The sequence below is a fragment of the Neobacillus rhizosphaerae genome, assembly GCF_050477885.1.
Classification (GTDB): domain Bacteria; phylum Bacillota; class Bacilli; order Bacillales; family Cytobacillaceae; genus Neobacillus; species Neobacillus rhizosphaerae_A.
Map to the genome: position 1 here is coordinate 115,344 of NZ_JBCNAC010000117.1, position 57,671 is coordinate 173,014.

The following is a 57,671-nucleotide window of genomic DNA, read 5'->3' on the forward strand; positions in this document are numbered from 1 at the left end:
ATTGGAAAGATAATTTGTTTACTAAGGTTCATAAACTTAAAGCCAAACCATCTACAAAAAAAGTAGATCTCCTAGAAGTTAAGGTTATTAATAAATTAAATTACTGGGATAAACCACATAAAGAGTCGGCAGCAGGTAAAAGAAAAAGGCATATTGTGATTTTTAATCCTGATGGTTTGGAAGAAATTGAATTTCAAGCAAGTTTTAATTTAACTGGGGATATCAAAAGTCTCTCAGGTGATTTTATTAGAATACCAAATCAGTTTTCCAAATGGCTAAATGTCAATGTGAAGACAAAAAATATTGTTGCAAAAATTAAAGCTGAAGAAAAGAAGCCTACTTTTGTAAGGTTTACCTATAAACATGACAACAAGGTAATTTTAGGGGCAGAATTTCTTATTACAGTCTTACCAATTCATCCTCTATATTTAGACTCATATAGATCTAAGTATACTGTCGATCCTGATAAAGGGGTTGTAGCTATCCAATTTGAAGAAGATGAATTGGTTTTCGGAGATGGATTTGATAAACGTCAGCTTGAAATAACAGAGGATAATCAACATATCACAATTAATGAAGACGAAAGAGTGACCATTACTCCTCTACCAGAAGCTTATAATGATGACGATGAATTAAAGATTAATATGGAATTTGATCAAGTTGTAGTTCCTATTTTAATTAAGAATGAATTACAGGAATCTATGCCTATTACTGGTTTCCGAATTTGGAAACTAATAAGAGAAACAGGAAGAGATATTCAATGGATAAGAGAGAATAATCGATTAATCCTAGAAAATCGTGAATTTTATTTTCACTCGGAATATAGAGAATTTTTCGAGTGGGAAGAACACTGGATTGATCATGGACTAAAATCTGCTAGACTTGAATCCGACCAGTTACTAGAGGAAGATATAAAGGTGTCAGATGAATTACGAGAAGCATATAGTCGTTATCTAAATTATTTTAATTCACATAATTCGATCCCGAGTTTATGTGTTGTAAATGAAGACCTAAAAAAGAGGGCTTTAGAGTATATTCTCGAGTATCAAAATGAAATTATGAAATTCGAAACGGGTATAGCAGCAGGAAGTAAAGGGATTGATTTGTTTAAATTAGGAACTATTAATGCAAATGGAATATTTTACTTTACGCCATTCCACCCATTAATGGTAGCCTTTAAGCTTAAAACGTACGAATTACTTGATTCTGAAGAGGTAGATAATAGCATCCTAAATCGCCTGAATCCAGACGCTTTGGTACCATTTCTTTATAATGAAAAGACATTGTACAAACCTGACCATCAACAGGCTGCGATGGAGTGGTTAACTTTTAAGCCAGTTTCAAAAATATCAGTTTCTGATGCCAATCAATATTTAGCAAAAGTAGTAAGTGATAAGATAACCCAGTTTAAAGAACACTTTTCCTATTTATTTATTCAAAAGTCCCATGCTCCTCTACAAATCAATATTATTAATATTACTAATGATTTAGAGGTAATCCGTGGAATATTCCAATGGATGTTAAAAGAAATCGATAAATCGGGTATTGAAAACTTAAAGCCAGTAGAGGTTACATTATATAAAAAGGAAAATATAGAAAGTTCTTTTGATCTTTACGCACGGACAGAAACTGTAAAGGAATTCGAAGAAACTTTTGATATTAGCTTAAATGTTAAGAAGAAAGAATTAGAATCTGAAGATATTTTAAGAGTTATTCGTGAGAAACTCTTCTTTTATAAACAAGAACCTAATAACAATTATAGATATGCTCATATATCTTTTTATAAGATGCACGCCCAGGAAACCTATGCAGTACAACCCATAAAAGATATGACGTCGGGAATTGCTCTTGAAGGACTTTATTCAAGTGTTCCTTCAATGAGAGATCAAGAAAACTACAAGAGTGGCTTTGGAACAAAAGCTTATAGTCTTGACGAAAAGGATTACTTGGCTATTACTGCTTATTTACTAAATGAACTGGCGGCCAACTTGCGAAATGGTGGATATGATAGTTATAGAAAAGGAGAAGCAATTTTCTCACGTACAACAAATGCTGATGAAGATACACTAGAAAAAATATTTAAATCTTCTTATTGGGTAACGTTTGTAGACCCTTCAATGGATCTTGAATTCTTTAACAAATATGATGGCAATTTAGTTGTCATTCATTATAGTGACCAATATTCCTCTTCAAGTAGATTTGATGCTATTACTGTCACTGATAAATCGGACCAGTATTATTCAGTGATTAAGGAATTTCTTAAACAAAAAGAGGTAGAGGGAACAGATGATAATGTTCTAAAAACGATAAAAGCATTTAATACTTTTAATGGTGAATGGTTACTCCGAATCATTGGAAGTAAAGGCCACTATGATCGTGAAAAATTAAGTATTATTTCTGCTATTAAATATGCGGTTTCTTACTACGACCATGCCAACATCTTATGGGTACCAATTTCACTTGAAGAGATACTTCGGGTAGCTGGGGCTGTTAGTTTAAACAAATCAGAGGGTGTATTTACTGCAAAAAACCTAGGAGTAAAAGGAAGCCATAGTGATGATTTATTATTAATCGGATTAGAAAATTATAACGAACAATTAGCATTACACTTTTATCCGATTGAAGTGAAGATTGGCATTAATAGTAATGACGTATTAGATAAGGCTAGAATTCAGGTAGAAAAAACAAAGGCTTTATTTATTGACACACTATCAGGCGAAGGTGAACAAAACTTTGCAGGGAAATTTTATCGGAACTTTTTTGCTCAGTTATTTATCGCAAATGCAAAAAAACTCTCACAAAGTGACTTTTGGAACGAAAAGGAATACGACTTGCCTGACGATATTATTGAAAAATTGCTTAAAAATGACTTCGTTGTGTCAAATACTCTTAAAAGCTTTATTGGTGATGGAGCTATTTTATCCTTCCAAAAAAATGCATTATTTAGAAGTGCGAGGTTAGAGGATCAAGTTTTACTCCTTAATCTTACAGAAGTTGATGGTTATCAGGGATTAGTAATACCTATTAAGCAAATGAGAGACTGGATACAAAATGAACCAAATGATTTTATTAAGGAAGATATGCTTTCATACAAATATAAAGTAGGTATCACTTCTCAAGAACATATTGATGACTCAGATGATCTCCATGTTCAAACTGGTGAAAACAGAGAGAATTATCAAACAACTACTGATGAAGAGCAAAGAGAAGACTCATCAAATGAAGAACATCATGCAATAAAATCTGGGGACGAACAGGAGAAGGGTAAAGAAATAACTCATGAAACTTCGAATGTAACTGATACAGAAGATAGCCCTAAAGAGGATACAAGTGAGGATAAAGTAGTTAACGAAGTTCCTCAAGAGGATGAGAAAGTTGAGCTGGTTACTGGTGTTCCAAATATAGAAGACCTAAGAATAAAAATTGGCAAAGCTGCAAATTCAAATCGTGAAATCTTCTGGGAATACGGGAATAAAGGGCTTGCAAATAGACATTTATTAATCTCAGGTAAATCTGGCCAAGGCAAAACATACTTTATGCAGTGCTTGCTTTTAGAAAAGTCCAAATTAGGTATTCCTAGTATTGTTATTGACTATACAGAAGGTTTCTTACCAAATCAGTTAGAACCAGAGTTTGTGAATTATTTAGGTGACCGGCTCAAGCAAAAGATAATATTTAGTGACAAGTTGCCAATCAATCCATTCTTGAGAAACACCCGAGATATTGGTGGTATAAAACTTCCAGAAACTAATACTGACGTTGCAGAACGTATTAAGAGTGTTTTTGCTGCAGTATATAAAACATTGGGTATTCAACAACTAAATGCTATATATGAAGCTACTTTGGTTGGTTTGGACAAGTATGATCATGATATGGACCTATTAAGGTTAAAGGAACAATTAGAAGAAGAAGGTTCTTCATACGGCAAAACTGCATTGTCACAAATTAGACCGTTAATTGACCGAAATCCTTTTAGTACTTCCGATACGATTAATTGGAAGGATATTGTGGAAAGTAGGGGAGATGTATACATCATTCAACTTACAGGCTTCCCAAGAGATGTTCAATTAGTTATTACTGAATTTATTCTTTGGGATCTATGGAACTATTCTGTAAGAAACGGTCATAAAAATAAACCAATGCCTGTCATTATGGACGAAGCTCAAAATCTAGATCATACTGAGAAATCACCTTCAGCGAGAATTCTAACAGAGGGTAGAAAATTTGGTTGGTCGGCATGGTATGCAACTCAATTTCTCAAGTCACAACTTGCTGCAGATGAGTTAGCAAGATTACAAAATGCTTCACAAAAAGTTTATTTCTCTCCACCAGAACAGGAATTAACAAATATTGCAGCTAGCATTTCAAAGGATAGTAATGAGAAAAAACAATGGGAAAATACGCTGGCTTCTTTGAAAAAGGGCCAATGTATTGTTCATGGTCCGATTCAAAAAGAAAATGGTGAATTATCCAACCCAACCGTTACAGTTGTGAATATAACTCCTTTATCTGAAAGAATATAGAAGAAATCCCACCATTTTGGTGGGATTTTTTTATAATATTGTTAGTCTAAAATCTTCCATAGAAGTTTTGTTTTTTAGATCATCATTTAATCTTCTTAGACCTTTCTCTATAAAAGCAAGCATGTGTTTGTTTAAATCAGGTTCGTCTAAGGCTAAATTTACTTCATTAATAATTAAATGCTTAAAAAGTAAGAATTCTTTATCTTTAATAATGTTATCCGGTATAGTCCACTTGTCTTGACCACCATCGTAAACTTCTAACACAGGACCAGTTGAAATGGATATTCCTTTAGCCAGAGCAATTTTAACAGCCATTGGCCGATCAATCTCTAAGGTTTCTGCAATCTTGTCCAATATTTCTTTTCCTCGTTGGGATAAGGACATTCTCCTGTTTGCCATATAAATCATCCTCTTACAAATTTAAAATATCCATCTCTGATAATGGTGTACTTTTTGTTTTCATCATAATCCAACATATATTGTCTAAATGAGTTTTCCTTCATCAAGTTAACATATTCTTCAGTAATCTCAGTGTCGGTAGAAAGAATGATTACCTGTTCACTTAATTCTTTGTAATAATGATTAATTAAGTGATTTCTATGATAACTATCTAAACGACCAAGAGGTGTATCAATAACCATTGGCAAAGATAAATCAGAAGCTTTTGTTAAAGCCCAAATTAATGCAGAAGAAATCATCTGCATTTCACCAGCAGACCGATCTTGTATGCTCACTTCTTGCATCCGGTCATTGTACAGACGAATAGTGTAGGTTTCAATATCAAATTCAATCTTTCCAAACTCATCCTGCTTTCTAAATAACCTTTTTAGCATTTTTGAAAATTCTTCTTTGATAAATGTAGCTTTCATTGTTGTAACTTGAGAAATGTACTGCTCTAAGACTTTTATTGTCTTTACTACTTCGTTAGAAGTCTTTTGTAATTCCTCTAGGTCTTCATCACTACCAGACATTCTCGTAAGTTTATTTGTTAAATTCTTTTTCTCTTCGTAAGCAGGGTTTAACTTACTATTTATAGATTTAAGTCTTAAATTTATTTCACCCAAAGTTTTAGTTAATAAGTCAATCTTATTATTTTCTTCATCTAATTTAACAGCTTCAGGGGCTTTTCTAATCTCAATCTCTACAGATTCTGCCTCTTGGTTCAATCGTTCAATCTTGTTAATTAGGTCTACTACTTGTTTCTTATCCTTAATAAAAATGTTCATTAAGTATAAATAATCATTGTTTGTGATATCATGTATTACATTATAATCCTTTGGTACGTAGTGCCTTACATTATTCTCCTTTATCCAGATTTCTTCACCCAACATTTTTATCTGTTCCAATTGTTCATAGGATAAAGGAGGATTAATACTTTTACTTAATAATTGATTCATGAAATCCCTGTAGGGTGTAAGAGATGCATTTTGTAAGATTTTTTTATGAGCAATTTCATTTTCTTCTTTAAGACGTCTTTTTAATGCAGATATTTTATTACCTAATATGATATTAATTGAATTTTGATTTAAAAATGTACTTAATTCTTTTAATGCAATATCTAATTCTGTTGAAATTTTTGACTGGCGCTTTATAATTACCTCTCTTGATTTTGAATTAAGAAGTATTTTATCATTTCTCGCGCGTTTAGCGTCATTAATTAGTGTCTCATATTTCCGAATATCTGCTAGTTGCTTATCACGTTTTAATTCAAATTTGGTAATGGTACTGTTTATTTCATTTAGTTCCGATTCAATATTTGTCAGTTTAATTTGTGAAACAGATCTTGCAATTTTGTTTTCAAGATTTGACTTTAATCCTTTCATGTCAGTAAGGAGAGTTTTATACGCTTCCATACCAGTTATTTTATGGATGGCTTCTTTCATCTCATGGCTGTTCTGACGTAATATTATTTCTTTAATTTCTTCCCCGTCGAAAATAAAGAATGGCGCAGCATGATAAGGGATAATTCTATCGATAAATTTATTAAAGGCATCAATATTATCAATACGAGCGCGCTTGGAAATTTTTGATTTAGATCCTTTGACCTCGAGTTCTCTCTCCTCGTGACCAACAGTTTTATTTGTGTTAAAGTACCATTTAACCTTTAAATTCCATTCTTCACCGGAGTCTGTTTCGAGAATTAAGGAAACAGAACATTCTCTTCCACCTTCATTAAAGAAGGTATTATTTATTACATTTGAAAATAATCTTTTATATTCAGAATCAGATATTCCTCTTTTTCCAAAAAGTACATAAAGAATTGCTTTTAGAATAGTAGTTTTACCTGCACCATTTAATCCACCAAGAAGGATAATATTTTGTCCTTTTTCTTCTCTAACATCTTTAGGGATATAGAGGTCAATTTCTTGATGACCATAATAAGTTTTATAATTTACAAAGACTAGCTTCTTTAATAACATTTTTAATCACCTTATCATTGATTATTACTATCAATATTCTTTATATGAAAATTTATCAAATCTTGATATTCCTTAATCCTTCCACCTTGACTTACATTTTCATAAGACAACTTCTCTGCTTCTTTTAATAAATCTTTAGCAAGTTTAAGAGGGAGGTTGTTTTGATAACATATTTTAGCTAGTAGTTCTATTTCTCTTCTTTTTATTTCCTTCATCCAAATCACCTTTATCTCATATAATGAAGCCAATTTTCGACATCTATGTAATAAAAGTTTAACATAAATATCAACAAAATTTACAATATTATTCAAAACAATAATTACCAACGTATCAATTTGATATAATTTATGTGAAGGCGGTGTAAATATTGGGTGGCTGGGATTTAAAAATAGGAGAAATAAAACAATCATATGTGACCGATGAGGAGATATGGAAGGCACTAAATCAATTTTTTACTCATGCTTCGACAAAGATGTCATATAAATATGGGCTGCTAAAATCTTTAATCGAAAATTTATACAATATTAATGAAAACCTTGAACTTATGTTTAATGATGTATTCTATTCATTTACAAAGATTTATTGGAATTTAGTCATACATCATAATCTATGGCAGTCCAATTCTAAGAATCAAATATCTGCTATTCAGAAAACTCTAGAAGATATTTGTCTAAAATATTCTATTCCAAAAGAATGGACGTTTGACAAACTCCCGTATTCAATACAAATTGAAACTTTAGATTCCATAAAAAAGATAGGGGAAAAATATGTAATAGGAGCTTTCTATTCAGATACAAACTCCATCTTCTATGAATTCAACATTAAACGTGGATATCTAAAATTTAATAGACCTGTTTATAAGTTCCTACAAAAACATCAAAGGACAATTACATATTTAACAAACTACCATTTGGCTAAATTCTTAGAAAGCAATAATAAAATACCTAATATAAATTATTTACTTGGTAAGGTAGAGGTTATTTCTAAGAGGGATTCCCTTTCGAAATACTTGGAAATACTCACAAAATATGATAAAGAATATTGTTTTTATTGTGGTAAGGTAATTAAAAAAGAGAAGAGAAACAAACATGTTGATCATTTTATACCATGGAGTTTTATTCAAAATGATAATCTCTGGAATTTAGTCATTTCTTGTCAAAAATGTAATATTCAGAAGAGGGATAATTTAGCTGAAGAAAAGTTTTTAGATAATTTGTTGTTAAGAAATCAAGACCTATCTAAAGAGATAGAAGAGGAAAACAATAACTTCTTTATTAATTATAAAGAAGAAAAATTGATTCAGTTATATCAGTATTCAATTTATAATGGGTTTTCTAATATATGGAGTCCTAATATTTCATGAAAAAAAAAGTATAACATTATCTTGCTACCCCTATCATTGATATCATCAAACGTTCTTTAAAGGATGCAGGATTGCCTTTCTTCTGGATTACAGAAAATGATACTTCAAAGCGATCCTATGAAAAAGAAGACGGCAAGATTAAGATAAGTACAATTGACAGCAGCAAAGGCTTGGATTTCCGTGCAGTGTTCATTGTAAATGTGGATTCCATGCCATTTCCATTGGAAGAAAATAAGGAGAGGGAAGTGTCACTTCTGTATATAGGTATGACAAGGGCTAAGGAATATCTTTGTTTATCCTATTCGGGGGTATCTGAATTTACCAATTATTTAGATATGATTATTCAAGAGAGACAACAATCTAAAGAAAATGTAGAGAAAATAAATTAGCTTACACCAATACAATGAAAAAATACAAACCAGTATATTTTCTCCCTTACAAAGGGTCAGAAGTCCTATGAAATAAAGGGAACTGACCCTTTTTTATTATTGGAGAAGTAAAGGCATAGATCTCATATAAAGTCTGTAAATTTACCCGAGTAAATGCCAAGGATGTTTTAGATTAATGGGTAAAATTAGAGATCTATCTTCTGCTTCAAATGATTCAGTCGATCGGTTAAAGTGTACTTTCGGATAGCAATGGTGAAGTAATTTGTGATGGTATGGACAAACACAGATTATGTTATTTATGGAGTCAATAACATAATGTCCTTCATCTTGCTCAAATCCCTTCCCGATTACCTCGCTATTTCCTTGTATATGATGTACCTCCATATATTTTTCTCCACCCTTCATCGTAATCGGGGGGATTGGTTTGTTGGGGTCACAAAGCTGACAGTTATAGTTATATAATTTTTTAAAGCTTTCCACTAGTTTCCTGCTATGTTGATACCTTATTTCTAATGTTTGCTTTGTAAGCTTTTCATTCTTAAATTGTTTTTGCAGATCATCTATCTCTTTTAGGAGATTATCTTGAGTAGATTCTTTGGACAACGATTTACTTTTATCTATAATGGGCTTTAATTCAAAAACAAAGACATCCCGAATTAAATTATTAGCATCTGGTTGTTTTTCAGTATGGTGGGATATAACCTGAAACATGCCTAGAAATACATATTGATCTACGTCTAATTTTTGAAAAACATGAATAGGTAATTTAGTCATTTCCGCTTCATAAAGCCGTAAATTTCCTGAGGTTAACTTCTGATTTCCTTTCCTACCTTCACCTGTATAGTAAAGTACCCCTTCTTCAAACCGATCTTCATAGGGGTTGCTTGCTTTTGAACCAGCAGAACCCACCGTAGTGATAATGGATATATTAGGATCCCCTGAACGATATCTAATGCCTTTAACCGTCGGGCAATTGGTAATGGTTTTTAATGATTCAAAGGTTAAAATATCTCCGACCAATAGATTCCAAGTGGATGAGTTACAAACTTCGATATCTCGGAAATGATCCACTATATTTGAAAAGGTGCTGGTTTTGCCGGACATATAGCTTATTACTTCCTCTTCACTTACTAAGGTCATATTATTTAAGCCTTTAATCGTTTTTTTAAATATTCCTTCTCGAATCCATCTCCGAACAGTTTCTTCGTGACGTCCAGTTAAGGAAGCAATTTTCGCAACACTTAAATATTCTCCCATATTACCACTCCATCTTAATTAGTCGTTACAACACAACACGACACCTTTTTGTTGTGAAAATTGAATATTAAAAGCCGCTTTAATTTTCTTTTTTATAAATATATATTCCACATTGTTATATCGAGAACTAATATAGTAACCCTGGTCATTTAAACATTGCTATTTCTCATTTACAAAAAAGTATATCAAAATTTTCAACGCCATGGAATATTGCGTGTAAGTAATACATAAGTTAGGATTAGGTTACATCATACAGCGAATTAAAAACGTAGTAACCTAAACGGTATGCCGATTTAAAGTATTGTAAAGCACCGTTGTCCAAATTAGACTAAAAAGGAGAGATATTTCTAGCCAAACGGTGCAGCATTATGAGCTTCGCTTTGTAAGTGTAAGAGTAAAAATTCTGACGAAGAAGGTGAGATTGATGGATCATTTTTTAGAACTGTATAAGGAAGAACTGGAAGACCCATCAAGAGGATATTTTATTTTCGATACAAAGGGTACAGCCCAAGGGCATGGGGACGTGGATTTTGTTTCCTATAATTGGTCACCAAGTAAATTTAATCGAGTAAAAACGGGAGATTTATTCCTTTATAGACGGCCAAGTTCCGCTTCTGAAATTAATGGAAAGTTTTATTTCTTTGGTGCTGGAAAAATAGAAACTATTGAACCCATTGGGGAAGATCGTGTAAGAGGTGTGATTCTGAAGCCGATCGCCTTCACACCAGTCCTTCTTCCCAATGATTTAGAAGACTTTGACTGGACTTTTAAGGAAAGAGGCAACAATTGGGGCTATTTCTTTAATCAGTATGGAATGACCACCATTACCAAGGAAGATTTTGTTGGTATTGTGAAGGAGGCCTTTGCCCAGCGAGTAAATTCCATACCGGAATCCGAATCAGAGCTTTTGGAAGAGGTTCAAACCATCCAAGAACAGCAACGACAGCATTATTTTGTAGATGATCATATGGGTCTTCAGAACAGACGTGTAGGTCAGTCCGTTTTTTCTGAGCAAGTAAAGAAAAATTATGGCTACGCTTGTGCTATTACCAAAATTCAAACCAAAACCTTTCTTGTGGGTTCTCATATTATCCCATGGTCAGAACGAAAAGATATCCGCCTCGACCCACAAAATGGTATTTGTTTATCTGTACTATTAGATAAGGCCTTTGATAAGGGATACATTACCATTACATCTGATTACATGATAAAAGTATCCAGTAAGATACAGGAAGATCCGTCATTAGCTGCCGAACTTACCAAATACCACATGCAAAAAATAAAGGTACCAAAGTTACAACCACCGAAAAAGGAATATCTTCAATGGCATAATGATCATGTTTACCGAGGCGATTAAATACTTATGCTTTGCGATATGTCCTTAGCTGAAAGTACAAGTTCATAAACAGGAGGTTGGGTTATCAACCTCCTTAAAAATCATCTGTCAGGATTTATGAGTCTGATCAAGGAAGTGTATAAAAAAATGAAGAGAAATTATGGATGGAAAGGAACGCTGGTAGAGCTTTTTCAACTTGGCTCTACTAGGCTCACCACTCAATTAACTCAATTTCTGGAAGAGTATGATTTCCCAGTCGGTGACTTACAGAAAGCTTCTTGGACCGACACGTTTGACTTCCTACAAAGTATCTTTCAACCACAGATTGCTCACTATCAAGAGCTATATATTGTGTTTGAATATATGCTTCCGCTTGAAAAAGGAAGACGGCCAGATATTCTTCTGATGTTAAAGGACCGGGTAATTATTCTTGAGTTTAAGCAAAAGGGAAGAGTGAGCCTAGAGGACATTGAACAAACGATTGGATATCAAGAGGATCTGAAGAAGTTTCACCATGTCACGTATGAGAAAGGTCTCAAGATTAAGGGGTACTTGGTTTTAACAGAAGCAGTCCAAAGTTTTGAAGTCGTAAGGGGAATCGAAATACTTAACCGAAATAATTTCCTTGAAAAGGTACGAATCAGCGGATCTGTATTCCAACGAGAAAATGATGTTAACGAGTGGGTGTCGTCCCCTTATCAACCGTTACCGACTGTAACCAAGGCTACCCTTGACCTTTTTCAAGATGGCCATCTTCCTCATATAAAAAATATCGAAGAGGGAGCGATTAGTGAAACGGTTAAGTTTATTAAAAAAAGAATTCGTGCGAATGAAACGGTGGGGAAAGGCAAGGAAATTATCTTTGTTTCCGGAGTCCCTGGAGCAGGTAAAACACTTGTGGCTATAAAAACGCTGTACGACTACAATGCTTATCAATATAAAGAAGGAAATCAACCTCTTTCAGCTATTTATTTATCGGGTAATGGACCATTGGTTAATGTTCTGCAAGAACAGCTACAGGATGTTGCTTTTAATGAAAGTGTAGGAAAAACATACATAAAGGGCGTATTCGAGTTTAAAAGAGAATACTTACATACCAGGATTATTCCACCGTTTCACTGTATTTTCTTTGATGAAGCCCAACGAGCCTGGGATGAGGAGAAAATGGGACGTTATCAAATGAGTGAACCGGAGGGGTTACTTCAGGTGGGGGAAAAGATCTTTAACCATAAAGGCTATGCCACCATCGTTTGCTTTATCGGTGATGGGCAAACGATTCATGTTGGGGAAGAAAAAGGAATCCCGTTGTGGCAACAAGCCCTTATGAACCATCCCGGTTGGAGAGTCTATATTCCACCTAATTATGCCGAACAGTTTCAAGGAACCTATTATCGTGAGTGTGAACAATTGTTTTTAGATACTAGCATTCGCAGTAACTTTATTGATACTAGCGGTTGGATTGAAGCATTGCTTAAGATGGATATGGAAACAGCACGAAATGAGTTAGTGCAAATGCAGGAAAAGGGTTTTATTCTAAGAATTTCATGTGATTATGAAGCGTGTAAACGGTTTATCGAGAATAAAAGAATTGATTTTCCTGACATGATGTATGGTATGCTCGTATCCTCGAAATCGTATGAAAATCAAGTTCGGAGGTATACGAATAACCCTTATTATAAAAGCTTCATGAAGGATACGGATGCGGGGAAATGGTTTTTACATGAATGTAAAACATGGAGGCAAGGAGCTACGGAGTTTGTCTGCCAAGGTTTAGAGTTGGATTTTCCTCTTGTGTGTTTTGGGGGAGATTATTTTATCCATAATAGGAATTGGATGATTGAAAGTAGCGTTTACCAACGTTTTCAATTACGTGAAAATGAAAGGAACGATAAAAAGTTCAGTAACTTCCCTGTGATCATCGCAAACATCTACCGGGTCCTATTATCTAGATCAAGAAGGGGAATGGTTCTGTATATACCGAACGAACCAAGATTTAACGAAACGTATGATTTTTTCATTAATACAGGTGCAGATGAACTTTAAAAAACAATCCCCCCTTGGTTTTGCGGCTCGGATGGATTGGATTATCACACCACAATAGTCAATCCCCCTTTGAGGGAACCATCTATTGCTTGACCGGCCATGTACCAGCATGTCTGGTCTTTTTTAATTTATGTATTTAAAACTCATATTTAGTTAATACCTTGCATTTAGAAATTTTAGAAAATTTTGATTTTGTAAACTGTTTTACATTCAATTGGGTGGATAAACCTTATAATGAGTTAAAAGTTGGATAGTAAAAAGGTGATAAATGTGAATTTGATTAAGAACTGGTTGGATGTGAAAAGTGAAGCGGCTGAGTACCTAAGTCATATCATTCGAATCAATACTAGTAATCCATTTAAAAATGAAATGGACGCAATTCAGTATCTAGTTGAAGTGGCTGAACAGAATGGATTGTATACATACGTCCATAAAACAGATGAAAATCGGGGAAATATAGTCATTTCATTAAACCCAGATTATAGTAATCCGATTGTTTTATTGTCTCATTTAGACGTTGTTCCAGCAAATGAGGAAGATTGGGAGGTGCCTCCATTTAGTGGGGAAATTATCAATGACGTTTTATGGGGAAGGGGAACCATTGATACAAAACAATTAACCATCACTCATCTAATGGTATTGATATTATTGAAACGTAACAACGTCCCACTTAACAGGGATATTATTATGATTGCGACCTCAGATGAGGAAAACGGGAGTCAGTTTGGGTTGCTTCCTTTTTTAGAAAAACACCCTACTTTGTTTAACAATAGCATCGTATTTAACGAGGGCGGAGGGTTCCCGCTTTTGATTGAGAATCAAGTTTATTATTTATGTGAACTTGGGCAAAAGGGATTGGCTAAAGTCAGAATAACAGCAAAGAAAGATTCCTCATCAAATCCATATCTTCCTAACAACAATGGAATGCAGGTAATCCTTGATGCGATCAATGCTTTCCAAGAACCAAATATCTGCGAAAAGATTCCTCCAGCTACCTTAGCCTTATTTAATACAATTGCTTCATCTCAGGATTGGCATTTTTCTGAACATGAATTGGAGCTGTTTTTAAATAAAATACCACCTAACCACCTTTCTTTATTTATAGCCATGTCAAAAACCACTTTTTCCATTACAAAATGGAATGGCGGAAAGAAGCATCCAGAATTAATGAACCAATATGAAATTTTCTTGGATAGCAGACCGGTTCCGTCTGTCAATAAAGAAGCATATGACAAAATGCTAGAGACCATTCTAGGTGATTTACCTGTACAATATGAGATTCTATCCTTTTCACAAGGCTATGAGTCAGAGATTAATCATGACCATTTGGCTCTCTTTGAGCAGGAGCTTCAAACGGAGGTTCCTAATGCCAAGGTGGTTCCATTTTTATCGATTGGCGGGAGTGATGCAAGGCACTTAACGGGATATAATTCCCAAATTTATGGTTATTGCCCAATGCTGCCCGATATGAGCTTTGATAGAGTCATTAAAATGGTGCATGGGGTAAACGAAAGAATTCCGTTGGAGTCACTGAGATTTGGCATTCAAAATATGTATAACATCCTTATACAAATGGAAGGAGTGTATGAAGAATGATATCTGCTGCAAATTCAATTACTTCTGAAAAATTGGAACAGGCCACACGGCTGCTAAACGAAAATGGTGTGGATACATGGCTAATCTTAACGAGGGAAGGCACGGATCCCGCCCTTCCATTATTAGTAGGAATCCGGTCAGTCCATAAAGCAGCCATTTTCATTCGAAGCAATGGTGAGCATATTGCCCTTACCTCTGTTAGTGATAAAGGAAGTTATGAATCCACAAACCTATTTACAAAAGTGCTTGTCTATGAAGCTGGTATGGAGGAGGCATTCCTTAAACTCTTTGAGGAAGTCCAGCCGCAAAAGCTTGCCTTAAATATTTCACAGAGTGACCATCTTTGCGATGGGTTAACACAAGGATTATATGTGTGGCTAGAAAATGTAATTGGTAAAGACCGCCTAGCTGGTTTGGAGGTTTCAAGTGAGTCGGTTTTGAAGAAGCTACGCAGTGTGAAAACAGCAGGAGAGCTACAAAATATTAAGAAGGCCATTGCGTACACAACAGATATTTTTGATGAAGTATTTAAGAATATTACATGCGGAATGACAGAATTGGAAATCGGCCAATTATTTGTTGATGAGATGGGGAAAAGAGGAGTGACAAACGGTTTAGGTCATCCTAACGATCCCCCTCTTGTATGCATTGTTAGAAAAGGGCTGGCACATCGGAAACCTGCGGACCATCAGACTGAGCCTGGCGATATTGTCATAATCGACTTCAGCCTAAAGTACAGCCACTATGTATCAGACATTGCCCGAACCTGCTATTTTTTAAAACCGGGTGAAAAGGAAGCCCCTGTGGAAATCCAGCATGCTTTCGATACCGCAATCGATGCCATTACGGCTTCCATAGAGACTTTAGTTCATGGAAAGACTGGATATGAGGTGGATGCCGTTGGAAGAAAAGTAATTGAAGATGGCGGTTATCCAACCATTCGCCATTCAGTCGGCCACCAGATTGGCCGTGCCACTCATGACGGTGGAACCATATTAGGACCCAAACGTGTACCGCCAAGACCTGAAGTTGAAGGGATTATTGAAGTTGGTGAAATCTATGCTATTGAACCAACTGTCATCCAGGATAACGGTCTTCCATGCATCTTAGTGGAAGAAAATGTTCTTGTCACTGAACAAGGACCAGCTGTTTTGAGCAAAAGACAGACTGAACTTGTACTGATTCCTGCGGAAGGTAAATAAAGATGAGTTTGAAAAATGAGGCACTGTATTATTTTAGAAACATGCTCAAAATCAATACAACAAATGAGCTTGCTACCGAATATTTACTAGCGAATCATCTAAAAGAAATCCTTGACAACAATACTATTTATTCCCAAATAGTTTACAGTAACAAAGGCAGGACATCCATTATTTCTAAATTAGCCGGAGAGAATAAACAGCTACAGCCTGTTATTCTTCTTTCACACTTAGATGTTTGTGCGGCGAGGGTAGAAGAGTGGACGTTTCCCCCATTTTCAGGAGACATCTATGAAAATAAAATTTGGGGTCGGGGAACCCTTGATACAAAGCAACTTACTGTGATGCATCTAATGGCTTTCCTACATCTAAAAAGAATGAATCTACCATTGAACCGAGATGTCTATTTTATAGCTACTGCGGATGAGGAAAATGGAAGCAAGGAAGGAATGGAGTTCATTTCCAGACAGTTTCCAGACATTTTTAGAAACAGTATTGTTCTAAGTGAAGGCGGTGGATTTACAGTCAAAAGTGAAAATGGAGAAACCCTTATGTTATTTGCCTCCGGTGAAAAGGGGACAGCAAGGGTATCCATCACAGCAACAGGGGACGGGGGGCATGCTGGTTGTCCGCCAGAAAACCAAGCCATAGGAAAGCTAGCCAAGGTACTTGACTACCTCATGAAAATTAGTTTCCCTGCAGGTAATTACCTGGTTCTTCAACAGTTTCGTGATGAAATGGAAAAGATGATGAATCAAGAAAATGAACAGGGGCAATTGGTGAAAAGACTCTATGAATATATGAAGGAAACAACCGTTACGCCTGAACTCATTCGTATAGGGGATCAGTTAAATGTGATTCCTTATAAGGCTGAAGTCCTTCTAGAATTCAGAACACTGCCTAATCAAACAAGAGAACAGTTTGAATTATTTATGAAAGAATGGACTACGCCACCTAATGTACAGTACCAATTATTGTCTTTTCAGCAAGGATATGAAAGCGACCCTAAGGGTGAAATTATTTCTTTGTTTAAGACTCAATCGGAACGATTGGGTTTAAACAAGAGATGGGTACCTTTTACTGCCTTAGGTAAAACAGATGGAAGATTTATAGGAGAAATGGCAAGCCAAATATACGGGCTTTCACCTACCCTGACTTTATTTACAGAGGTGCTCAATAGGGTGCATAACAAGGATGAACATATCGAACTAGAGTCCTTTGAATATGGTGTACAACTGATGAAGGATGTTTTAGAGGAATTTTGCATAAGCAAGGGAGGCGGAGAGAATGTATCAGATACAAAAGGAAAAGTTGAATCAGACCATTGATAGCTTAAGAGAATTAGAGATTGATATGTGGCTCATTCTTACATCAGAGGGCAGTGATCCTTGTATTCCCCTTATTACAGGGGTAGGAACAGTTGGTCCCGGTGTGTTCATATTTACAAAAGAAGGAAGAAAACTGGCATTATGCAGTAGTATCGATGCTCAAGATTTAGAGGAGTCGGAGCTTTTTGATGAAGTATGTAAGCATACTGGAAGTCTTGAAACTCTAATAGTTGAAACAGTAAGAAAGTTAAACCCAAGGAATATTGCTTTAAATATTTCGGTCGAGGAGCATTTGGCTGATGGGTTAACTGCAGGCCGTTACCGTTGGTTAAAAAATACTCTTAAAGGGGTATTTAATGGGGAATTTGTTTCCTCAGAACCATTTCTAACCCTAATTAGAAGTATTAAATCTAAAACTGAGATTGAAAGAATTGAAAAAGCAGTGAAGGTAACTGAGAGAATCTATAAGAGAGTATTTACAAAAATGAAGGCAGGAATGACAGAACGGGAATTGGGAACTTTATTCATTGCAGAAATGGAAAGGGAAAATGTTGTGAATGGGGTGGATCGTTCTCTTTCCTTGCCTATCGTTTTAAAGGAGAATATCGCCCATAGAGGGCCGGGCGAGGCTGTCATTCATGAAGGCGATCTTGTTATCTTCGACTTTAGTGTTGAGGTGGATGGATATGTTTCGGATATTGCCAGAACCGTTTACTTTTTAAAAGAAGGTGAAACCGAAGTCCCTGAACCTATCAAGGCTGCCTTTTCAGCTGTTCATGAAGCCATAACAAGGGCTGCTCTTATGATGAAACCTGGTGTAAAGGGGTACGAAGTGGACGGGGCAGCTCGAAATTACTATGTGTCTCTTGGCTACCCTGAAATTACTCATGCAACAGGCCACCAAATTGGGAGAGATGTACATGATGGAGGCATTCTTTTAGGCCCTAGATGGAAACGATATGGAAACGCGCCGTATGGAGAATTAAAAGAAGGTATGGTTTTCACCATTGAACCTACACTTTTTTTGGAGAATGGTATTCATTTTATTGTAGAGGAAAATGTTGTTGTTACTTCTAATGGAATTAGGTATTTATCCGAGCGCCAAGATGAATTGATTCTTATTTCCAATAACAGGAAAGTGGGGGAGGAGATTCTTGAAAAAATACCTGATTAAAAGATTACTTCAATCGATACCCATTCTAATTGGAATTTCTATCATGACTTTTGCCATTATGCAGCTAGCACCGGGAAATCCAATGCAAACTATGATTGATCCGAAAATATCAGCAGAGGAAATAGAAAGAGCTCAGGAAAACCTTGGGTTAAATGATTCGCTTCCAGTTCAGTATTTCAACTGGATTACGCAAATTTTACAAGGAAATCTTGGATATACGATTAAGACTGGTCAGCCAGTTGGTCAGTTAATACTGGAACGCCTCCCAGCTACATTGTTGTTGACAGGAACTGCATTTATTATTGCGTTTGTTATTGGGGTTCCTTTAGGGGTATACTCCGCAACTAAGCGGAATAAATTGCCTGATTATGTACTGACTGTTATGTCTTTTATAGGTATCTCTATTCCATCATTCTTTTTTGGTTTAGGTATGATTTTTATCTTTGCTTTAAAGCTAGGATGGTTGCCAACTTCTGGGATGGTTACGATAGGGGCAGATTATACTGGATTTGCCCTCTTTATGGATTATTTTAAGCACGTTATTATGCCAGCTCTTGTCTTGGCATTACCGACAGTGGCAGTTGTTATGCGTTTTACACGTTCCAGTATGCTGGAAGTCCTGAATCAGGAATTTATCCGAACAGCAGACTCCAAAGGGTTAAGCAAAGCAAAAGTATATCTCAAGCATGCATTAAGGAATGCTTTAATTCCAGTAATCACCATATTTGGACTATCCATTCCCTTTTTGTTTGGAGGGGCATATATCACAGAACACATTTTTAACTGGCCAGGAATGGGTAGCTTAGGAATTCAATCTATTGTTGCAAGGGAATACCCCGTTATTATGGCCCTCAATCTGTTTACATCCATTTTAGTGATGGCCGGTAACTTACTGGCAGATGTCATGTATGCATGGGCAGATCCACGGATTAGATATTAAAAAAGTGGGGAAAGGGGGAATTGTCCTTGAATAGCAGTATTGAGGTACAGCAAACTAACAAAGAGCTCGTCCAGCAATATAAAAAGAAAAGATGGCGGGACCATGCTGCTTGGAAACGATTTAAAAAGAATAAGCTTGCGGTCTTTGGTGCCATTATACTTCTGATATTTCTCATTCTAGCAGTTTTAGCACCACTTATATCTCCTTTCAGTCCCTATGAATCAACGAAAGGAGAATTTGGGGACATTAATGTCCTGGCACCGCCAGGCGATGGTCATCTACTAGGCACTGATAGTCTGGGAAGAGATATGCTATCGAGGATCATTTATGGAGGGAGGGTTTCCCTAAGTGTAGCATTTGTTGCGGTTATGATTGCGACAATAACAGGGGTATTTCTCGGACTTGTAGCTGGCTTTTATGGGAAATGGGTTGATACTGTTATTATGCGTATAACTGATGTCGTCATTTGTTTCCCGGTATTATTCTTAGCCATTACCGTAGCCACCATTTTAAAGCCCAGCCTTTTTAATGTAATGATTATCATTGGATTGGTTAGTTGGACAACGATGACAAGGCTTGTAAGGGGAGAGGTATTGCGTCTTCGGGAAATGGAATACATCGAAGCCACAAGGGCAATGGGCCAGAACGATGCGATTATCATTTTAAGGCATATCCTGCCCAATATTATGGCACCAATTGTGGTCCAGGGAACGTTACAAACTGCCGAGGCGATTTTAACTGAATCAGCATTAAGCTTTTTGGGAGTTGGCGTACAGCAGCCTGTTCCTAGTTGGGGCAATATGTTAAATGAAGCTACATCGATTATGGTTTTACAATTTAAACCTTGGGTATGGATGCCTGCTGGATTTGCTATTTTACTCACCATTCTTTGTATTAACTTTGTAGGGGATGGCTTACGGGATGCATTAGACCCAAAAGTAAAAAATTAAATAAAGGGGGAAATTGTAATGAAGAAAAAGAGAAGTTTAGTCGGTTTAATTTTCTTAATTTTCACACTACTATTATCAGCTTGTTCTTCTGATAGTGCTTCCACCACAAAGAACCAAGAGAAAAGCAACGAGCCAGCAAAAGAAGTAAAGGAAAAAGTAGGGGGAACTGTTACCGTTGCCTTTAATAGTGAACCAGGTAATCTTAACCCTGTTATTTGGGCTACTACCTCAGATACGAATGTCACCCATATGATATTTGATTCGCTTGTTATACCCGATAAAGAATTAAAAATGGTTGGTAGTTTAGCAGAAAATTGGGATGTGTCAGAGGATGGAAAGTCTTATACCTTCCATCTTAAAAAAGGCGTGAAATGGCATGATGGGGTGCCATTCACGGCAAAGGATGTTGAATTTACTTTTACATCGTTGGCAGATGCTAAATATGATGCAGGGGCCTATTGGAGAGTCGATCCCATTGTAGGAGCAGCAGAATACAAAGAAGGCAAGGCCGATAAGGTTGCAGGCATTGAGGTCATTGATGACAATACCATTAAATTTACAACGAAAGAGCCATTTGCACCGTTTATTTCTGGATTATTTATAGGGATTGTTCCGGAACATATTCTAAAAGATGTATCACCTGGTGAATGGGAAAAACATCAGTCAAATCGTGCTCCAATTGGAACGGGTCCTTTTAAGTTTGTTAAATGGGAAACTGGACAGTATATAGAATTAGAGGCAAACAAAGATTATTTTGGCGGAGCACCTAAGTTAGATAAGATCATTGTTCGTTTTGGGGATGCAAATACAATGTTAGCATCTGTATTGAGTAAGGATGTTGATATTACCCCAGTACCTGTTGCCGAAACTCCTTCTGTAAGTAGTCTCGACTATGCGGGATTAGTTACTCAAACATCTTTAAGTGTGTACTATGTAGGGTTCAATTCAAAAAATGCTCAGTTTAAGGATGTTAGAGTCCGTCAAGCATTAGCACATGCCGTTGATAAGAAAGCAATCGTTTCTACTATTCTTGGGAAATATGGTCAGGTTGCGGATGATATTTTCCCATCTAAGCATTGGTCACATAATCCTGATCTACCAAACTATGAATATGATACAGCTAAGGCCCAGGCGTTGCTGGAAGAAGCCGGTTATAAGAAAAATAGTAAGGGGATTTATGCAAAGGATGGGAAAGAACTTAGCTTCACGATGGAAGTTCCTACAGGTACAAAAGAAAGAGAAAAATCAGCCGTTCTCTTAAAAGAAATGTGGGAGAAAGTTGGCGTGAAAATGGAAATTAGATCGCTTGATTTTCCAACGCTGGTCACAAAACTTTTACCGAAAACAAAGGATGGAAAACAAAGAGCAGTAACAAAGGACGATTATGATGCCTATATCCTTGGTTTTGGTGTTGAAGCGGATCCAGATGAATATAGAAGCTATTTCGGAACTGCGTATATGCCGCCTAACGGATATAATTTCGTAAGCTATTCGGATCCAAAAGTAGACGAATTGTTAGAGCAGCAGACAAAGGAAATTGATTTAGATAAACGCCAAAAATTAATTTGGGAAGTTGGCAAGAAACTCGCTGAAGACGAAATATGGATTCCATTATATGAGCAGGTTTCACCATTCGTAGTAAATAATAGAGTCTCCGGTTTCGACCCGGATTTTAGAGGTGCTACATTCAATGCTGAAGATTGGGCGATAAAAGAATAAAAAAGGTCAGTGGAAAGGGTGATATCGCTCGGGCACAAGAGGGAGATATCACCCTGACTATATGAGGTACCTGTATGGAGGTGTAAGGATGAACAGTAGGATAAACAAGCTGCGTAATTTGATGCAGGAACAGGGGCTGGATGCCTTGTTTATCCAATCCTATGAAAATAGAAGGTATTTTTCCGGTTTTTCAGGAAGCAACGGCTATTTGCTTGTTACTGCAGGGTATTGCGGCTTGATTACTGATCAAAGGTATACAGAACAGGCAAAGGAGCAGGCCCCTGATTTTGAAATCATCACACATGGAATTGACCCATTTGTAACGATTCAATCTGTTTTTCAGGACAAAGAGATTTCGACCATTGGTTTTGAATCAGAATCACTTTCATTTCACCTATTTAATAAAATTAAATCCTTAATCCAGAAATGTGAATGGGTTCCTCTTACAACTGAACTCCTCAAAATTAGAAGGATTAAGGATGATGAGGAAATTAAAGTAATCCGCGAGTCTATTGCTATTTCAGATCAAGCATTTAAAGATTTAATACCGTTAATAAAACCTGGAATGTCTGAAAGGGAAGTCGCTGTAGAATTAGAATATTTGATGGGAAAACACGGGCATGATGGTCCTGCCTTTGGAACAATCGTTGCTGCCGACATACGTGCCGCACTTCCACATGCGGTTCCATCAAATAATCAAGTTAAGGAGAATCATTTTCTATTAATTGATTATGGAGTTAAATACCAAGGATATATGTCAGATATGACACGAACTCTCTGGATTGGTAATCCGAATGAGGAATTAAAAGGATATTATCACCTTGTACATGAAGCATTAGAACGGGCCGTTGAAGAAGTAAAGCCCGGAATGACCGGTCATGATTTAGATGCTGTTGCAAGGGAAGTGTTTTTTAGAGAGGGACTGGAGGGTTACAGTTTAAGAGGTCTTGGACATGGTGTAGGACTACAAATTCATGAAAATCCAAGGATTGTCTTGCAATCCGAAGAGGTATTAGAACCGGGAATGGTATTCACCATTGAACCAGGATTATATATACCTGGAAAAGCGGGTGTTCGGGTGGAGGATGTGGTCCTGGTTACGAACAACGGTTGTGAAGTTCTGACTAATACACCGAGACATATCCATATCTAAGTCAAAGGAGAATGGCTATGGAAAACTTATTGGAGGTCAGGAATTTAAAAACTTATTTTTATCATGATGGCAAGGAAACGGCTGCAGTTGATGGGGTTACTTTTGACTTAAAAAAAGGGGAAACTTTAGGAATAGTGGGGGAGTCGGGAAGTGGTAAAAGTGTTACCTCACTGTCCATTTTGCAGCTCATATCTAAGCCGCATGGAAAAATTATTGAGGGTGAAGTAGTTTTTAAAGGAAAAGACCTCGTAAAAATGGGAGAAAAAGAGATTAGAAAAATAAGAGGAAATGAAATCTCTATGATTTTTCAGGAACCAATGACATCGTTAAATCCAGTTTTTACGGTTGGTAATCAAATTATGGAGGTTCTTTCCCAGCACCAAGGACTTTCGTCTAAAGAAGCAAGAGCTACGGCAATAGAGATGCTTAAATTAGTGGGAATCCCCTCTGCAGAAAAAAGGGCAGAGCAGTATCCTCATCAGTTATCTGGCGGAATGAGACAAAGGGTAATGATTGCAATGGCTTTAGCATGTAACCCGGATTTGCTTATTGCGGATGAACCAACAACGGCACTTGATGTGACAACACAGGCGCAAATATTAGAACTTATGAATGATCTGAAGGATAGGTTGAATACGGCCATCCTTTTGATTACTCATGATCTTGGTGTAGTTGCGGAAACAGCCGATAAAGTTGCTGTCATGTACCTTGGCAGGATTGTGGAATATGCCGATGTCGAATCATTCTTCGAATCTCCCAAGCATCCCTATTCTATTGGACTACTCAAGTCAATTCCTAATATAGATGGCAGGGTGGAACGGCTGAATCCAATTACTGGGCAAGTTCCGCATCCTTCTGAAGTAACACAAGGCTGTCGTTTTGCAAACAGGTGTGAATATGCACAATCCATTTGCCAGCAGGAGGAACCACCGCTTATTGAATGTAAAGATCGTAGAATTAGGTGTTGGATCTATTCAAACCAATGGCCAGGTGGAAAGGGGGATTTAAATGGCAGAGAAATTGCTACAGGTGGAAAATCTTAAAAAGTGGTTTCCTGTCGAGGGAGATAAGCTATTTAGCAAGTCCACGAGCGTTGTAAAGGCAGTTGATGATATAAGCTTTTATATAGAGAAAGGTGAAACTCTGGGACTTGTTGGTGAATCAGGGTGTGGAAAGTCAACTGCAGGTAGGGTTATTCTTCGATTAATCGAGGCAACCGAAGGTCGAATTCTAATCGAAAATGAGGACATTCGAGCACTTACATCCAAAAATTTAAAACAAAAAAGAAAGGATATGCAAATTGTTTTTCAGGACCCTTATGCCTCACTAAATCCACGCTTAAAGGTAGAGCAAATTTTGGAAGAACCAATGTCTATCCATTTAGACATATCTAAAAAGGAACGAAAAGAAAGAGTCAAGCAAATTATGCAGGATGTTGGATTAAACCATGCCTATATCGACCGGTATCCGCATGAATTTTCTGGCGGCCAGCGGCAAAGAATTGGTATTGCCAGGGCATTGGCTGTGAATCCAAAACTAATTATCATGGATGAACCTGTGTCGGCACTCGATGTATCTGTACAAGCACAGGTATTAAATCTAATTCAGGACCTTCAAAAGAAATATGGTTTAACCTACTTGTTCATTACACATAATCTAGGTGTCGTTAAGCATATTTCAAACCGGATTGCTGTCATGTACCTAGGGAAAATAGTAGAGATCGCGGATCGTGATGAATTTTTCGATAATGCTAAACACCCGTATGCTCAAGCGTTATTGTCTGCCATCCCAAGACCAGATCCCAAATTAAAAAGGAAACGGATTATCTTAAATGGGGATATCCCGAGTCCGGTGAATCCACCTGAAGGTTGCCGGTTCCATACTCGTTGTCCATACGTGATGGAGGAATGCAAGTCGATATCTCCAGAATTAAAGGATACAGGAAATGGCCACTGGGTTGCTTGTCACCTTCGTTAAAGCCTAGAAAGGGAGAGTAATATGAAAAATTACGATGTCATTATTGTTGGAGCTGGAATCATTGGCTGTTCCATTGCTTATTTTCTCACCGAAAAAGGTTATTCAAATGTATTAGTTATTGATAAAGGTGGAATCGCATCGGATATTACCGGGATTTGCCCAGGTGGTGTCAGGCAACAGTGGGGTACAGAAATTAACTGTATCATGTCTAAAGCATCAACAGAGTTTTTTAAAAATATTAATGCATATCTTGAGCCTGAACATGAAATAAAATTTAGAGAAGTTGGATACCTTTATACCTTCCATTCCGAAGAAGCAAAAAGGAAATATGCTCAGAGTGTGACATTACAAAACTCACTTGGAATTCCTACTAAGTTTTTATCCCCTTTAGAGGCAAAAGAAATTGTACCAGGTATTAACGAATCAAGTTTCATTGCATCTTCCTTTTGTGAAACCGATGGGTTCGCAGATGATGCTTATCATGTTACTCATAGCTTTGCGAAAGCTGCCAAGCGGAAAGGTGTTCAATTCATAAATGATGATGTGGAGCGAATCATTGTAGAGAATGGCGTGGTTAAGGGAGTTTATTGTAAAAATCGTGGGAGCATTACTTGTGATAAAGTAGTGAATGCGGCTGGATTGGGTTCTAAAGGATTAGCAAAAACTGCTGAAATTGATTTGCCTATTAATTTTGAAGTAAGACGAATTTTATATACCAATCGGGTTACAGAACGAATTCTTGAGCCCCTGCTTATTTCATTTGAAATGGGGTTTGCTGCCAAACAATTAACCGATGGGACTATATATTTAAGTTATCTTGGAAAAGACTTGCAGCCACCGTTTAATATGTTTGATTTTCAGTTAAGGGCTGCAGAAGTCGGAACAGAAATTTTTCCGCCGCTTACGGATCTTGTCATCCATTCACATGTTGATGGTACATACGACAGTACTCCGGACCATCAGGCTATTCTAGGTTGTGTAGATGGTTTACCAGGTTATTATCAGGCGGTGGGGATGAGTGGTCATGGGTTTATGATGTCACCTGCGGTTGGGGAAGCTGTAGCCACAATCGTAGCTGAACAAACACCAAAGATTGATGTTTCAAGTTTAAATTATCGGCGATTTAAAAATAACCAGCTGATTTTTGAACCAAGTGTGGTATAGGAGGGAAAGATAATCTTGAATACATTTACGATTACCTTTTTAGATTCAGATGTTTCACTTAAGGCAAGATTATTAAATGAGAAGGCACCTTCGACAAGTGCCGCTTTCATGAGATTGCTTGGGAACCCTATTTATACTACCGGAAGGCATGCAATGTATACAGGGAAGGAAATTTCTATCCAATTGCCAGTAGATGTTTGTAAAGATACACCTCTTCATGATCCAGCAAAAGAAAATCTAACCTGTTTCCCTCAGCCAGGAGATATTCTTTTTACCTTTATGCCTGAGTACGCATGGGGGGGGATTCCAACTCCAATTTATGATTTTGGGCTTTTTTATGGAAAAGAAGCACGCACCTTTTTTCCAGCTGGTTGGATTCCGGGTAATCTTTTTGCAAGAGTGGTAGAAGAAGATTTGGTGGAACTTGAGGAAATTGGCAAAGTCATTCATATGAAGGGACAGCAAAAAATAATGATAAGCCAGAACCTTAAATAATTCAAAATTATTAAATTGAGCGCACCTGATTTAAAAGGTGCGTTTTTAATTTCAAAAAAAATTGCTAGCCTAATATTAGGCTAGACTCAATAAGTATAATAGGGGGAATCACAAAGTTAAACTGCTTAACTGAGCTAAACTTTCATAAATGTCTTCTTTGGTATTATAAATATGTGGTGCGATACGGATGACATCTTTTCGAGCCGATACAATGATGCCTTGCTCTTTCAATAAATATTCAATCCTATTAGCATCCTTAACATAAATTGCTGTGCTGGCACCTTTCGTTTGTAAATCTAATGGACTAGCAATCTGAAATCCCATTTGAGTAGCCATTTCTAAAGTATAAGATGATAAATTGTTCAAATGGTGCTCTATTGCCTTTATCCCAATCCCATTTATGAGAGATAGAGCTGCATCAGCGATATAAGCATTAACTACTGGAGGAGTCCCAGTATTAAATCGCTGCGTAGACTCAGCAAATTCCAATGATTTTAAATTAAAGTCAAATGGGTTTTTCTGCCCAAACCATCCAATGGTCGAGGGTGATAATTGTTCTGAAATCTCTTTTTTTATATAAAGGAACGAGATGCCAGGTACACCTAGAAGATACTTCTGCATTCCCGTTACCAATATATCAATATCCATATCCTTAACGTCTATATCTAAACTGCCTGCAGACTGATAGGCATCTACAAAAAGAAGGGATCCCTTTTTATGGGCAATTTTTGCGATTTCTTTAATATCTTGTTTGAATCCATTGTAATAGGAAACATGGGGAATACAGGTAAGTCCTGTTTTCTCAGATATATATGTTTCATAGTATTCTAGTGGTATAACATTATGATCCGATGGTATAAATGTAACTTTAAAATTTTGAATTCTTTTTTGTGCCAAGACTGCGTGGCCAATACAAGGAAAATCCATTTCTGTTACACAAACCTCTTGCATATTTAAATCTAATGAGTGTAATATGGATGAAATAGAATCAGAAACTGAAGATAAAATGGCTACTTCATCAGGTCTACAGTTAATAAGTTGAGAGAATTTCACCTTCGCGCTATTCACCTTTTCCATCCAAACATCCCAAGACATGCCTTCTTCTATTAAGCTATTCTTATATGCATCCATGGCTTCAATTACCTTACGTGATATTGCACTTTGTGAACAACTTGAAAGTATGATTTTCTTTTCTAAGATGGGAAATTCCGATCTAATTCCTACTAAATTTTCCATAAACAAAGTCCTTTCATATCAAAATGAGGTGAAGAAAATGAATGATATTGTTAATGAGTTCAATTTGCTAAATCCTTGGCTGGACTATCTTCCTTTCACGTGGCAGGAATTAAAGCCAAAATCCGAACAAATTAGATTTGAAAAGCACGAAACTATTTTCCATCAAAACGAAGTTGGCCATTATATATATTTAATTGAATCTGGACGCGTTCGGTTGTTCTTGATCTCACCAAACGGAGAAGAAAAGGCGCTCGCAATTATCGGGAAAAATGGGCTACTAGGTGAGTGTTCTTTGAATGGTGACTCCCGTTATGCTACTAATGCAATAACCGCATCTGAAGTAATACTACATAGAATTTCAATCCCAACCTTTTTTGATTTTCTTTCGAATAACCCACAATACATTCATCAAACTCTTGACCTTATTACAAAAAAATATCGGCTTTTGTGTTCGCAATCTTTACAATTAAGCTATATGAAAGCCTTGCCGAGGGTTTGTGCAGCTTTCATTCAGCTATCTTTACAATATGGCGTAAGGATAGGTGAGAAACAGGTTCAAGTAACCATTAGTTTTACTCATCAGGAAATGGCAAACTTACTAGGTACTACAAGGGTAACCATTGCAAAGAATATAAAATGGCTTGAAGATCATTCATATATTGTAAAAAAAGGAAAGTTATATGTGATTAATAATATTGAGGAACTTGCTGAGTTGGCTAATGATAAAATGCTATTTCCTTAGGTTTATTATATTTTGAAAGTTCAAAAAATAATGTAAAATAGTTAACAATGTCATTATTTTTTTACTATTGATCTTTTTATGGTGTCAGGCACCAAAAATACAAATCTACCTAAGTAGAAACGTCTTCTTTTTTATTGTTTACTTGAAAGGTTTACGTGCAAGAGGCTGAAGTGGCGCCTCTTTTTTTTCTGAAAATTAAAAGTTTATGTCATTTGATGTCTGAGTTATAATGTGAAGTATGTTGCAAAATCTATTTTCTAATCAGCTATTAAGAACTTAGTTAAGTAAGATGATCTTAACCTGAAACTGATTCATAAATACGAAATTAATTAGAGGAGACGATAACATTGTCATTAGAACTATTATCAAAAAACACAGCAGAAGTCATTCATGCTTTTATTAGTCAGCCTCATTGGGATAAAGTTGAGCGGGAAGAAGGAGTTAAAAAGGTTTTAATAAAAATAAGAGAAGGTGTAGGTTCGCATGAAGAGTATTTAAAGGAACTCTTAGAAATTGTAACCTTTCAATACGCAAATACAAATACGGCCATCTCTTTTTTAGCACAGTGTATCGAAGAAGAACAGTTTTTCCCACTAGAAATTTTCCATTCTCTCATGGCGGATGTTCCGAAACAAGTCGAAGAAACTAATTTCCTTGAAGAAAATATGCCTCGGTTTCAACAGTTAGTTTACCAAGGCTCGGGCGTTGAAGAGCAAGTAGTCCATGCGGAAGGTGTTTTATTCCATACCAAGCTAGTAAACGATTTGCTGGTCGAATTTATAGGTACATTCCTGCATCCGGATAATAGGGACTTCATGGAGAACTTCATGGAATATTCAACAAAAGTAGTCATTGATACGGTTATGAATTTATGCCAGGCATATGCTAATCATATTATAGAAGAGTTAAACGCCATTCATTCAGCTAAATAGACACATTCATGTTGGCGATCTATTTTCTAGTATGATCACCGCGATTCTGGCATTTCTTAACCATAAAAAATAATATCACTTAGGTCATGTTGGAAGAACATGGCCTTTTTAAGCGAGATTATTGTGGCGATTTATACAGGAATAAGAACTTCACCAGAAGCAGCAGCTTTTGGAGCATTCAGATACACAAGTGATTTGACTTATGATTAAACGATAAATTTTTAAGCATTATGACAGCTTTGATAGAAACCGTTCAACAAACTTGTTTTGTTGCTTTTAGCAGGCTGGGGAAGTCTCTCATAATAAGTTAATATACCCACTTTAATTGAAATTTCGTTATCTACTTTCCATGATTTTGGTATAATAATAGTAATTAAGTTTTACAAATAGTGAGATAAAAAGGAAGGTAACAAATGATTGCTCAGAATCAACCCAAAGTGGATGATAAATTAGGTTTTATTCAAAAAGTAATTGATACAGGAGACTATGATGTAGCAGTTAAAGAAAGCTGTACAGTGTTTGAGATAGTCTTTAAAAAGATTTTTAAGCAAGCTGTTTCTTCCTTATCCTACAAGGATAGAGAATACATATTAGAAATAGAAAAAAAGATTGGCAAGGGGAATAAAGGGGTAGAAGACTTTGGATTTGGAGAGCTAGTTGGTCTCTTCCGTGAAAGTGATCTCATGAACAAATGGGCTACTCACACATCAAAGGACCTAGGTCTACTTCGTACATTAAATTTTTCTTCCATTGTCAGCCTGAGAAACAAAATCGTTCATGATGGGATTACCTGTAGTCGCGGAGAGGCGAATCTAGTTTATGAATATCTACGAAACTTACTTGCTATTTTAGGATTTGCTGATTTGGATAGTTCAATAAACAATTCCTTTATAAAAAATACCGAGTCTGTTGTGGAGGAAGCAAGTACACAAATTGCGCTTCCTGATTTAAATAGTCTACCTGTTGTCAAAAAAGAGGCTAGACAAAAATCTCATTACTCCTCCTCCCATAAAGGTGAAGAAGAACGCCTGATTTTACAAGCGAAAAACTATGAAGAAATCGATCAAGAAGTATTTCAATACATTATGAGTAATCTTGCTGAAAAAACAGATTTGGTTGTCCTAGATTTAGGGTGCGCTTCAGGCGTAGTAACCTATGAACGTTTTAGTCAGTTTGAGAATGTGAAACATGTCATTGGGATTGATTTTAATGAAAATAAAATAAAAGATGCCAAAAATAATTATGAAAATGAAAAGTTTACGTTTTTCCATGTTGATATTGAAGCAGATGATTTTGTAGAAACCATTAGGTCCAAATTAAGTGACATCGGGATTGAAGAAATTGACATCATTTTCTCTGCTTTTACCATACATCATTTAGAAAAACCTATGAAGGCCTTACTGAAGATTCGAAATCTCCTAACAAGGGGTGGGTACTTTGCCATTCGCGGTTCAGATGATGGTTCAAAGATTGCTTACCCAGATGACCAAAATTTAATAGGTACGATCCTAGAACTAACGAGTCAGATAGAAGGTGTCTCTGATCGGGAAAATGCCAGAAAACAGTTTTATCAATTACGTAGAACAGGATTTAAAAATATTAAAACCTTTTATAATGTTCGCGATACTACGGCGTTAAATACCGAAGAACGGCATAATTTATTTACTGAGAACTTTACATTTAGATATAACTATTTTAAAAATAGACTCAAGAATCATCCTGACAATACTAGATATCGTCAAGAGTATGAGTGGGTCAAAAATGCTTTGGAAGAAATTGAATTAATGTTCTTGGATGAGTCTTTCTATTTTCAAGAAATTCATTATTGTGCAATCGGCAGAAAATAAAATTCGAATGGGAAGCCTGTGAAAGAATATGAGCAAAGGTCAGTATGTTTGGTATGCAAGTTACGGATCTAATATTAATAATGAGCGTTTTTTATGTTATATCAAGGGTGGCAAACCAGTAGGCTCCGATAAGGTGGAAACGGGTTGTAGAGATACATCTCTGCCTCTAAATGAATCCTTATTCGAAATCCCTCATCCTCTTTATTTTGCAAAGGAATCAGCAAGATGGGGACACCAAGGGGTTGCCTTTATAGGACTTCAAACCGAAAAAGAAAATGTAACACTGAGTAAGAAATATTTAATTACCCGAGACCAATTTTTAGATATTCTTAAACAAGAAAACAATGGTTTGGAATTTGACATTGATTTAAACGAGGTAATTGAGGAAGGGTCGATGGTATTTAGAAACAAGGCTTGGTATGGAAATATTCTATATCTTGGTGAAAGTGAAGGGTATCCGGTTTTTACGTTCACAGCTCCTTGGGACATTACTGAAGTTAAGTTGACAAAACCATCTATTCAATATCTATCGACCATTATCACTGGTTTAAAGAATTATTTTACAAATGATGAAATTTACCGTTATCTTAAAGATAAACCTGGAATTTCTACGCTATATTCTGAAGAAGAATTACTTAATGTGATAAATAATTAAGAGAACTCTCCAGTCGCTTTGAAAGGATTGGAGATTGTTTACTTTTCATTTTTTGAAGGTAAAGAAGAGACAAATGAACAAATAAATGAAAAGCAAACGGTATGGGAGAAACTCATGGATGAATTTGAAACCCTTAAAATTAGGACAAAGATTATAACTGAAAAGAGTAAAACCACTTTAATCATTCCATTTTGTTATAGTACCAGCTATCTAGAAGTAGAAGAAGCACTAGCAGCTGACTGGATTATTGATAATAAGAAAATCGAAAGAAAAAATATTTTAGAACATGTATCGAATCTTATAGCAAGTAATCAAGATGAAATAACAAAAGGTACCATTGGGAGATCTTTTGACTTAAAACGGGAAGCAAGGGAAAAATATCACTTGCCCGTTAATACCTCTCAGAATTTTTACTTAATGAACGAAAATGGGGAAGAAGTAACCAATTTTAAAGTTACTAAAGTTTCTTTATATGTATTCGAAACCCAGATTGGCTTTTTACTTTATGATATTAAACATACTAGTCATGATCTTGAAACCATCATTCTTACTAATTATCATTTGAAGCATTTACACCATTTGTATAACGCAAATTTATATAACCAAAAGGAATACTTTGTGTACTTTAAAAAGAAAGCTAAGCCGATGAATGAATTATCGATGGATTTTAGAACTTTATCTGAGATTTCAGGGAATATGTTAAATGAATTAAGGGTCCATACTTATTTTACAAATTCAAAAGGTAATCCTGAAACGGCTCTTTTATATAATTTTATGCTATTAGATAAAATGTTTCTAAGAGAGCCACAGTGGGAACATAAATTGAAACTTGCTCTTTTCCAGCTTCGTAAAGGATATAAAAATTCTTATCTACCCTCACCATTTGAATTTGACATAGCCAATAATCCTCAAACAATCCAGCTGTTTAAAAATAGTTATTGGGGTGTATCTTTAGAGGGATTAGCTAATTTAGCTTATTTAACTGAAAATGATGTTACAAATGATTTTTTTTCTAGCAACTATATTGGGAATCTAGAAATATCCTATTTTTATATTTATATCTTAGCCCTTCATCAACGGTATGCCTTTTTGGCACTAAATGTAGAAGCATCGGAAATTAGTAAAGGTGAAGACGAAACCATAATAGATGAGAATACCTCTGAAGCCAAAGTGTTAAAATTACGGAAAGAAATTAACTTTCTTATTCTTCGGGGATTTTTTAAACATGTATCAAGTGTGACCCATCAGCAAGCTTTATACGAAGTCATTGCGAAAAATTTAAGTATCGAAGAATTAAAGCAGGATATTCACTCCGAAATGGAGGCGTTGGCATCTCTTGCCGAACTTCAAGCAGCCAAACGTGAAAAAGAAAAAGAGAAACGAGAGTTGGAATTACGTGAACAATTGCGTGATGAGAGGAGAGCAAGAGAGGCTGAGGAACAGAAACGACTGGAACAAGAGAGAGAAGAGCGAAGAGCTTGGGAACTACTAGAACAAAACCGCTTAGAACAAGAAAAGGAAGAAAGAAGGGACAGAGAACGAGAAGAAGATGATCAACGAGAAAAGAATACGGATCGTTTTTTACTAATATCGACGATTTTTGTTGTTATCTCAACCATTACGGGTTCTTGGTCTATTCTTGTTGATTTCTTTGTAAAAAGTAAACGCCCGCCTTTACCAATCCCAGCACCCTATGTTTTGTTAATCCTATCTATTCTAATGATAGCTCTTGGCATTTGGGGATACAAATTTATTAATGATAAATGGAAATCTAATAACTCCCGTTAAAAGCTAAGTATTGAGATCATATTTTGTGTAAAATAAAACCTCTTCTCCTATACTATACAAGAATAACAAACAGGAGGGACAAACATGCATATTGAAATGTGGACTGATTACGCTTGACCATTTTGCTATATTGGCAAAAGGCATCTGGAGGATGCCATTAAACAGTTTGACCATCCAATTGAAGTAACTTACCGTTGTTTCGAATTGGATCCGACAATTGGTCGCGACATCAAAGAAAACATTTACGAAGCGTTAGCAAAAAAATATGGGATGAGTATCGCACAAGCAAAAGCTAATACCGAAAGAATGGTACAAATGGCGAAGGCAGCTGGGCTGGATTATCAAATGGATACTCTTATTTTAACGAACACCTTCGATGCACACCGTTTAACGATGTTTGCTAAGAAACATGGCTTAATGAAAGAGATGACGGAACGAATTTTACACGCGCATTTTACGGAATCCAAGCATATTGGTAATCATGAAACCTTAACGGAATTGGCGGTAGAAGTGGGGTTAAACAGGGAATCTGTAGAAAACATGCTGGCAAGTGATGAGATGGCGGATGAAGTACGTGCAGATGAGCAAACAGCAAGGCAGTACCAGGTTACAGGTGTTCCATTCTTCCTTATCAATAAAAAGTATGCCCTAACCGGTGCACAACCAACTGAGGCGTTTGTTCAAGCAATGAGAAAAGTCATTCAAGAGGATGAAATCGTTGTGTTAAACAATGAAGATGGAATCGTCTGTGATGAAAATGGTTGTGAAATACCTAAAAAGTAATCCGTTACCTTAAGTCAAAAAACAGCCTGATTGAATCAGGTTGTTTTTTACTAAACGGTAAATAATAAAAAACAAAATGACGAGGAGGGAAACCTGGTAGCATGTTCGGGACAATATTCCAGGTAAATTGTTTTGAATTTTAAAACGTATGATGAATGGAATGAAGATACATGGGCCGAGGCAGGCTTCATTTATAAACAAGCTTTCAAAGACAAGGGAGCAAAACCAGAGGAAATCATTCGGAATATGTTTCAAAAAGGGATCTGCTATTTACATATTGGTTTTCTGGGAGACCAAATCGTTGCGATAGCCCTTACAGGTAAATTAAATGAAATGGATGCCTTATTAGTTGATTATTTGGCTGTTCACCCGGATTTTCAAAACCAGGGGTTAGGTAAGAAAATGGTGAACTATATTCGTGAATGGTCTCTAAGTAACTTTGATGCTTTAATAATTGAAGTTGAAGCAGAAAAAATACCGGAAAACATTAAAAGGATTCATTTTTGGCAGAAGTGCGGGTTTGTACTGACGGATTATATTCATCATTATATATGGGTGCCGGAACCTTATCAGGCTATGTATGTTCAAACCAAATCTACGCATAAGGAATTTACTGGTGAGGAATTGTTTAAGCATATTGGAAAGTTCCATAAGGCATCGTTTCAGAAAAAGAGATAGAAAACTCAGGACTTTTGTCTACCAAAATTTACAGGTAGCTTCCAATTAGTTCGGATGATATAGTTGTCTTGTAAGTTCTTAACGGAACTTATTGAAGTAGTTCTTCATACAGAGAAGTACTCAAGAGGCTGAAGAGGCGCCCCTGCTAAGGGTGTAGGTCGGGTAACCGGCGCGAGGGTTCAAATCCCTTCTTCTCTGCCATCATATTGTTTTGCGGGTGTGGCGGAATTGGCAGACGCACCAGACTTAGGATCTGGCGCCTTTGGGCGTGGGGGTTCGACTCCCTTCACCCGCATCATAGTCCAACAAGGACACTAAGAAACTGGTCAGGGCAGGAATGCAGCAGCCATAACTAGTGAAATTGTGTGGGCTATTACATAGTGCGAAAGCGACCAACGCTAATCTCATTCTTATATGAGGTTAGCGTTTTTTCTTTACCGTTTTGGACTTGAAAAGTTGTGGTATACATGGAAAAAGGATAGGAGATGATCATATGGATGAAAAACGTAGCTATTTCATAAACATACAAACGCACGAGATTTTTGGTGAACCGAATGGAGGGGAATGGGATTTTAAGATTTACGCAACGGAAAGCCAAGTCGCTGTCCTGGAACGGCTATTCGATAAAACTGATGAAACGGATTGGGAAAGTTATATGCGAGCCCACGTTCCTTTTCTTGAATACCATCATCAACCCGAAAATAAAGCGTATGACCTACGAATGATGGTGATCTATTCTTTACTCTATTATTTAGGTGATGAAAAAACTCGTACACATATTCGTGAAATGGGAATCTTGAATAGTGAATTAGAAAACGAACAGGCTATACTTGGGTACCGGGAGTTTTGATGCATTGAGGCACTCATGTTTTTTGGGCTCCGTATCCTACCGCAAAACGTCAATTTGTACAGGAAATGCAAACCAAAAAGTAATCCTTTTTGCACTGTAAAAATGTAGGGCAATTTGTAAAAAAACATTAGAGGTAGCAAGGGTTTAACCCTTGCTACTTTGCTTTTAATGGCTAAAGCAGTGGATTGCGAATGACAAATGTTGCTCATTAAGAAGTTTGCAGGCCCTTGCCGACCGCAGCGTAACGATTTTTTGGTACGTAAGAGAATTCATAGGCGGAGAATTTCCTGCTAATGTTGAAAGAGGAATCTTAATAAGCCAAATAAACGGAGATATTCCGGTTAACTGCTCTAAAGTAGGATAAAATCCATACAATTTAATAATATAAACGGAAAAACTCCTCTTATTTTTAAGGAAATATAGGTATTTCCCAATTTAGGCGGAATTTTTCCGTTTATTTTTCATACAAAGTGAAATCAACATTCTGGTATAACACAGCCTACCTTAAATATGTAATGAGCAAAAAGGAGCAAATCACCATTGTTTACGATTAAGTTATGAGTTATAATGAACATTATTTTTATTTAGCAGCTCGAAATAAATTAAAAAAAGTATTTAAACAAATACTTTTTTTTAGAAAGGCGATGGAAATTGAATAAACCGAGTGGGAAAAAACGAATACAGCTGGCTTTACTTCTAGGATCACTTGGACTATTAGGACCTTTTACAATTGATACGTATTTGCCGTCCTTTCCAACGATTGTAAAAGATTATCATACCACAGCTTCATTAGTACAAATTAGTTTAACTTCTTGTTTATTAGGTCTGGGTTTGGGACAATTGATCATTGGTCCTATGAGTGATGTGAAAGGCCGTCGAAAACCTTTGATATTCTTTATCATCTTGTACCTACTTGCTTCGCTGACATGCGCTATTGCGCCCAATATCTATTTCCTTATTATATCTCGTCTAGTACAGGGCTTTGCTGCAGCAGGTGGACTTGTGATCTCAAGAGCGATTGTCAGAGATCTTTTTAGTGGAAGGGAACTGACTAAGTTTTTTACGATGATGGTGTTAGTAGGAAACCTGGGGCCAATCGTTGCACCTATTGCTGGCGGGGGAATTCTTGCTTTTACTAATTGGCATGGAGTTTTTGTTGCATTGGCTTGTTTAGGTGCGATATTGCTCTTCACAGTTATATTAAAATTAGAAGAAACTCTGCCAGTAGAAAATCGTGTACCAAGCAATTTTCCTCAAATTCTGAGGAATTTTGGTTCTTTGTTTAGAGACCGCACGTTCTTGGGATACGCACTAACTCAGGGTTTTACGACTGCAGGAATTTTTGCCTATGTATCTGGGATTCCGTTTGTCTATCAAAATATTTACGGCGTTACACCTCAACAATTTAGTTTTTTATTTGGAGTAAATGGAATTGCTCTAATTATTGGAAGTCAGTCGGTAGGGCGTTTGGCAGATTTCATTCAGGAGAAGACATTCCTAAAGATTGGATTAGTCATCTCCAATGTAGCGGGTGCATGGTTACTCATTGCTCTGCTTTTAAAAGCACCACTTTTCGCCGTCGCGATCCCGATTTTCTTTTTTGTGTCTTCCATTAGTATTATTGGTACCACGTGTTTTGCATTAGCTATTGAATCACAAGGCCATATTGCGGGGAGTGCTTCCGCTTTATTAGGGGTTTTGCCTTTTGTACTCGGCTCCATATCAGCTCCGCTTGTGGGAATAGCAGGGGCAAATACCGGCGTTCCTATGGGTGTCATTATCTTCTGCGCCAGTTTCTTGGCCTTCTTATCCTATTTTGGTTTAGTACGAAAAGCTTCGATATGGATACAAGCTATTAAGCTATCAAAACAAAAATAGTGATAAAAAAACGCTAAACTCATTTTTATTTGAGTTTAGCGTTTTTTTTATCTGGTTTCTTATTGTTGTCTATCTAAAGCGAGCTTTAATCCAAATCCAATTAAGATAACTCCTGTTGTCTTATCCATAATCCTTTGCACTTTCGGAGACATAAGCCATTCACGCAAATAGTTGATGAAAAAGACGTAAATAAGGAACCAGGTGATAGAGAGGACTGTATAAATAACACCCATAATAATTAGTTGTTCTGTTACGGCAGCTCCCGGTTGCACAAATTGGGGTAAAAAGGTTAAGAAGAACATGGCCACCTTAGGATTAAGTACATTTGAAAAGAGACCTTGCTTAAAAGCTGACTTTTTCATGTCAGAATGATTTTGGTTTTCAACACTAGCAACTTTCTTCTTTTTCCTAGAGATAAAAGAAGATAATCCGAGGTAGATTAAGTAAATGGCACCCGCATATTTCACAATTTCAAACGCTACAGCAGACTGCATTAAAATAGCAGAAAGGCCAAAGGCAGCAGCGAAGGTATGTACCAAAGAGCCAGCTGTAATACCAAAAGCCATTTTATAACCATCTGTTCTTCCATCTGAAAACGTCCTCTTTGTTATAAGTGCTGTATCGATTCCTGGACTCATGACAACAAATAATGAAAGGATTAAAAACGTAAAGAAGTCATTCATTCTCTCCACCCTTTCCTGACTTGTAAACTACAAGTTGGTAAAATATAATTTTATATAGTTAAATACAATTTAACACATTTACAAATAGTTGTTAATTTTTATTTAATAAAATTTAATAATATTTAATAAAAGGAGCGCCAATGGAGAATATAGATATTGGTAAAAAAGTGGAGAGATTCAGAAAAGCCAAGGGTTTGAGCAATAGAGAATTAGCGGAAATAGCTGAAATCACACCGTCCATGTTAAGTCAAATTGAACGTGGATTAGCTAATCCTTCTATTCAAACTCTAAAGGTTTTAGCTAAGGCACTTGATGTTCCTACTTTTAGTTTTTTACTTGAAGAAACAAATACAGATGATTTAGTTGTAAGGTCAGAAGAACGAAAAAAAATGATTGTTGATGGACTTTCGTATGAATTATTGTCACCTGATTTTTCAGGACCACTGGCAACTGCGATTATGAATGTACCTCCGAATACCTCTTCATCTGAGAAACTTTTGGCTCACAAAGGAGAAGAGGTTGCTTTTGTATTGGAAGGGAAAATTAAGGTGTATTTAGAGGATGAACAATACATATTAGAGCCTGGAGATAGTGTAAAGATACCCGCACATATGAAGCATAAATGGGAAAATCAGTTTAATGAAAAAGCATCAATCCTATTTTCGGTCACTCCGGCGGCTTTTTAATATCCTTGCTGAACATACAACAGGGGAAATTAACTAAAAAACGACTTTAAATCAAACAAAAATGACCAGCAAATTTGTTGGTCATTTTTTATATTACTTCTTATTATTTTTTCGAAAGGTACTGACCCGTTAAATACTCTTATCAACATTACAAACCTTCTGCAAAATCACGTACTGCTGCTTGCAATGGAACTGCAGGTGCTGTTGGTGCTGTAACATGCACTAAACTCTCTCCAATGGTAGTATAACCGGCTGGAGCACCTTTTTGAGTAATACCAGCCCCCACACCAATTTGTAAAACTCCAGTATTGGTCATGGTGCCGATTTTTAAAAAATTGATTTTAAATGCTTGTTCTATCTTATTCTCCATATCAATCACCCACCCACCATGATTATATGCTAAGACTGAATCTTGAGTTACCTTTTTATTGATATGAATTTAATTCGTGCCATTTTTATTTATAGTTGAATACACTTACAATAACAGCATTTCACCGAACAGCGAGAGGTGGTGATAACATCATGTTTTCTGTTACAGGAATGCAGGGATTTGAGTTATTTTCTTCTGTTCATCTTTGGACATTAGTGGTATTCTTTGTAGCCTGTGGTTTTTTAGTGTATTTCAGAAACAAACGTAAGATTTATCAGCAGATTATTAAATGGACACTGTTTATTCTTTTACCGGCCTGTGAGATTTCCTCGCATCTATGGTTAATTTTAACCGATCAATGGGATGTGAGTGATCTTCCTTTACAGCTCTGTTCACTTAGTACCTTTTTAGCGATGTATTTATTTCTGAAAAAGAATCATAAAATGTTTTATTTGTTATATTTTTTCGGTACGCTTCCTCCATTTTTAGCTATGGTTACACCAGAAATGGTCTATACATTCCCGCATTTTCATTATATCGAGTATTTCCTTCACCATTCCATTCTTCCGTTAGCCGCATTGTATTTTATCCTTTATGAAGGTTACAGAGTTCCAAGGAAAGCGATTTTGTTTAGCTATATAACCGCTAACATTATTGCCGTTCCAATATTTATCTTGAATAAGCTGATTGACACGAACTTTTTCTACTTGGCTGCTCCAACAGAATCAGAAACCATTCTAACATTCTTCGGAACTGGGATTATGTATTATATAAATCTAGAAATTGCTGCACTGATTGTATTTGGGATTACCTATATTCCAATGGAAATTTTACAAAGGATAGAAAAGAAAAATATAAGGGTGAAGGATGCGGGGTAGTCGGCACATTTAATAATAGTGGAGTAAAAGGGTGGAGGCTCAAAACTCGCAATGAAAAGGCTCAGTTTCCTATACTGAGCCTTTTCATTTTTCTATTCTTCAATTTCCTCTTTATAATATTTCGATAAACCCTTCTGTCCCGTGCACTCTAATTCGTTGCCCATCTTTTATCAGTTTAGTAGCACTTTCGACTCCGACAACTGCTGGTAGTCCATATTCACGTGCGATAACTGCTCCATGGGTCATCAGCCCACCAACTTCGGTGACTAAGCCTTTTATGGAGACAAACAATGGTGTCCAGCTAGGGTCAGTAAAGGGGGTGACTAATATATCTCCAGCTTCTAGATCAGCATCCTCCATGTTTAAGATGACACGCGCACGTCCCTCTATCACTCCGGAAGAAACAGGTAGGCCTACAATTGCTTCAGCTGGGAGATTTTCTCGTTTGTACTCACCTGCAATGATTTCACCATCAGACGTAATCACACGTGGGGGAGTTAGTTTTTCATATAATTTGTACTCGTCTTTTCGCTTGCTGATGATCTGGTAATCTAGTTTATTTGTGCGAACGACTTCCTGAAGTTCTTCAAAAGTGAGATAGTATATGTCTTCTTTTTCAAAAATAACGCCCTCATGTACGAGTTGTTCGGCTTCTTTCAGTAATGCCTGCTTATAAAGAAAGTAACGATTGATCATGCCGTATTTTGGATATTCCCGATAGCCAATGAAATTCCGAATTAGGTCGATCATTCGTTTTGTTTCTTTGGCTTTCTGTTCACCATCAGGCAATTGCTTCAATCGATTTAATAACTCGTGTTCTTTATTAAAAGCTACCTGTAGTCCGTGCTCAAATTTCTGTTTGCTGGCATTCGGCTCAAAATTTTTGATGTTACCCAGAATCAAGGGGACAAGTGTCGTTGGTTTTTCGCTCCAACGACTTCTCGTCATATCAATTTCTCCGGCACACCTCATTCCATATTTATTGAGAAAAGCGATTAGTGCTTCTCGTACTTTTTCTCCACCTTCAAACTTCACGATTTTCTCTAAAAAGTTATCATCTTTTACATGTTGTAAATAATCAATGACTTTTGGATAAGGACGAATCACATCTGCTACATCCATTAACGCTAGACCCATTTCTGAAGTAATATTGTTTGGCACAGATTGAGAAAGTGTGTCTGATGCGTTTTTTTCACCTAACCACTCGTTCATTTTTTCATTGATCCATAATGAAGCATTCATCGCTACCCTAATGACAGCCGAACTTTGTGGGTTAAATAAAATCTTCTTTAATTCCTTAAGATCTTCTAAAATAAACTCTAAAACTTGTGAACCTGATTTCGTTTGAATGTTTTGTTTTAACTCTTCTACGGATGTTTGACTACTCTTAATTAAATCCATAACGATGGACGGATCGTTATCGAATTGTGCCATCATATCTGGATTGTTTCTACTAGGACTTGGTGCTTGTTTATCATCTGGCAACGTTTTTATAAAATCTCTTCGCTCGACTACGGTCATGAGAGCGTCTGTGATGAGCGGTTCGTGTTGTCTCATAACGTTTAATAAATTGTTTCGACTGACAGGTGAAGCGAGTTGTCCTGTGACATCAACAAACAACCTTCCACCAGCTTTACGCATAGGTGCAGGAGTTGTTAACAAGAAAAAAGACAATCCCAATGGTTTCATGGGGTCTGTCATCATTTGTTGATGGCCGACAGAGATATAGACATGGTTTTCTTGATCATAAGCTTCAGGGATGGGGAAAAGAGTCGTGATAGGACGGCTCTGGACAATATAAAATGTATCATCCACTAAACACCATTCAATATCTTGCGGAAAGCCCAAATATGCTTCGATCTGTCTTCCGATGCGTGCCAGTTGTAATATCTGTTGGTCTGTAAGTGTTTGTGTCTTTTGCTGATGAGGATCGATCGGCACGGTTTCCGTTCCGCCTTCTTTTCGTACATAGATAGCCAGTTTTTTGGTTGCTATCATCTTATCGACGATTTTATCTTCTTGTACTTTATAACAATCGGCAGATACCAAGCCTGAGACCAATGCTTCTCCAAGCCCAAAACTGGCATCGATTGATAGTAACTTTCGGTTAGAGGTAATCGGATCAGCGGTAAATAAAATCCCTGAGGCTTGTGGGAAAACCATCCTTTGAACGATAACGGATATATAAACTTGTCTGTGGTCAAATCTATTTTGTATTCGGTAGATTACCGCTCGTTCCGTAAATAGAGAAGCCCAACATTTTCTGATATTTTGCAAGATGGCTTCTTTTCCGATGATATTTAAATAGGTGTCTTGTTGACCAGCAAAAGAGGCATATGGTAAATCTTCCGCAGTCGCACTCGAACGAACAGCATAAGCATGTTCATCGCCAAACTTGTAGAGATAGTCAGCAACTGCTATCACCACATCGGAAGGAATTTCTACTTCTATAATGAGTTGACGAATCTTCCTGCTGATATCTCCAATTTGATCCCGGTCCTCTACTTTTAACATCGTTAGTTGATCCAACAATGCTTGGAACGATTCGTTTTGTTCGATGGCTTTTCGATATCCCTCTGTTGTAACGCAAAATCCTTCTGGTACATGTATTCCTTTAATTTTTGATAATTCCCCTAAATGTAATCCTTTTCCGCCAACAAGCAAAAGCTGTGTTTTTTCCATTTCCTGAAAACCGAGAACCAATGAACCCATCCATATCCCTCCAACAAATCTCATTAAAGTTCTATTGCATTTTAGCAGTAGTAAATGGGAATAAACAGTCTATTTTGACCATTTTTTATATGTTATAATTTATATAGGAAGAGTACAAAAATTACCTTGCAGTAAACTGATGCCATTAATGAAAAAAACAGCTAAATAACGTTTTAAACAGTGGGGAGCATTCGTTCCCCACTGTTTTGTTTTTTAGAGTGTTTTTAGAAACGCCCAATCTGTATGGAAATGTCTCAGTCTTCATCCTTTTATTAGATTCTTGATGGTTAAATAAATTTCAAGCAGAAAAGTGGAAATAATAAATAGATATCTTCAAAATAGAGGTGTTTTTAGAAATATTGAGAGGAACTTTAGATGAATACATCATTAGAAATGCTGATCCATTTATTTGAACGGGCTGCCTTGCTTTTGATTTGCCTGTTCTTTATGATACGAATCCCGAGATTTAAGGAATCACTTCAAAAAGACCGCCATTCTCCTACAGAGCGCGTCGTTATTACACTTGTGTTTTGTTTATTTGCCATATTTGGTACGTATTCAGGAATTAATGTGGAAGGTTCACTTGTGAATGTCAGGATTATTGCTGTCGTTTCGGGTGGAATATTATTTGGACCATGGGTAGGAATCATTACCGGTATTGTTTCAGGAGTCCATCGATATTTAATTGATATAGGTGGAATTACATCGATTCCATGTCTCATCACGAGCATTATTGCGGGGATTGTTTCCGGGTATATTAACCGAAGAGTGAAAAGGTCTTTACGCTGGATTTATGGAATTGCAGCCGGTATGTTGTCTGAAATTTTGACTATGGTGCTGATTCTAGCGATGGCAAATCCATTTGAACTAGGTCTGGATATCGTTTCTAAAATCGCCTTCCCCATGATTGCAGGAGAGGTTAACATTGGACTTATTGTTTTGCTTGTGATGAGCGTCGAAGGTGAAAAGGAGTTGATTGCAGCAAGACAAGCAAAGTTAGCTTTGGATATTGCCAATAAGACACTTCCTTACTTTCGGTCTATTAACTCGGATTCACTTAAGAAGATTTGCCGTATTATAAAAAATGATATAAAGGCCGACGCAGTTGCCATTACAGATACCCATAATGTGCTCGCTTATGTTGGATTTGGAGAAGAACGATATGCAATCGGCCAGGAAATCATAAGTGATTTGACTAAAGAGGCGATTCACAGTGGGAAATTCATTATTCGTAATCAAGTGGCGGATCACCATACACCCCAAATTCACTCCCTTTTAATTGTTCCTTTTGAGGAGCATGGAGAGGTGACAGGGACACTTAAAATCTATTATCGAAAAGCCTATAAAATGACCCATTCACTGCAAACTATGGCCATCGGACTATCACAAATTATTTCCACACTTATGGAAGTATCGCGCATTGAGCAGATAAAAGAAGCTGCCAACAAGGCTGAACTGAAGGCACTCCAAACGAAGATTAATCCGCACTTTTTATTTAATGCACTCAATGCGATTGCTTCCACCACACGCAAAAATCCAGAAAAGGCTCGTGAATTGATTATCAATCTTTCTGGTTATATGCGTTACAATTTAGAGGTTAGTGATGAATTGATTGATATTCATAAAGAATTAGAACAAGTTCGTGATTATGTGCAGATAGAGAAGGCTCGGTTCGGCAGCAGATTAACGGTGGAATACGATATTGACGATGTGAATGTCCACATACCGAGCCTGCTCATTCAGCCTTTAGTTGAAAATGCCATTATCCATGGAATCTTAACGATCAAAGGACCTGGAGTGGTAATCATTTCAGTTAAGGACTTGGGAAACAAAATAAGAATTAGTGTAAGAGATACTGGGGCTGGAATAAGTGAAGATGTCATTCAACAGTTGCTGCATGATGATGTGCCGGCCAACAAAATCGGCTTGTATAATGTTCACCAGAGAGTGAAACTCATCTATGGACATGGACTAGTTATTCACCGGCTGTCACCTGGAACAGAAGTTTTTTTTGATATGGTAAAGGAGAACCTATGAAAGCGATTATTGTAGAAGATGAAATACCAGCTCGTGAAGAACTGGAGTATTTAGTTGAAGCCTACAGTGAAATTGAAGTGACACATTTCTTTGATGATGGCTTAGATGTCTTAAAATTTTTGCAAGTACATGAAACAGATGTAATTTTCTTGGATATTAATATTCCGTCTCTTAATGGCATGTTGTTAGCGAGTACCATAAGTAAATTTACAAAAAGGCCCTATATTGTCTTTACTACTGCTTACAAAGAGCATGCAGCACAAGCCTTTGAACTTGAAGCATTTGATTACATATTAAAGCCCTATGACGAGAAGAGAATTGCCGCGATGCTAAACCGACTAGAATCTGCGTTTAAACGAGATCAAGCGGAAACAACTCGCGTAGATAGAAAACTCGAATCTCCTCTGAATTCTAAAGGACAACAAAGAGAAATCTCTTCGAAGACAACCAGTCGGATCAATTTGAAAAAGAATGATAAAATTATCGTAACAGATGTGAATGATATTTATTACGCGATAGCAAGTGAAAAAGTTACATTAGTGTATACCCAACAGGAGGAGTACACCATGCCGATGAGCATATCGGAATTTGATTCTCTTTTACCAGAGGATCTTTTCTTTCGCTGTCACCGTTCATATACGGTCAACTTGACCAAAATCCGTGAAATTGTACCATGGTTTAATCAAACCTACATGCTGCGTCTGAAGGACCTATCTGAGGAAATTCCGGTAAGCAGAAGCAAAGTGAAAGCGTTTCGACAAATTATGCATCTTTAACAGCCATTCATTCCGAATAATAGGCATCTCATTCTGAAAACGGTTTCTTCTTTTTTTTCGATGCTATGATGATGATGTAAACAAGATCTAATAAAGATTCTGATGTTAAACATTATCATTTTTTATATGGAAGAAAAGAGGAGATCGCAATGAAATCAACAACAGATCGTCGATGGCTGATTGTGTTAGGAACTATAATTGTACAGATGGGATTAGGTACCATCTATACTTGGAGTTTGTTTAACCAGCCGTTAGTAGAACTCTTTCATTGGAAATTAAATTCTGTTGCTATTACTTTTTCAATCACCAGCTTCGCCTTGGCATTCTCTACATTGTTTGCAGGGAAACTACAGGATAAATGGGGGCTTCGACGTTTAATTGGTTGTGCAGGGCTTGTGTTGGGAGCTGGATTAATCCTTAGTTCTCAAGTTTCGTCATTGTGGATGCTTTATATTTTAGTAGGTGTAGTTGTTGGTGCAGCAGACGGTACTGCTTACATCACATCCCTATCAAACTTAATTAAGTGGTTTCCGGAGAGAAAAGGACTTATTTCTGGAATTTCTGTTGGTGCGTATGGTACGGGAAGTTTGTTATTCAAGTTCATCAACGGTTCACTTATCCAATCAGTGGGTGTGTCCCATGCCTTCTTTTACTGGGGATTAATCGTCATGATTTTGGTTGTCGGTGGCTCATTCCTTGTTCGGGAAGTAAAAATGAGTCAAGAGCCGCAAACCCTTGATGGTAGCATCCAAAAAGATTTCACTGTTAAAGAAATGCTAAAAACAAAACAGGCTTATCTATTATTTGTCATATTCTTCACAGCGTGTATGAGTGGGCTATTCTTGATCGGGATTGTTAAGGATATTGGTGTTAGATTAGTAGGACTTGATATTGAAACAGCCAGTAATGCTGTGGCATTAGTAGCCATTTTTAATACAAGTGGACGCATCATTCTCGGGGCATTATCAGATAAGGTGGGACGTTTAAGAGTGGTATCAGGCGCACTTCTTGTAACCGCAGCAGCCGTAACAGTTCTGAGTTTTGTCCAACTGAATTATGTCTTGTTCTTTACCTGTGTAGCCGGGATTGCTTTCTGTTTTGGCGGTAATATTACTATATTTCCTGCTATTGTAGCCGATTTCTTTGGCTTGAAAAATCAGATCAAAAACTACGGAATCATTTATCAGGGCTTCGGAATTGGAGCCATTTCTGGATCATTTATTGCTACAGCATTAGGTGGTTTCCTACCTACCTTTAAACTGATTGCCGTGCTGAGCATTGTCTCATTACTGATTGCTATGACCATCAAGGCACCGGAATCTGGGAATACAAAAACGAAGGAAAAAAGAAATCATGGGAAGGTTCGTAGCCTTTCACCTGAGACACGGGCAAGTTAATCATATGTTATAAAAAAGAGGCCGGCATGTTCGGTCTTTTTTTATTTGGTATAATAGACCCAAGAAATAATCGATAAATTTGGGGAAGGGAAAAATTATGCCATTAGAAATTGTTCGTCATGATATTACGAAGATGAAGGTAGATGCGATTGTGAATGCCGCAAATACATCGCTTCAAATGGGTGGCGGTGTATGTGGAGCCATTTTTCGTGAGGCGGGAGCCCGTGAGTTGCAGGAGGCATGTGATCAAATCGCCAGCTGCAAGGTAGGAGAGGCTGTTATTACTGCTGGGTTTAAGCTGGATGCAAAATATATCATTCATACTCCGGGACCTATTTGGCAGGGGGGCACAAATCAGGAAGCAGCCTTGTTAAAGAAATCCTATTCTAACTCTTTGGAACTAGCAAAGAAATATCAATGTGAATCCATTGCCTTTCCATTGATATCAACTGGCATTTATGGCTATCCGAAGGAAGAAGCTTTGCAGATAGCAATATCCACCATTAGTTCATTTTTATTACAACATGATCTGTTTGTTTATTTAGTTGTTTTTGATAAAAGTTCGTTCGGAATAAGCAAGAAACTATTTCAATCCATTGATGAGTATATCGACGAGAATTATGTAGATGAAGCAGTTATCACTTTTAATAGAAATAGACAAGATCCATATGTATTGGAAGAGTTGCAGGAGGATGAACCCCTTCAACACGAGATATTTAAGGAAGCTGAGTATTCCTTAGTGAACCTGTTGGATCAACTCGATGAGTCTTTTTCTGAAAGGCTGTTGCGTTTTATTGATGAAAAAGGCATGACAGATGTGGAGACGTATAAACGGGCCAATATTGATCGACGATTATTTTCAAAAATCCGAAATGGTGTTGATTATACTCCAAAAAAGAAAACGGCCGTTGCACTAGCTATTGCACTTCAGTTAGGTATAGACGAAACGATGGAGTTGTTGTCTGCTGCAGGTTTTACTTTGTCCCGTAGCAGTAAATTCGATGTGATTATTGAATACTTTATTGACCAAGCAAACTACAATATCCATGAAATTAATGAAGCGTTATTCGCTTTTGATCAGCCATTACTAGGTGCCTGAAATGTCGCTTTCGAAGCGACCTTTTCTTTTTGAAAAATTGTTATCCTTAGTTTATCAAAGAACGGAGGATAAAAATTTATGAAAAAGAATAAAACTGAATTAGTGTTTATTTTAGATAAAAGTGGCTCTATGGCAGGCCTTGAGGCGGATACCATTGGCGGTTATAATGCCATGCTTGCGAAGCAGCAGAAAGCAGAGGGGGAAGCCATTGTTACTACTGCATTATTCAACCACCATTACGACCTTTTACATGATCGAATCAATGTAAAAGGCATTTCTCCTATTACAGAAGAGGATTATGAAGTAGGGGGTACGACTGCTTTATTGGATGCCATTGGTTTTACGATTCAAAAAATCGTGAATGTACAAAAGAGAACGAGTGAAGAAGAGCGGGCAGATAAGGTTCTATTCGTGATTACAACGGATGGGATGGAAAATGCCAGCCATGAATTTACAGCTGATAAAATCAAAAAAATGGTTCAGGATCAAAAGGAGAAATATGGCTGGGAGTTCCTGTTCCTTGGTGCTAATATTGATGCGGTTACAACGGCTGCGAGATTTGGAATAGAAGAGGACTTCGCCGTAGATTACCACGCGGACGAGGTTGGAACGCAATTAAATTACGAAGCGGTAAATGAAGCCGTAAGTAATCTTCGCAGCGGGAAAAAGATTGAACGGAACTGGAAAGAAGGAATTGAGAGGGATTATAATCGCCGTATGAGGAATGAATAGTTTTAGATTTTGGCTCTGTTATCATTCATTGTTGATTTTCGTGTAGGTATGAGAATTCATAAGCGGAGAATTTCCGGCTATTGTATATAGAGGGCGATTAAGAAGCAGAAATAAGCGGAAATATTCCGGTTAACTGCTCTAAGTAAGACAAAATCCAACGATTTGGATCATATAAACGGAAAAAATACCCTTATTTTTAAGAAAATAAGGGTATTTCCCAATTTAAGCGGAATTTTTCCGTTTATTTTTCAAACACTGTGAAATCAACATTCAGTTATAACATAGCCTAGATTTTAAGGAAGCATGAAGAGTGCTTCCTTATTTGTGTTTATTAAAGCTCTTTTGGTTAAAAGTTAATACACTCTTTACTAAATTTCCTAATAAAAAAATGGAATTTTTTACAAGTTTACTGGATTTAAGTTCAATTCAGTCTGGACCTAAGGCAACTTTTAACAGGCTCAATGAATTAAAGATTGAATGAAGGACAAAAAGAGATAGATTCAGATGAAAAGTGTCTTTCATCGGGTGGATGAAGGACAAAAAGAGATAGATTTAGATGAAAAATGTCCTTCATCGGGTGGATGAAGGACAAAAAGAGATCGATTTAGATGGAAAATGTCTTTCATCGGGTGGATGAAGGACAAAAAGAGATAGATTTAGATGAAAAATGTCTTTCATGAGGAGGATGAAGGACAAAACGAGCTAGATTCAGATGAAAAATGTCCTTCATCGGGTGGATGAAGGACAAAACGAGCTAGATTTAGATGAAAAATGTCTTTCATCGGGTGGATGAAGGACAAAAAGAGCTAGATTCAGATGAAAAGTGTCCTTCATAGGGTGGATGAAGGACAAAAAGAGATCGATTTAGATGAAAAATGTCTTTCATAGGGTGGATGAAGGACAAAACAGATAGATTAAGATGGAAAATTGTCCTTCATTCAGGATCATCTCTGTCCGAACCTGGGTCAACATCTGATAGGTTGGTTAATTCAAGTGAAACCAGTCTGAGATGTGATACAAACCCCCTCTTTAAAAGAAAAATGAAGGTGAATGCACCTTCAAAATGGTTTTAGTCATTATGTTTTAAGTCCTCTGAATCGTAGTGGTTGAGAAGTTTTTAACCATCTTTTGCAGGTTTTTATGTCCTTCTCTTAATCTTATTGTTTCTTCGATAATTTTTTGGAATCCTTCCAAATCCCTATCAGTTGCATATAACAATGACTTCGGTAGACCTTCGACGATTTGTTGTAGGGATAAATCAACTGCCAAGAATCATGACCACCTTTCAACTTATTCGTTAGACGTCTGTTCCGCCTGCTTTACTATTTTTATAACGAGATGGTTTTTTCCTGCATTCAAGTTATAAAACTTATCTACATGAATCTGCAAATTTTATTAGGAAAAGTAATTATATTTCTTTTTCGGACAAATTAAGACGGTAAATCAAACGGTGTTTATACGATTTGTAGAAAATTATTTTTATTTTTACCTGTCACTTTTTCTATTAATCAACTATATAAAAGGTGGAAGATTGATTTTTTTCCCAATAAGGATAGGAGTAGTTTCATAGAAAAATATGCCAAAAGAATCAATAATAATATATTCACAATTGTTAAACTATTAATAACATCATGGGTTGGCTTCAATTAAATCTGTAGGAGGGAAAACGATGGAGCGACAAATGCGCTTGATTCCGTACCAATTGATTGCAGAGGTTGAAGAAGTAACCGAGGTGCCAAAAGGGGTAGACATAATACAGGCCCCGAAAGTCTGGGATAAAACAAAGGGTAAGGGAGTCACGATTGCTATTCTTGACACCGGCTGTGATTTGACTCATCCTGACTTGAAGGAACGGATTATTGGTGGAAGAAATTTCACGAACGATGACAAAGGCATTAAAGAAGTGTTTCGTGATTATAATGGTCATGGCACCCATGTGGCTGGCACGATCGCAGCGACGATCAATCAAAAAGGAGTTGTCGGTGTAGCTCCTGAAGCTAATCTATTAATTGTCAAAGTCCTTGATAGAAATGGATCCGGCCAATATGAATGGATCATCAATGGAATCTACTATGCGATTGAACAAAAGGTTGATATTATTTCCATGAGTCTCGGTGGTCCTGAAGATGTACCTGAATTACACGAAGCGATTCAAAAGGCAGTTGCAAATAATATTCTAGTTGTATGTGCGGCCGGTAATGAAGGGGATGGGCAGGATGTAACTGATGAATTTGGTTATCCTGGATCATACAATGAAGTCATTAGTGTAGGTGCGATCAATCTGGAGCGACAAATTTCTGATTTTACTAATTCGAATAATGAAGTGGATCTCGTGGCTCCTGGTGAAAATATTCTTTCCACCTATTTGAGAGGAAAGTATGCTAGGCTAAGTGGAACGTCGATGGCCACTCCGCATGTATCTGGTGCTTTAGCCCTCTTAAAAGCTCTTACATTCGAATCGTTTGAGAGAGAGTTAACAGAGCCTGAAATCTATGCCCAATTAATAAAAAGAACGGTTCCTTTAGGTAATTCTCCAAAGCTAGAGGGGAATGGGCTGGTCTATCTGACGGCAGTGGATTATTTAGCGGGAGTTTTCGATACAAAGCAAGTAATTGAAGTGATGAAGGTTTAAGATTAAAAACAGTGCCGAGGAATTTCTTTGGCACTGTTTTTTGTATAATTATTACATTTTTGTGAAATCTAGTATTGCTATCAGCATTCTAATTATATTAATGATATACTAGGTTTGTTATTTATCATTAAAATTCTCCAGCAACACTATCACTAATATCCACGATTCTTTTACCCTAGAAGATTGAATTTACCCACTCAATTCCTGTCTAGTAAATCATAACTTACCTTCATTGTTATTGTTTTCCTTCATTTTTAGATACAATGTTTAACTTTTTATAAATAAAGGAAGGTGCATTTTGTCATTATTTTTAATTAAATATTATGAAAGGAATGAAGTCGAAGATGCAAAGGCAAAAAGCTGTTAAAAATGTGTTTGAACTTGTCCAATCAGATCTGAAGGCAAAAACTTTTCGAACAGATTATCCTGTTTCGGAAGAATTAAGGCAGGTAATGGTAGATGAATATATTCGAGACTTTATGATTTATGCAATTGATGAGTATTACCATGATGAGAACCTTTCAATTTTGAAGGAATTGGTAGATGACCTTCAACCTAGTAAAGAAAAACGACAAGGTTTACTTGACAATCTCTTTTGGTGGCACATATTATATCAATCGACTCGTAAGCCTAAGTTGAGATGTATGGATGATTATATTGCACAGAAAAAACATTTGCTGAGAGTCGAGCCCTTCATTTCTTCCTGGTTAAAAGAATGCAATTCTGCGGTTCCTAAGTTCTATTATGTCGGCCATAAATATAATGATCGTGCGTTTGTTGCAATTGACATTCTGGCGGAAGAAACAATGGATGTTGTCGTATATGACCCGAGCGCTGTTCCAGTTAAAAGAGGAGAGTTCATAGCGGGGACATTACTTCCATTAGGTGGAGGTTTATTTTTCCCAATAGTTGACTTCTATCATTTTAATTACGAAGCAAGAGAAGCAATAGCGTGTTGCATTCATCACCATTATGAAAAATATTTAGAAACATCTACTTTACATGAAGCTTTTATTCATGTCCTTTCAGTTATGCTGCAGATAGAAAGAATTAAATCAATGGAAAATCATAATAAAACATCCTCGGAAAATCCCTCAATTTAAAAAATTTCCATAGTAATTAATCCTATTTTATTGATGCTTGTTTGGTCATATTTAACTAATCAGTCTAGAATTCTGAAGGAACTACAAAGTAAGCAGATTAAATATAGAGCACATGAATAGGGATATCAATAAAAGGATGGAGGCCATGGCCCTCGTCCTTTTCTTATATATAATAAAACCACTGGGATTAAGCAATAATTAAATGAGTAAACTTTTTTGACTTTTAATTCTACTAACTAAAAGAATTAATAGTAGAAAAAATATTGAAACTAAAGTAGAACGTTTGTTCTTTTTGTAGTGGTGTTATGATAAAATATAAGAGTAATAGAATAGGATTTCTCAAGGGTGGTCGGCACACTCCCATATAGAAAGGGGGTGATGCTGAATGACAGTTTTCGAAACTTTAATGGTTACGATAGCTTTCGCTAGTTTAATCGTAGGCATTCTGTCATTTAACCATAAAAAATAACCCACCCTTGAGTTGAGGCTCAGGTGGATTATCCCTAGTAAGCCGATCCCCTTTGAGGGAACCGTCTATTGCTTGACCGATCATGTGACAGCATGTTCGGTCTTTTTTAGTTTATTCATAGTTAATTTTATTATAACCTACTTACGTGAAAATGAAACTATTTTGCATGCATTCATTTGACCCGAATGTAAAATATATAATTTTTTGAATGGGACTATTAATCCAAAGTGAGTACAAAAATGAATTACGTTCAATCGTTTTCGGATTTTTTAAATCTATTTGATGATAAAATAAATATTCAGTTAAGAAAAGGATGGAGGCGTTTACAGTCTATCCTTTTATTTTAATTAGTGATAATACTATTGTAATATATCTAAATATTCTTTATAATACTATTTATTATTTAATAGTTAAAGTGATGAGGTGCCGAAGCCTTTGTTGTAATTGACTAAGATATCTATTTTAATAGGAAAAAACACTAGTAAATAGGCTTAATCCATCACATCTAAAATGACTATGAACTCTTGAAATTATCTTACACTACTAGGGGGGACTATCTTTGAAAAGTTTATGGAGAAAATGGAATCAGCTGAGTCTGGTCAAACAAATTGTTGTTGGTTTGATTATTGGGATCATTTTGGCTGTCTCGATTCCTGATGTTGCAAAACCAGTGGCCATTTTTGGTTCATTATTTGTTGGTGCATTAAAAGCAATAGCACCTGTATTGGTCCTTTTCTTGGTTATGTCGGCCATTGCCCAACATAAGAGTGGTCACAAAACTAATATGAAATCCATCATCGTTCTTTATCTCTTAGGCACTTTTTTAGCTGGATTCATAGCGGTTGTTGTAAGCTTTATGTTCCCAGTTAGCTTAACTCTCGGAAAGGGTGCGGAGGATGTAACGGCTCCTGGCGGTGTAGTTGAAGTTCTTAAAACTTTACTTCTGAACGTAGTAGATAACCCAGTAAAAGCGATTTTTAATGCAAACTATATCGGAATTTTAGCATGGGCGGTACTTCTTGGTTTGGCTTTAAAAAATGCTGCTGATACCACAAAAACGATGATTGCTAATTTTTCAGATGCCGTTTCGAAATTGGTTACATGGGTAATCAGATTTGCTCCACTAGGGATTATGGGTCTAGTATTTGACTCTATAACTACAAATGGAATAGGGTCTTTACTAAGTTATGGAAAATTGCTAACTGTTTTGATTGGATGTATGCTTCTAGTTGCTTTAGTAGTGAACCCAATCATCGTATTTGTAAATATTCGCCAAAACCCATATCCACTTGTGTTCAAGTGTTTAAAAGAAAGTGGGATTACAGCATTCTTTACACGAAGCTCAGCTTCTAATATTCCAGTGAATATGAAATTATGTGAAGATTTAAATCTAGATAAGGATACGTATTCTGTATCCATTCCGCTAGGTGCAACGATTAATATGGCTGGTGCAGCTGTTACTATTTCTGTCTTGACACTTGCAGCGGTTCATACACTTGGCATTCATGTGGACATTCCTACAGCAATCATCCTAAGTGTTCTGTCTGCAGTATGTGCTTGTGGGGCTTCAGGGGTTGCTGGTGGTTCCCTATTGTTAATCCCACTTGCATGTAGCTTGTTCGGAATTCCAGGGGATGTGGCGATGCAGGTCGTTGGTGTTGGATTTATCATTGGTGTTTTACAGGATTCATTTGAAACGGCTCTTAACTCTTCTACGGACGTTCTTTTTACAGCAACTGCTGAATTTAAGAAGCAGCGTAAAGAAGGAAAGAACATTCGTATTCAAAAAGCTTCATAATAAAGAAAGAACATTAAAACATAAGAAATGACGTGTGAATTAGTACACGTCATTTTTTATTGCGTTCAAGAAGAAGACAGGATATTATGGAAAAACCAAGAATAAAGGGGGGGTATGTTGAGAAGGGTTGAAGTATGTTCCTATAATGAAAAGTGGTCTTATTTGTTTTCGGAAGAAGCTGAAAAACTAAAACGGATTTATAGAAACGAAATCGTGGTTATCTACCACATTGGCAGTACAGCTGTTCCCGGGTTAAAAGCTAAACCAATAATAGACATTATGCCTGTGGTGAAAGACATTAATATGATTGATAAGTTTAATCCAAAAATGCAGGAAATTGGATATGAATCTAAGGGTGAGAATGGAATATCTGGACGAAGATATTTTCAAAAAGGTGGGGACAATCGATCTCATCACATTCACATTTATCAGGTTGGTAGTTATGAAATAAAACGACATCTAGCTTTTCGGGATTATTTGAGAAATCATCCAAATGAGAAGAAGGCCTATGGTGAATTAAAAGAGAAATTAGCACAACAATTTCCTTATGACATTGAATCGTACATAAACGGTAAGGATTGCCATGTGAAAGACATTGAACTAAAAGCACTGGAATGGTATAAAACTATCGGAGTAAATTAGCTTGAAGTGGACTTCGAATGTTATCAATGGCTTTTAAAGGACGTGTTTTCAATTACACGTCCTTCTACTTTTACTAATTTTTATTTTCACAGTGAATAAAGTTTATTTAAAAAATTATTCGTTTAAAAGAACATAATTATTTAAGATTCTCATAGTGTTCATTGAACACTTTAAAAAGCCTTTCATCCCCGCCTCGGTCGGGATGGAGAGCTTTCAGCAGTTTCTTAAATTCTTTTTTTTGTGTATGGCTGTTCGAGTCTTGTTTCTTCAATCCCAACAATTCATCATAGGGAAAAGTATTTGGTTTGTTGACTTCAATCTGTGCGTTAAGCAATTTTTTTAAGGTGCGTACCTTTGATTGTTCTATATGTATACGGGTTTTTAAATAGTCTAATTGTTCGGTAAGGTTGCGGTTTTCACGATGTGACTGTTCTACTTGTGTAGTAAGGTGAGCGGCATGCTTTTGAATAATAAATTCAGTAAGATCTTTAACATTGATTTTGTATGTAGTTTTTCTTCTTTGGGCTATTTCTGCCTTTATTTTGCCTTCCTCAATCCACTTCATTACTTCATCGTCACTTGCGGCGATGCCAGCCAGGGTTAAATGTTCAACAGCTTCTTTTACATTCAGCATAATTTCCACTCTCTTTTTTTAAAATTCTATAGAAGCATTCTCAAAAATATCATATCATTAATTTTTTTCAGAAAAAGAACAGGAGTGTGACATTAAGTTAAAGTCTTTTTACAGGTGAGTGACCTAATTTTAAAAAAATATGCACACTTTTTAACATTCATCATATAGTAACTTCTGTGTGATAATGTTAGAAGGGAAGAAAGAAAAAATGGATCGTAATCAATTAATAGTTTCAACTAAAAGCGAGTACAAAGAAGGGGATAATGGATACAAGATTATTGAATTTAATGTATCCGATCCAACTGAAGGTTTATTTTCTGTGGTTACTCCTATTAAAAAGCAATAATATGAGAGTAAAAGCAAAAGATGGAAAGAAGCTCACTATTTTAAGATAGTGGGCTTTTCCTTTTATCTAGATAATTAATCGTGTATTTCGCCAAAAATAAGGAAAACTAAGAAAAATCCTACTGGAGGTTGTCATCATGCGGAGATTTACTTACATATTGTTTGCACTAATGCTTGTTTTTTTATCAGCGTGTGCAAATAAGGAAGACAATAATAAATCAAAGGAAAGTGAGCAAACCAAGGAACAATCGGTTGATGTAGAA

General features: G+C 36.5%; 50 protein-coding genes, 2 tRNA genes and 1 other RNA gene (2 of these 53 cut by a window edge). 43 read left to right on the forward strand and 10 right to left on the reverse strand.

Features of this window, described 5'->3' with window-relative positions:
• Positions 1-4,523, forward strand: the 3' portion of a protein-coding gene (gene dptH / locus ABES03_RS16430; RefSeq protein ID WP_430118603.1) for a DNA phosphorothioation-dependent restriction protein DptH. The gene continues 778 nt to the left of window position 1, outside the view; 4,523 of the gene's 5,301 nt are visible here — the last part of the coding sequence; its start codon lies off the left edge, out of view; it ends in the stop codon at positions 4,521-4,523.
• 30 nt (positions 4,524-4,553) lie between these two features.
• Here dptH and ABES03_RS16435 read toward each other — a convergent pair whose 3' ends face one another.
• From ABES03_RS16435 to ABES03_RS16445, 3 genes are read right to left on the reverse strand one after another with little or no spacing between them, the layout of a single operon-like run.
• Entirely contained in the window at positions 4,554-4,922 is a 369-nt protein-coding gene (locus ABES03_RS16435; RefSeq protein ID WP_430118605.1) for a hypothetical protein, read from the reverse strand.
• Between the two features lie 5 nt (positions 4,923-4,927).
• Positions 4,928-6,943, reverse strand: a complete 2,016-nt coding sequence (dndD, locus tag ABES03_RS16440; RefSeq protein ID WP_430118607.1) for a DNA sulfur modification protein DndD — start codon at positions 6,941-6,943, stop codon at positions 4,928-4,930.
• A 14-nt stretch (positions 6,944-6,957) separates the two neighbouring features.
• Complete coding sequence (locus tag ABES03_RS16445; RefSeq protein ID WP_430118609.1) at positions 6,958-7,158, reverse strand: DNA modification system-associated small protein; 201 nt, start codon at positions 7,156-7,158, stop codon at positions 6,958-6,960.
• 152 nt (positions 7,159-7,310) lie between these two features.
• Here ABES03_RS16445 and ABES03_RS16450 point away from each other — a divergent pair, with 152 nt between their 5' ends.
• Together ABES03_RS16450 and ABES03_RS16455 are read left to right on the forward strand one after the other, a co-directional pair.
• The gene (locus ABES03_RS16450) at positions 7,311-8,306 is read left to right on the forward strand and encodes an HNH endonuclease signature motif containing protein (RefSeq protein ID WP_430118611.1); all 996 of its coding nucleotides are present in this window, start codon (positions 7,311-7,313) and stop codon (positions 8,304-8,306) included.
• Positions 8,307-8,377: 71 nt separating this feature from the next.
• Complete coding sequence (locus tag ABES03_RS16455; protein WP_430118613.1) at positions 8,378-8,695, forward strand: 3'-5' exonuclease; 318 nt, start codon at positions 8,378-8,380, stop codon at positions 8,693-8,695.
• Between the two features lie 141 nt (positions 8,696-8,836).
• Here the strand turns inward: ABES03_RS16455 and ABES03_RS16460 are convergent, their stop codons facing one another.
• The gene (locus ABES03_RS16460; protein ID WP_430118615.1) at positions 8,837-9,952 is read right to left on the reverse strand and encodes a YDG/SRA domain-containing protein; all 1,116 of its coding nucleotides are present in this window, start codon (positions 9,950-9,952) and stop codon (positions 8,837-8,839) included.
• A 424-nt stretch (positions 9,953-10,376) separates the two neighbouring features.
• On the opposite strand from ABES03_RS16460, the gene ABES03_RS16465 reads away from it, so the two are divergent.
• The 14 genes from ABES03_RS16465 to ABES03_RS16530 all read left to right on the forward strand — a co-directional run bounded on the left by ABES03_RS16465 (position 10,377) and on the right by ABES03_RS16530 (position 27,026).
• Positions 10,377-11,309, forward strand: a complete 933-nt coding sequence (locus ABES03_RS16465; RefSeq protein ID WP_430118617.1) for an HNH endonuclease — start codon at positions 10,377-10,379, stop codon at positions 11,307-11,309.
• 126 nt (positions 11,310-11,435) lie between these two features.
• A complete protein-coding gene (locus ABES03_RS16470) occupies positions 11,436-13,331 on the forward strand; it encodes a DNA/RNA helicase domain-containing protein (protein ID WP_430118619.1) in 1,896 nt (631 codons plus the stop codon).
• A 270-nt stretch (positions 13,332-13,601) separates the two neighbouring features.
• A complete protein-coding gene (locus tag ABES03_RS16475; protein WP_430118621.1) occupies positions 13,602-14,927 on the forward strand; it encodes a M20/M25/M40 family metallo-hydrolase in 1,326 nt (441 codons plus the stop codon).
• The gene (locus ABES03_RS16480) at positions 14,924-16,129 is read left to right on the forward strand and encodes a M24 family metallopeptidase (protein ID WP_430118623.1); all 1,206 of its coding nucleotides are present in this window, start codon (positions 14,924-14,926) and stop codon (positions 16,127-16,129) included. The genes ABES03_RS16475 and ABES03_RS16480 overlap by 4 nt, the downstream gene beginning before the upstream one ends.
• A gap of 2 nt (positions 16,130-16,131) precedes the next feature.
• The gene (locus ABES03_RS16485) at positions 16,132-17,454 is read left to right on the forward strand and encodes a M20/M25/M40 family metallo-hydrolase (RefSeq protein ID WP_430118625.1); all 1,323 of its coding nucleotides are present in this window, start codon (positions 16,132-16,134) and stop codon (positions 17,452-17,454) included.
• A complete protein-coding gene (locus ABES03_RS16490) occupies positions 17,414-18,628 on the forward strand; it encodes a M24 family metallopeptidase (RefSeq protein ID WP_430118627.1) in 1,215 nt (404 codons plus the stop codon). Before ABES03_RS16485 ends, ABES03_RS16490 begins: the two co-directional genes overlap by 41 nt.
• The gene (locus ABES03_RS16495) at positions 18,609-19,568 is read left to right on the forward strand and encodes an ABC transporter permease (RefSeq protein WP_430118629.1); all 960 of its coding nucleotides are present in this window, start codon (positions 18,609-18,611) and stop codon (positions 19,566-19,568) included. The genes ABES03_RS16490 and ABES03_RS16495 overlap by 20 nt, the downstream gene beginning before the upstream one ends.
• Positions 19,569-19,594: 26 nt before the next feature.
• Entirely contained in the window at positions 19,595-20,518 is a 924-nt protein-coding gene (opp4C, locus tag ABES03_RS16500; RefSeq protein ID WP_430118631.1) for an oligopeptide ABC transporter permease, read from the forward strand.
• A gap of 18 nt (positions 20,519-20,536) precedes the next feature.
• Complete coding sequence (locus tag ABES03_RS16505) at positions 20,537-22,237, forward strand: peptide-binding protein (RefSeq protein WP_430118633.1); 1,701 nt, start codon at positions 20,537-20,539, stop codon at positions 22,235-22,237.
• A gap of 88 nt (positions 22,238-22,325) precedes the next feature.
• Complete coding sequence (locus ABES03_RS16510; RefSeq protein ID WP_430118635.1) at positions 22,326-23,390, forward strand: M24 family metallopeptidase; 1,065 nt, start codon at positions 22,326-22,328, stop codon at positions 23,388-23,390.
• Positions 23,391-23,401: 11 nt separating this feature from the next.
• Positions 23,402-24,433, forward strand: coding sequence for an ABC transporter ATP-binding protein (locus ABES03_RS16515; protein ID WP_430118637.1), 1,032 nt, complete (start codon positions 23,402-23,404; stop codon positions 24,431-24,433).
• A complete protein-coding gene (locus ABES03_RS16520) occupies positions 24,399-25,367 on the forward strand; it encodes an ABC transporter ATP-binding protein (RefSeq protein ID WP_430118639.1) in 969 nt (322 codons plus the stop codon). Before ABES03_RS16515 ends, ABES03_RS16520 begins: the two co-directional genes overlap by 35 nt.
• 21 nt (positions 25,368-25,388) lie before the next feature.
• Positions 25,389-26,531, forward strand: a complete 1,143-nt coding sequence (locus ABES03_RS16525) for an NAD(P)/FAD-dependent oxidoreductase (protein ID WP_430118641.1) — start codon at positions 25,389-25,391, stop codon at positions 26,529-26,531.
• 15 nt (positions 26,532-26,546) lie between these two features.
• Positions 26,547-27,026: a DUF3830 family protein gene (locus tag ABES03_RS16530; protein ID WP_430118643.1), complete on the forward strand. Its 480-nt coding sequence runs from the start codon at positions 26,547-26,549 to the stop codon at positions 27,024-27,026.
• Positions 27,027-27,134: 108 nt separating this feature from the next.
• On the opposite strand, the gene ABES03_RS16535 is transcribed toward ABES03_RS16530, so the two are convergent.
• Positions 27,135-28,262 (reverse strand): aminotransferase class V-fold PLP-dependent enzyme, encoded by a 1,128-nt coding sequence (locus tag ABES03_RS16535; RefSeq protein ID WP_430118645.1) that lies wholly within the window; start codon positions 28,260-28,262, stop codon positions 27,135-27,137.
• Between the two features lie 37 nt (positions 28,263-28,299).
• On the opposite strand from ABES03_RS16535, the gene ABES03_RS16540 reads away from it, so the two are divergent.
• From ABES03_RS16540 to ABES03_RS16595, 12 genes are all read left to right on the forward strand, one after another.
• The gene (locus tag ABES03_RS16540; RefSeq protein WP_430118647.1) at positions 28,300-29,004 is read left to right on the forward strand and encodes a Crp/Fnr family transcriptional regulator; all 705 of its coding nucleotides are present in this window, start codon (positions 28,300-28,302) and stop codon (positions 29,002-29,004) included.
• 347 nt (positions 29,005-29,351) lie between these two features.
• Complete coding sequence (locus ABES03_RS16545) at positions 29,352-29,936, forward strand: hypothetical protein (RefSeq protein WP_430118649.1); 585 nt, start codon at positions 29,352-29,354, stop codon at positions 29,934-29,936.
• A gap of 413 nt (positions 29,937-30,349) precedes the next feature.
• A complete protein-coding gene (locus ABES03_RS16550; RefSeq protein WP_430118651.1) occupies positions 30,350-31,783 on the forward strand; it encodes a methyltransferase domain-containing protein in 1,434 nt (477 codons plus the stop codon).
• 28 nt (positions 31,784-31,811) lie between these two features.
• Positions 31,812-32,438 (forward strand): hypothetical protein, encoded by a 627-nt coding sequence (locus ABES03_RS16555; protein WP_430118653.1) that lies wholly within the window; start codon positions 31,812-31,814, stop codon positions 32,436-32,438.
• A 114-nt stretch (positions 32,439-32,552) separates the two neighbouring features.
• The gene (locus ABES03_RS16560) at positions 32,553-34,226 is read left to right on the forward strand and encodes a hypothetical protein (RefSeq protein WP_430118655.1); all 1,674 of its coding nucleotides are present in this window, start codon (positions 32,553-32,555) and stop codon (positions 34,224-34,226) included.
• Positions 34,227-34,355: 129 nt separating this feature from the next.
• Positions 34,356-35,009: a DsbA family oxidoreductase gene (locus ABES03_RS16565; protein WP_430118741.1), complete on the forward strand. Its 654-nt coding sequence runs from the start codon at positions 34,356-34,358 to the stop codon at positions 35,007-35,009.
• Positions 35,010-35,141: 132 nt separating this feature from the next.
• Positions 35,142-35,687: a GNAT family N-acetyltransferase gene (locus tag ABES03_RS16570; protein ID WP_430118657.1), complete on the forward strand. Its 546-nt coding sequence runs from the start codon at positions 35,142-35,144 to the stop codon at positions 35,685-35,687.
• Between the two features lie 110 nt (positions 35,688-35,797).
• Positions 35,798-35,888 (forward strand) — tRNA-Ser (locus ABES03_RS16575).
• 12 nt (positions 35,889-35,900) lie between these two features.
• Positions 35,901-35,982 (forward strand) — tRNA-Leu (locus tag ABES03_RS16580).
• Positions 35,982-36,067, forward strand: an RNA gene (gene ffs / locus ABES03_RS16585) — signal recognition particle sRNA small type. Before ABES03_RS16580 ends, ffs begins: the two co-directional genes overlap by 1 nt.
• Before the next feature lie 113 nt (positions 36,068-36,180).
• Complete coding sequence (locus tag ABES03_RS16590; protein WP_430118659.1) at positions 36,181-36,537, forward strand: hydrolase; 357 nt, start codon at positions 36,181-36,183, stop codon at positions 36,535-36,537.
• Between the two features lie 651 nt (positions 36,538-37,188).
• The gene (locus ABES03_RS16595) at positions 37,189-38,415 is read left to right on the forward strand and encodes a Bcr/CflA family multidrug efflux MFS transporter (RefSeq protein WP_430118661.1); all 1,227 of its coding nucleotides are present in this window, start codon (positions 37,189-37,191) and stop codon (positions 38,413-38,415) included.
• A gap of 59 nt (positions 38,416-38,474) precedes the next feature.
• Here the strand turns inward: ABES03_RS16595 and ABES03_RS16600 are convergent, their stop codons facing one another.
• Complete coding sequence (locus ABES03_RS16600; protein WP_430118663.1) at positions 38,475-39,098, reverse strand: LysE family translocator; 624 nt, start codon at positions 39,096-39,098, stop codon at positions 38,475-38,477.
• 140 nt (positions 39,099-39,238) lie between these two features.
• Here ABES03_RS16600 and ABES03_RS16605 point away from each other — a divergent pair, with 140 nt between their 5' ends.
• Positions 39,239-39,784: a helix-turn-helix domain-containing protein gene (locus ABES03_RS16605; protein ID WP_430118665.1), complete on the forward strand. Its 546-nt coding sequence runs from the start codon at positions 39,239-39,241 to the stop codon at positions 39,782-39,784.
• 148 nt (positions 39,785-39,932) lie between these two features.
• Here ABES03_RS16605 and ABES03_RS16610 read toward each other — a convergent pair whose 3' ends face one another.
• Entirely contained in the window at positions 39,933-40,154 is a 222-nt protein-coding gene (locus ABES03_RS16610; protein ID WP_430118667.1) for a spore germination protein GerPB, read from the reverse strand.
• A gap of 152 nt (positions 40,155-40,306) precedes the next feature.
• On the opposite strand from ABES03_RS16610, the gene ABES03_RS16615 reads away from it, so the two are divergent.
• Complete coding sequence (locus ABES03_RS16615; RefSeq protein WP_430118669.1) at positions 40,307-41,032, forward strand: TIGR02206 family membrane protein; 726 nt, start codon at positions 40,307-40,309, stop codon at positions 41,030-41,032.
• A gap of 111 nt (positions 41,033-41,143) precedes the next feature.
• Here the strand turns inward: ABES03_RS16615 and ppsA are convergent, their stop codons facing one another.
• Complete coding sequence (gene ppsA, locus ABES03_RS16620) at positions 41,144-43,744, reverse strand: phosphoenolpyruvate synthase (RefSeq protein ID WP_430118671.1); 2,601 nt, start codon at positions 43,742-43,744, stop codon at positions 41,144-41,146.
• Between the two features lie 375 nt (positions 43,745-44,119).
• Here ppsA and ABES03_RS16625 point away from each other — a divergent pair, with 375 nt between their 5' ends.
• The 5 genes from ABES03_RS16625 to ABES03_RS16645 all read left to right on the forward strand — a co-directional run bounded on the left by ABES03_RS16625 (position 44,120) and on the right by ABES03_RS16645 (position 49,785).
• Positions 44,120-45,781: a LytS/YhcK type 5TM receptor domain-containing protein gene (locus tag ABES03_RS16625; protein WP_430118673.1), complete on the forward strand. Its 1,662-nt coding sequence runs from the start codon at positions 44,120-44,122 to the stop codon at positions 45,779-45,781.
• Positions 45,778-46,557, forward strand: a complete 780-nt coding sequence (locus tag ABES03_RS16630) for a LytR/AlgR family response regulator transcription factor (protein ID WP_430118674.1) — start codon at positions 45,778-45,780, stop codon at positions 46,555-46,557. Before ABES03_RS16625 ends, ABES03_RS16630 begins: the two co-directional genes overlap by 4 nt.
• 149 nt (positions 46,558-46,706) lie before the next feature.
• Positions 46,707-47,954 (forward strand): L-lactate MFS transporter, encoded by a 1,248-nt coding sequence (locus ABES03_RS16635; protein ID WP_430118676.1) that lies wholly within the window; start codon positions 46,707-46,709, stop codon positions 47,952-47,954.
• Between the two features lie 97 nt (positions 47,955-48,051).
• Positions 48,052-49,053 (forward strand): macro domain-containing protein, encoded by a 1,002-nt coding sequence (locus ABES03_RS16640; protein ID WP_430118678.1) that lies wholly within the window; start codon positions 48,052-48,054, stop codon positions 49,051-49,053.
• A 78-nt stretch (positions 49,054-49,131) separates the two neighbouring features.
• Positions 49,132-49,785 (forward strand): vWA domain-containing protein, encoded by a 654-nt coding sequence (locus ABES03_RS16645; protein ID WP_430118680.1) that lies wholly within the window; start codon positions 49,132-49,134, stop codon positions 49,783-49,785.
• A gap of 1,083 nt (positions 49,786-50,868) precedes the next feature.
• Here ABES03_RS16645 and ABES03_RS16650 read toward each other — a convergent pair.
• Complete coding sequence (locus ABES03_RS16650; RefSeq protein WP_430118682.1) at positions 50,869-51,054, reverse strand: hypothetical protein; 186 nt, start codon at positions 51,052-51,054, stop codon at positions 50,869-50,871.
• A 400-nt stretch (positions 51,055-51,454) separates the two neighbouring features.
• On the opposite strand from ABES03_RS16650, the gene ABES03_RS16655 reads away from it, so the two are divergent.
• From ABES03_RS16655 to ABES03_RS16675, 5 genes are all read left to right on the forward strand, one after another.
• A complete protein-coding gene (locus ABES03_RS16655) occupies positions 51,455-52,417 on the forward strand; it encodes a S8 family peptidase (RefSeq protein ID WP_430118684.1) in 963 nt (320 codons plus the stop codon).
• Positions 52,418-52,761: 344 nt separating this feature from the next.
• Positions 52,762-53,520 (forward strand): hypothetical protein, encoded by a 759-nt coding sequence (locus ABES03_RS16660; RefSeq protein ID WP_430118686.1) that lies wholly within the window; start codon positions 52,762-52,764, stop codon positions 53,518-53,520.
• Between the two features lie 385 nt (positions 53,521-53,905).
• The gene (locus ABES03_RS16665; protein WP_430118743.1) at positions 53,906-53,989 is read left to right on the forward strand and encodes a putative holin-like toxin; all 84 of its coding nucleotides are present in this window, start codon (positions 53,906-53,908) and stop codon (positions 53,987-53,989) included.
• Between the two features lie 559 nt (positions 53,990-54,548).
• Positions 54,549-55,787, forward strand: coding sequence for a serine/threonine transporter SstT (gene sstT / locus ABES03_RS16670; RefSeq protein WP_430118687.1), 1,239 nt, complete (start codon positions 54,549-54,551; stop codon positions 55,785-55,787).
• Positions 55,788-55,901: 114 nt separating this feature from the next.
• Positions 55,902-56,429 (forward strand): GrpB family protein, encoded by a 528-nt coding sequence (locus ABES03_RS16675; RefSeq protein WP_430118689.1) that lies wholly within the window; start codon positions 55,902-55,904, stop codon positions 56,427-56,429.
• A 136-nt stretch (positions 56,430-56,565) separates the two neighbouring features.
• Here ABES03_RS16675 and ABES03_RS16680 read toward each other — a convergent pair whose 3' ends face one another.
• Entirely contained in the window at positions 56,566-57,063 is a 498-nt protein-coding gene (locus tag ABES03_RS16680; protein ID WP_430118691.1) for a J domain-containing protein, read from the reverse strand.
• 208 nt (positions 57,064-57,271) lie between these two features.
• Between ABES03_RS16680 and ABES03_RS16685 the strand changes: the two genes are divergently transcribed.
• Both ABES03_RS16685 and ABES03_RS16690 read left to right on the forward strand, forming a co-directional pair.
• On the forward strand, positions 57,272-57,409 hold the full coding sequence (locus ABES03_RS16685; RefSeq protein ID WP_430118693.1) for a hypothetical protein: 138 nt from the start codon (positions 57,272-57,274) through the stop codon (positions 57,407-57,409).
• A gap of 136 nt (positions 57,410-57,545) precedes the next feature.
• Positions 57,546-57,671, forward strand: the beginning of a protein-coding gene (locus ABES03_RS16690) for a hypothetical protein (protein ID WP_430118694.1). It continues 483 nt past the right edge of the window; 126 of the gene's 609 nt are visible here — the first part of the coding sequence; its start codon is at positions 57,546-57,548; its stop codon lies beyond the right edge, outside the window.

Bases quoted from the DNA above. Each gene is read 5' to 3' on its own strand.
- ABES03_RS16435 (WP_430118605.1), bottom strand. From the start codon at position 4,922: ATGGCAAACAGGAGAATGTCCTTATCCCAACGAGGAAAAGAAATATTG.
- dndD (WP_430118607.1), bottom strand. From the start codon at position 6,943: ATGTTATTAAAGAAGCTAGTCTTTGTAAATTATAAAACTTATTATGGT.
- ABES03_RS16445 (WP_430118609.1), bottom strand. From the start codon at position 7,158: ATGAAGGAAATAAAAAGAAGAGAAATAGAACTACTAGCTAAAATATGT.
- ABES03_RS16460 (WP_430118615.1), bottom strand. From the start codon at position 9,952: ATGGGAGAATATTTAAGTGTTGCGAAAATTGCTTCCTTAACTGGACGT.
- ABES03_RS16465 (WP_430118617.1), top strand. From the start codon at position 10,377: ATGGATCATTTTTTAGAACTGTATAAGGAAGAACTGGAAGACCCATCA.
- ABES03_RS16470 (WP_430118619.1), top strand. From the start codon at position 11,436: ATGAAGAGAAATTATGGATGGAAAGGAACGCTGGTAGAGCTTTTTCAA.
- ABES03_RS16480 (WP_430118623.1), top strand. From the start codon at position 14,924: ATGATATCTGCTGCAAATTCAATTACTTCTGAAAAATTGGAACAGGCC.
- ABES03_RS16485 (WP_430118625.1), top strand. From the start codon at position 16,132: ATGAGTTTGAAAAATGAGGCACTGTATTATTTTAGAAACATGCTCAAA.
- ABES03_RS16490 (WP_430118627.1), top strand. From the start codon at position 17,414: ATGTATCAGATACAAAAGGAAAAGTTGAATCAGACCATTGATAGCTTA.
- ABES03_RS16505 (WP_430118633.1), top strand. From the start codon at position 20,537: ATGAAGAAAAAGAGAAGTTTAGTCGGTTTAATTTTCTTAATTTTCACA.
- ABES03_RS16510 (WP_430118635.1), top strand. From the start codon at position 22,326: ATGAACAGTAGGATAAACAAGCTGCGTAATTTGATGCAGGAACAGGGG.
- ABES03_RS16515 (WP_430118637.1), top strand. From the start codon at position 23,402: ATGGCTATGGAAAACTTATTGGAGGTCAGGAATTTAAAAACTTATTTT.
- ABES03_RS16520 (WP_430118639.1), top strand. From the start codon at position 24,399: ATGGCAGAGAAATTGCTACAGGTGGAAAATCTTAAAAAGTGGTTTCCT.
- ABES03_RS16525 (WP_430118641.1), top strand. From the start codon at position 25,389: ATGAAAAATTACGATGTCATTATTGTTGGAGCTGGAATCATTGGCTGT.
- ABES03_RS16535 (WP_430118645.1), bottom strand. From the start codon at position 28,262: ATGGAAAATTTAGTAGGAATTAGATCGGAATTTCCCATCTTAGAAAAG.
- ABES03_RS16540 (WP_430118647.1), top strand. From the start codon at position 28,300: ATGAATGATATTGTTAATGAGTTCAATTTGCTAAATCCTTGGCTGGAC.
- ABES03_RS16550 (WP_430118651.1), top strand. From the start codon at position 30,350: ATGATTGCTCAGAATCAACCCAAAGTGGATGATAAATTAGGTTTTATT.
- ABES03_RS16555 (WP_430118653.1), top strand. From the start codon at position 31,812: ATGAGCAAAGGTCAGTATGTTTGGTATGCAAGTTACGGATCTAATATT.
- ABES03_RS16560 (WP_430118655.1), top strand. From the start codon at position 32,553: ATGGATGAATTTGAAACCCTTAAAATTAGGACAAAGATTATAACTGAA.
- ABES03_RS16590 (WP_430118659.1), top strand. From the start codon at position 36,181: ATGGATGAAAAACGTAGCTATTTCATAAACATACAAACGCACGAGATT.
- ABES03_RS16600 (WP_430118663.1), bottom strand. From the start codon at position 39,098: ATGAATGACTTCTTTACGTTTTTAATCCTTTCATTATTTGTTGTCATG.
- ABES03_RS16605 (WP_430118665.1), top strand. From the start codon at position 39,239: ATGGAGAATATAGATATTGGTAAAAAAGTGGAGAGATTCAGAAAAGCC.
- ABES03_RS16610 (WP_430118667.1), bottom strand. From the start codon at position 40,154: ATGGAGAATAAGATAGAACAAGCATTTAAAATCAATTTTTTAAAAATC.
- ABES03_RS16615 (WP_430118669.1), top strand. From the start codon at position 40,307: ATGTTTTCTGTTACAGGAATGCAGGGATTTGAGTTATTTTCTTCTGTT.
- ppsA (WP_430118671.1), bottom strand. From the start codon at position 43,744: ATGGGTTCATTGGTTCTCGGTTTTCAGGAAATGGAAAAAACACAGCTT.
- ABES03_RS16625 (WP_430118673.1), top strand. From the start codon at position 44,120: ATGAATACATCATTAGAAATGCTGATCCATTTATTTGAACGGGCTGCC.
- ABES03_RS16630 (WP_430118674.1), top strand. From the start codon at position 45,778: ATGAAAGCGATTATTGTAGAAGATGAAATACCAGCTCGTGAAGAACTG.
- ABES03_RS16635 (WP_430118676.1), top strand. From the start codon at position 46,707: ATGAAATCAACAACAGATCGTCGATGGCTGATTGTGTTAGGAACTATA.
- ABES03_RS16640 (WP_430118678.1), top strand. From the start codon at position 48,052: ATGCCATTAGAAATTGTTCGTCATGATATTACGAAGATGAAGGTAGAT.
- ABES03_RS16645 (WP_430118680.1), top strand. From the start codon at position 49,132: ATGAAAAAGAATAAAACTGAATTAGTGTTTATTTTAGATAAAAGTGGC.
- ABES03_RS16655 (WP_430118684.1), top strand. From the start codon at position 51,455: ATGGAGCGACAAATGCGCTTGATTCCGTACCAATTGATTGCAGAGGTT.
- ABES03_RS16660 (WP_430118686.1), top strand. From the start codon at position 52,762: ATGCAAAGGCAAAAAGCTGTTAAAAATGTGTTTGAACTTGTCCAATCA.
- ABES03_RS16665 (WP_430118743.1), top strand. From the start codon at position 53,906: ATGACAGTTTTCGAAACTTTAATGGTTACGATAGCTTTCGCTAGTTTA.
- ABES03_RS16675 (WP_430118689.1), top strand. From the start codon at position 55,902: ATGTTGAGAAGGGTTGAAGTATGTTCCTATAATGAAAAGTGGTCTTAT.
- ABES03_RS16680 (WP_430118691.1), bottom strand. From the start codon at position 57,063: ATGCTGAATGTAAAAGAAGCTGTTGAACATTTAACCCTGGCTGGCATC.
- ABES03_RS16685 (WP_430118693.1), top strand. From the start codon at position 57,272: ATGGATCGTAATCAATTAATAGTTTCAACTAAAAGCGAGTACAAAGAA.